Here is a 57,671-nt window from a genome sequence, read left to right on the forward strand (position 1 = left end):
TAAAAAAGACCGTCAGGAAAGCTTCCTGACGGTCTTTTTTAAAATGAGCACAAATGAACATTCGTAAGTGAAAAAAGATAAATCTTCAAGTTAATAAACCAAAAACGAACTAAATATTAATATCATATTGACATAAATGAATATTGGTGTTAAATTTTACTCAATATTGCGCTTTAATAAACATTTATGCGCAAATATGAGCTATTATTTAAAAAAGAATAGGCAAAATCAACTCTGCTTTGGAAAGGAGGGAATCAGTCGTATAAGCTTAAACTTCTGGAAATTGAAAGCGGATTCAATTAAATGAGATTATGGAGGTTTCAAAGAAAATTATGGCTAATACGATGATACTGACAATCCGCCGGGTGATTAGCGGAACGACTTTTTTGAAAGCTGCAGCAGTAGCTGCAATTATTAGCGTTTTTACTTTATCCCCTTCTGCAATCCAAGCAGAACAAAGCCCCATGAACTCCATGTTTAATCTTTCAGAAACAGCTAAGGAGCTTTTTACTAACAAAGATGCACAAAACAACACGGTACTGCAGTCAATCGGGTTCGATAATCCAAACGAACGAGTCTATACGCTTCAACTGATGCAAGGCTCGTTACAACTGGATGGCGAGACTGCGGCAGTTACCGGAGCCAACAGAGATTTGAACGGCGATTTGGCATTAACGCAGTATGATTTGCAGGGAAACAAGACCGGCTATATGTATCTGAAAGGCTTTGGACATGGCGTTCAGATGGGCGTGGAATCGGTAGGTGAGAAAACATTTTTATGGACTGAAATTGATTCTGTTGCAGAGGGTACAAGCGGATGGGGAACGAAAATCGCCAGATTTCCATTTGAGAACGGAAAAGTTCTTGACTCAAAGTCACAAGAAATTGAAAAATTCAGCCTTGTGGAAGGCGCAGATAGAACCACGCTCAATATCGACCCTGTTCATGGACTGCTGACAATGAGATATCGCTTAAACGGTTCTTTCCGATATGGAGTTTATGACCTGGAGGAAATCAAGCAAAATCGTTTCAGTCCGTTGGCAGACGTGCCTCAACCAAGTGGATTAGGTACATTTCAAGGATTCGCATCCTATGGGAGGTATTTGTATCTTTTGGATGGCACTGCTTACGGCTCGGGGGGATCGGTTTCACCAACAGGAAATACATATATCACTTCAGTCGATTTAAAAACGGGGGCTATTATTGATAGACAGCTGATTTATGGAGGAAATGATCTTGTTTTCAGGGAGCCGGAAGGCTTAGCTATTCGTCTGTCGGATAAAAATGATCCACAAAGCGCCCAATTAAGCATTGGTTTCGCTTCCGGAGTGACTGGTGCAAGAAAAGCAAATATTTTATACTTGGATAATTTGCTTCAACGCAGCCCTGATGCCCCAACAGACGTTAGTGCTATAGCGGGCGACAGTCAAGCGATAGTAAACTTCACAACTCAAGCTGGCTACTGGGATAGCCCAATTGACAGCTATACAGTAACATCGAGCCCCGAGGGAGTGTCTGCAGTTGGGACGGGCAGTCCGATCACGGTGAAGGGACTGACTAACGGAATTGAGTATACCTTCACAGTTACTGCAACGAATTCGGCAGGAATATCTATTGCATCCACTTCTTCCGAAGAGGTTACTCCGTTAAGCTCAAATGCAGATTTAAGCGGACTTAATTTGTCCAGCGGTTCTTTGGACAAAACCTTTTCATCCGATGTAGTCAGTTATAATGTGAGTGTTCCGAATTATGTGAACGTTATAACAGTTACTGCGGTAACATATGATACTGGAGCATCTCTTCAAATTAATGGAAATTCGGCGGTCAGTGGCGCTGTTTACGGACCAATCAACCTTATTGTGGGTAGCAATCCAATCCCCGTCGAAGTGACTGCACAGGATGGCACAGTAAAAGTTTACACAGTTGTAGTGAATCGGACTGCGAACAGCAGCAGTTCCAGCGGTTGGAGTTACTCAGAAGCGGAAATAGGTGAAAAAGAAACACCTGAGGATGAACAGAAGGCGATAGATGAGCAGGAAAAACAACCAAGGCCGTCAGTAATATTGGAGGACATTTCTGGGCATTGGGCTGAAGCAAGCATTAAACAAGCGGTAATTGCCGGAATTGTGAACGGTTATCCAAATGGGACGTTTAAACCAGAAAAGTCCGTTACCCGCGCGGAATTTACGGTTATGCTAATGAAAATGTTAAAGCCACAGGAAACAGGAGAAGAACTGACTTTTGCAGATAAGGTTAATATAGGATCATGGGCGCAAAAAGAAGTTATGCAGGCTGTACAAGCAGGAATCGTTAAAGGCTATGAAGATCGAACCTTCCGTCCTGATGTGGAACTGACACGCGCAGAGATAGCGGTAATGATTGCTAACGCCCTGCATTTACCGATTGAGCCGGCTGCTCAAACAGGCTTCGCAGATGACCATGCGATTCCGGAATGGGCAAAGGGTTCAGTGTCAGCCATCAAGAAATTGGGCATAGTCGAAGGCAAAGACGGGAACGTATTCGACCCTGAAGCCAAAACAACAAGAGCAGAGGCTGTAAAGCTTCTAATGATCATGCTGGCACAAATGAGCAAGTAATCAACAAATATCAGCCTGATTTTAAATTTTGAAAATTTTTGTATTAAAAAATGAATCTGTATTGTTGCACTTGTTGTGATTACGGAGGGACAACGTCATAATATCACGGCTCGCAGGTCTAATGACTCGCGAGCCTTTTTGTCGGAGGACATCGACATATAATAATAGTACCGCATATCTACACGTTTTTCATTTAAGGATATATGTTCTTGTCCAAACAAAAAGACATTGTATAATATATAGAAACATATGGAAAAAGATGGACAGTGGTATTATTCAAAATCTTGGAGAAGAAAGTCAGAAAGGGAACCTGCTTAACATCGAAGATCTTGATTGAATTGATCATAAGGAGACTAAACGGGTACGATAGTCAGATGAACCACAGGGGTGGAAAAATGAAAAATACATGGCTGGCTTTCTTTGGATTATACTGCATATTGTATATATTATTATACTTAGTTTACTTGATTTTCATTAAACTTTTACATTCTTCATACAGTATTGTAAGTGTTACTGCAATTATATTGCCTTTTCTTTTTTTACTTTTATTTCATTTTGCTTTGTGGAAAGCTTCCGAAAATGATTTCCGAAGTAGTAGGAAGGGGAAAAATATATTTACAGGTATATTAATTATAGGTAGTATTCTACCCTTATGTTGCGGGGTCATCTTAGGTATAAACGAGTACAGGTCAAACTTTACTATTGAAAAGTGGTTGAATAATCAACATTCAAGAGTATATATAGTTGATAATTTATTGAAAAAATATGATTTCGAACAGATGACAAAGGACGAAGTTACTAAGCTTTTGGGAACACCACCAGAAACAAATTATTTCAAGGGTGAGGATAATATTGTGTATTACCTTGGAGATGAAAGAGGGTTAATCTCCATTGATAGCGAATGGTTAATTTTTGAGTTTGATGAAAATGAGAATGTGAAAAGTTATGAAGTTCGGAGCGATTAGAAAAAGTCTAATATCGGAGCGGGAGGACTTGATTTTCTTGAAGTAATAAACAAGCGGTGTATTCATTTTTTGAATCGATTGATAAAAACTCAACTCAATGATATACGACTATAATTGGGATATGGCAGCTATCAGATGAATATTATCTTTATCTTTTCTGGACGTAAAAGCTTCTTTTTCAATTTTTCAGCTAGTTCCTCTTCCACCCTCTTAGCAATCGAATCTCAGCAAGTCCGCTCGTATGACATATGTACAAAATACGAGTTTCAAATTCTACCATTTATCGATGGAACATATGCAAGAGATACTACAAGATATAATAATATGTCATACTTAACGAATTGTGAAGCTGTTTTCCGAAAATCAAACGAATATTACATATCTTTCATAAACAATGCGAAACCGTAACCAGCGGTTTTTTTTTATGAATAAAACAAAAAAAGTGCTCTCAGCAGAGGGCACTTTAATATGCTAAAACTATACTTTTTGGTTTTTGCACCCCCCCTGTTAGTAAGGAGGGGGGATGGCTGAATCCCGTGCTACATAAGACATTCAGCCGTTTTCATCAGTACAAGATTTGACCAGTACTGACTTAAGGTATTTTTAATTGCGACTGGTTAAAACGAGTATATACGATCATATGTAAAAAAGCAATCAAACCGTCACCGACGGCTAAGGGAGCTCGCCCCCTTAGAACCCCATCCTCGCCGGAAGGCAGCCCTTCAAACTCCGTTTAAAGGGAGACAACAGGATTAGACGAATTAAGCCGCTAGTCAACCCTAATGGGTCCTCCATGTAATTCCGGCTCCTACGGAGTGACAGCTACCCCTCACTCACATACTCGTCAGCCGATGTCGGCCTGGGCTCAAGCCCGATCCGCCCCCGTCTGACGGTTCTCGTCTGAATCTCGAAACTGTGCATCTTTGTAGTAGAGTAGGGCAACACTCATGTAAGCCGACATAGATATCAATCTAACATCACACTGATGTAAATGTCAATTGTTTTTTTGCTAACGCTTAGCCATATGTAATCGTCGGAAATATTCTGAGAACGATCGAGGCATGCCACTATCAATAATGTTGTCGATTAATTGCCATTCAACTGCAGGAAGTGTAATCGAAATCTTACGAGATATCGTTGGTTCATTAACACCATTAATATTTGTAGAAGTCGAGGGAGTCACAGATTTTTGAAGCGTCGGATAGGTAGCTAACATTAATTCGACTTGAACATCATATTCTTTTCGAATTTTTTCCACTTTACGACGATAAGTGGGTAATAAATAATCATTTCGATTTTGAAGGCTACGAGCAGCAATACTAATATTCGTAAACTTAGCTGCCATTAAATGTGCTCCTAATCTTCGCGTCTGCTTGACAAAAGGGGTACATGCAGTGTAAATTGCTTGTAATTCAGAAATTAGCATCTCACGTGGATCCATGAATAAACCTCCTTAGAACAAATAGGGGATAAAGTTCTATAGATACACCAGTCACAAATTAAAGATGCCGACCACTAAAACACGAGTTAATAACATATGTACAAAATACGAGTTTTGTGAACATGTTATAAGAAAACGCGTAACACATCGCGGTTTCACCGATCCATGTTATTCACTGCATTACGCATCTCTTCATCTGTTAGGTGTGTATATATCATCGTTGTTTGTATGGATGAATGCCCTAATTGGTTCTTCAATCTTGGAACATCGTTATTTTCTAAATGGTATCGAGTTGCAAATGAGTGCCTAAGCGAATGTACGGTTAGAGATGGTTTACCAAAAGCCGTTGCATATTTCTCAATTAGCTTTTCAATTGAACGTTGTGTCAAACGCCGGCTTTTTCCTTTACGGCCTACAGGAGCTGCAATAAATAAATAGTTTTCGTGTTTTTCTGGTAAATATCTTACTTCTCTGATTTGCAGATAATTTTCTAAATCTAATAATGCCTGTTTGCTAAAGTATACATATTGTTCTTTATCACCTTTACGGATGACTCGTACTAATGCTTTTTTCATATCTAAGTCATCCATATTAATGCCTGCAACCTCAGACAATCTCAGCCCTGAACCTAATATCAGCGAAACAATCGCTGTGTCACGCTCACGATTAAACTGATGAAACGTGAAGATTCGCTTATTATCTTTATGCTTTTCTCCGAAATCATAAGCTACAAATTGCCTAAATAATTCAAATTCATCTTCTCTAAGGATTTTTCCTTCAATACGGTTTGCAATAGTTTCTTGGCTTTCCTTGACTGCATTCAAGTCCATTTTGGCCATTACATTTCGTTGAATATATGGCTTCAGATCGCTTGTCTCAGCCTTGTTCTGAAGGTAATCAAACAAAGATTTTAGCGAGGACAACTTGCGATTTATTGTAAGTTTCTTATTTCCAAGTTGATAATCCAGGAAAGACAAAAAGTTTTCTACTTCGCGAATTTTCAATCGCTCTAGTGTCTCCAAGTTTATTTCTTTCCGACTCGCTGAAGTTAAATTTTCAGCAATAAGCCAATCAAAAAAAATAATGTAATCATGGCAATAATTAAGAAGTGTCGTTGGAGATAATTTTCGTTTTTTACTATCTATAAATTCTGTAACATACCAAGGTAAATCAGAAAGTTTTTCGTCAATCCGTTGCATGTAGTGCATTTTCATCTGTTTTTCCATATTTGTGCAAAACCTCCATGATTGCATTATATCTGATTATTATTTATTCGTCAAATTATTATTTTACGTAATTATATTTTTCATTTCCCCAATCCTTATGTTATTGTAGTCAAGAAAAAAAGATCCAGCACATTAGCCAGATCTTTTTCAACGCGTTCCTCGCTGCCTCGTGTCTATCACCTTATACACTTATCAATTCTTTTCGGAAAAGCGATTTTTATTTACGAATTAATCAAATGCAGGATACGGATCACCCGAAATTGAAAGTATAGCATATACTTTTCTTTGTTTCTTTGACTTAGTATATTTACCGTCATCTGTAATTGATTCTATTTCACTAAAGTTGTTAAAGTTTGTATTAAGGTATTCAATTTCAACCATTCTTCCCCCATATTTCTCAAAATCGGAAGGTTCCACTTGGAATAACATATTCTCAACCTCTAAAATAAAAGTATTTATTTCCTTCCCAATAGGATAATCTGTAAATTTTATTAAGTTACCATCATAAACCGAATATATATCTGAAGCTTCTCCTTGTAATATAACGATTTGCTCCTCAATTTCCTTATCTTTAGCAGGGTTCGCCAGTAGACTTATCGATAATACCGCCACCATAACAGTAACAATAACACTAACCCAAATAACAGGACGTTTGAAATGTAAGATGTTCCTCACTCTTGTCTTTACATTGCTTTCTCCAAAAAATAGTCGGCTTGATAAGCCGCTTTGTTTGGAAGCAAGAGCCAGCAACGTTTTGGAATAATCTATCCGAAGGTCATCGTTTGATAATTTCATAACTCTTTCATCGCAAGACATTTCCATATCCTTGATCATGAGGAAATACGAAATCCATATAAGCGGATTAAACCAGTGCAGAACTAAGACCACTAACGCCAAGGGTTTAATTAAATAATCCAGACGTCTAATATGTGTTTGCTCATGCATTAATATGAAAGCTTGTTCCTGACTAGATAGGCCTATTGGTAAATATATTCTAGGTTTAATAAAACCAAAAACAAAAGCTGATTTAATCTGATCTGTTTCGAAAATATTATCCTTTACAAGTGTTGAAAATGAAAGCTTTTGCTTTAATCTGAAGTATGAAATTATTCCATATACTAACAATGCAGCCGTCCCCAGCATCCAGATTATCGCTCCCAGTTGTATAACAGCTCCCATCGGATTAACACTTGCTGTTGCATCTAATGGCGGTAGAGTTGACTGAATGGAGTGATTAACTGTATCGTCTAAGAGTATATTACCAGTATTTATGCTCGGGCTTTCGGAATAAATAATATCTTGCGATATAGCGCCTATCTTACCTGGTAACAAGCTTAGCGAGCTTTCAAATGAAAAAGGAAAAACAAGACGAAACAAAACTACAAACCAAAGCGCATAAGAAAAAACCATTGGAACTCGTGCTTTTCTAATCCCAAGCCTAATCAAAATAACGATGAGTGTCGCATAGCTTGCCGTAAGGCTCATATTTAATATGGTTATAAAAAGGCTGCTCATTTCGTCGTCTCCTCTTGGTTTGTTTAAACAAACCTATTTACAAAGAGTTTATTACGACAAACCTTTTAAGTCAATAGAAAAATGGCACTATTGTAAATTTTTATAAAAAAGAAAAAGCCAATCAAAATTCGACCGGCTCTCCGTATACATATTAAATATTAAAGTTATTGGTTACCCTTCTTTACCCATTCCGCAACTGTAACTGTGCGCTGGGCTTGGTGTTTTACCGCTGCTTGAACATCTTCAATCATTTTTCCGTCTTGACCAACGGTTACGCTTGTTCCATATGGATTTCCGCCTGCGCCAAAGATTACAGGGTTTGTATAACCTGGAGTAGCAATGATAGCACCCCAGTGCATCATCGAAGTATATAAGGATAACAAGGTAGCTTCTTGGCCACCATGTGGATTTTGAGCAGATGTCATTGCACTTACTACTTTATTTACTGTTTTACCTTGTGCCCATAGACCTCCTTGAGTGTCTAGAAACTGTTTCATTTGAGACGGCATATTACCAAAACGTGTTGGAACACTGAATATAATCGCATCTGCCCATTCAATATCTGCTGATGTTGCTACTGGAATATCTTTTGTAGCTTCGACAGTTCCTTTCCAAGCTTCATTCCCTTCAATGACAGAAGCAGGTGCTAGTTCCTGCACTTTCAATATTTTCACTTCAGCTCCCGCTTCTTTTGCTCCTTCTGCCGCCCATTTGGACAACTGATAATTTGTTCCACCCATACTGTAAAATACTACTGCTAATTTAACGTTAGACATTTCTTTAACATCTCCTTTAATGTTTGATTTACCAAATAGTTTGCTCAAAAAGCCCATATTAAATTTCCCCTTATTCCCATTCAATTATTACTATAAGATTATTTTGAAAAATTATTTTGCAATCTTATCGAGTCGAATACCATTTACCAGCTGCTTCAACTTCCGAAGCCGTCAATTGATGACCTCTATTTTCCCAATGAAGTTCAACTTGTGCATTCGCCTTTTCCAGCAACTCTTGAAGCTCTAAGGACTCTGATGATGAACAAATCGGATCGTTTGTTCCGGCTGCTATAAACACAAATTTTCCTGATAAATCTGGAAGCTCTACTCCCCTTTTTGGAACCATCGGATGATGAAGAATAGCACCTTTCAATGCGTCTTGATAGTGAAATAATAAACTTGCCGCAATATTTGCCCCATTTGAGTAGCCAACCGCAACAATCTGATTTCGGTCAAAATCATACTTTACGGATGCTTCATCAAGAAATTCGTTTAATTCCTTCGTCCGTAAAATAAGATCTTCTTCATCGAACACTCCTTCGGCAAGCCTTTTAAAGAAGCGTGGCATCCCATTTTCTAAAACATTTCCCCTAACACTTAATAGTGATGCTTCCCTATCAATTTGTTCTGCGAGAGGCAATAAGTCAAACTCATTGCCGCCAGTACCGTGAAGCAGAAGAAGTATGGGCTTATTTGGATTTTTTCCTTTTTTGAATATATGTTTCATTTCTGATCTCCCTCCAATCACGCGCTTCTGTTTGATTAATATGAATGACAAGTTATTTATTGGACATTATTCTAATTCTCGGACTTGAATTGGTATCAAACTGCGTTCAAGCTGCTCTCTATATTTCTCATACTGCGCGGGCAGCATAAGCTTTTCTCCCATTGTTTCCTGTGATTCGTCATGAGCAAATCCAGGAGGATCTGTAGCAATTTCAAATAATATTTCTCCATATTCTCTAAAGTAAATCGCATTGAAATAGTTTCGGTCCTGAACAGGTGTTACCCCATACCCATTCATTGAAACATATTTCTGCCATTCCAACTGATCTTTGTCGTCAATTGCTCTCCATGCGATATGATGAACGGTCCCAACCCCCATCTGACCTCTTTCAGTTGAAGCAGCTTTAAGATCGATAATATTTCCAATATTAGCTGTAGAACGGAAACGAATGAAATCGCCCTCTCTACCAACGAGCTCAAGTCCCATTACCTTTTCTAACAACTCAGCTGTTTGATTTGGCTGTGCGGAAAATAAAGTTGCGCCGGCGAAGCCTTTAATCGCTACTTCTGGTGTTATCCCTCCGATCGTCCACGCGTTGATTTCCCCTTCTTCTCGTTCAACAATTTCCAATCGAAGTCCATGCGGATCTTCAAACTGTAAGTACTGCTCATTAAAGCGTTCTTGTTTGGTAAAGGTGATGTTAAACTTCTCTAATCTTTGTTCCCAAAATTTCAACGCATCCTTAGGAACGGCATAACCTGTAACACCTACTTGACCGTCGCCAATCTTTCCTTGACGAGCTCCTGCCCATGGGAAAAATGTTATGATTGTTCCTGGTTTGCCGCCTTTATCGCCAAAGTATAGATGATAAGTATTAGGATCATCAAAATTTACGGTTTGTTTCACTAAACGCAAGCCAAGCACCCCTGCGTAAAAGTCTACATTTTCTTGCGGATGCCCTACGATAGCAGTAATGTGATGTATGCCCATAGTTTTTTTAGTCATTTCTATTCCCTCCAATTTATAGTTAAAGCTAAAGAGTATCGTTTAAACAAAAGTGACAAATTCGCCAACCGGTTTACGATAACCACGCGGTTTTCTGCTTGCGACTTTTTCTTTGCCTAGCGTAATCATCATTACGACCTCGTACTGTTCACTGACATTTAATATTTCCTTCACAGCTTGAGGATCAAATCCGATCATTGGACAAGTATCCCAGCCCTTTTCTTTAGCAGCGAGCATAAAAAACATGGCTGATAACGAAGCATTCCTGATCGCTTCATCTCTTTGAAATTCCTCTCCCCTTGTTTCATAAAATGCAAGAGTGTCATTGACCATATGATCGTATTCTTGCTTATTCATAATCTCTAATAATTTTAAACCTTCGTAAATTTTAGGGGCTTGATGAAATGCTTTTTTATCTCCTAAGACAATGATTACAGCCGAAGAACTTTTTACTTTATATTGTCCATAGGCTGCCTTTTGTAATCTTTCTTTTACGTCTGCATCCAATACAGCTACATAATTGGCATGCTGCAAATTAAATGCTGAAGGGGCTAGCTTTACCAATCCGAAAATATCATTTAGTTCTTGTTGCGTAATAGGATTTCCGGGTAAAAAATTACTTGCAGACCGTCTTTCTTTTATTAATTCCATAAAATCTGCCATAGTTTCTAAACCTCCGATACAAAAAGTTTTTATTTTAAAATTAATTAATACGAATTTATATATTACGAATTTGAGATAAATGCTTAAAAAAATTTACATTTTCTCTGCATAGTATCCTATCTTTTTCAGTTGTTGAATCATTAGCTTTTTCTCCTCAGCATCTAGCCCAGCACATATCTCATTTATTTTCATTTTATGATTAGGGAAAACTTCATTCATAAAATCAGTTCCAGCTGGAGTAATTGCAGCATAAGTAATTCGACGATCTTGTGGACAAGGTTTTCTCTTCAAAAAATCTTTTTTCTCTAATTTATCTACTACATAAGTAATACTGCTGCTGGCAATCAATACTTTTTCACCAATTTTTTGTATGGGCTGCTCCCCTTTACTGTATATCAATTCTAAAACAGCAAATTCAGTCGGGTTTAATCCCATGCTCTTAATATCTTCTTCCACACGTTTTTTTATTGATTCTAATGCTCGAGTTAAAACAATAAATAACTTCAATGACAATTTTTCGTCTATTTGCTCTAGACTTTTCTCGTTCATTTTAATCATTCCCTTTATCGAATATCTCGAATTCGAGATAATTATATCTCATTATTTTTGTCTAATCAAGTTATTTTTTCAATCCAGCTCTGAAAGTGCAATTTTGTACAGCTTATCGTCATTCCCCTGTGGAGTGCCGCGTCCGTCTTTATTATTACTAATGAAATAAAGAAAGTTATCTTCAATCAGAATATCTCGAATTCTGCCAAGTCCGGAAATTACTTCTCGGATTTTTTTCGATTCCAGATCAAATTCTAAAACGGCAGATCCGCTCAACGCAGCAACATACAATTTGCCTTTATAAATATCCATTCCCGATGGTGCCCACGTAGTTTTGTTTCCAGAAGTAAATAATGGTGAAACTAAGCCTTCTTTTTCCTCATAGCCTTCAATTATCGGCCAACCGTAATTTTTACCGGCTTCAATTTTATTGATTTCATCGTTTGCACGGCTGCCGTGTTCACTTGCATACAGTGTTCCGTCAGGCAACCAGGCAATTCCTTGAGGATTTCGATGTCCGTAACTATATACATAAGAATCGGGAAAAGGATTATCTTCGGGTACCGATCCATCAAGATTGATTCTTAAAACCTTCCCACCTAAAGAAGCGGTTTCTTGGGCGATATCCGGTTCATATGCATCGCCGGTTGTTGCATATAGTTTTTTGTCAGGCCCAATTTTAAGCCTTCCGCCATGATGCCAGGATCCGCTCGGAATTTTATCTAAAAGCAAGCTTTCTTCCTTCCATACGCTATCTTCCAGACGTAGTGTTACAATGCGGTTAAACTGGCCAGAACTGTCCTCATAAGTATAATAAGCATATCCTTTATTCGATTCCGAAAAGTCAGGGGCTAGAACAAATCCTAACAACCCCGCTTCCGAAGCTGTAGAAATGTCCTTAAGGAGGTTAACGCTGTGTTTCACGCTTTCCCCATCTTTTATTTTCACAATCGCCCCTTGTCTTTCCGTCAAATAGAACGTATTTTCCAGTTTTTCTATTGACCATGGAACTTCAAGGTTTTCGGCTACCACATCTAGATTCTGATTTTCCCGCTCCTCTAAATCCAATTGCTGTTTATCTAAGTTTCGTTGTTCACTGGCAGTGCACCCGGCAAGTAATAAAATTGCGATAATATAAGCGCCAATGATTTTATTCATCATTCATCACCTCGAACCAGGATCATTTTTTGCTACTTAATCATTAATTATAACGTTTCCGTCTTCAATTATGTTACATATCATGTTTACATCTTACAGCTCATCTCTTTCATTTCATCCACATTTGTAGACAAAAAATCTTTCGCATGCTACACTGAACTTACATCCACTTATTAATGCTAATTGTAATATATACGGATGTATTGGAGTAATCACATGATGAATCCTGGAGGGATTTTCTATGGACAAATCGTTAGAGCGGCTGCCAGAAGCTGAATATATTGTTATGCAAGTCATTTGGCAGTCCGAGCACCCTATCAAAACGTCAACGATTTTAACTAAGCTTCATGAAGAACAGGAAAAAGATTGGAATATTTCTACCTTGCAGTCTTTGCTCTCCCGCCTGCAGCAGCGCGGCTTTATTGATTTCAGCAATGAAGGCAGATTTAAGCTTTACTTTCCATTAATTGATCAAGAGCTGTATACAAAGCAGGAAACAGAAAGCTTCTTCCACAGGTTTCATCACAACTCATTCAAAAGCTTGTTTGCCTCTCTGACTGGCGGCAAAAAGCTGAGCAAAGAGTCGCTTGATGAATTGACGGAAATTATCAAACATGCAGGTAAACAGCATGATTAAAGCCTGGTTTGCTGTCATATTGGAGCTTTCCTTCTTTGCTTCCATCACCATTATTTTGGCGGCGCTGGCCGGAAAACTTAGCGGTCAAAGATATCGTCCGCAATGGCGTTATTTTATATGGATTATTCTAGCTGTACGACTGGCTCTGCCGATAGATCTTCAACTACCTCAAGCGATTCACATTACGGCGCCGCCTAGCCTCACTCTAGATCGACCCTCCCTGTCAGCCAATGTTTCTGATCCCAATACTATTTTATCAAACCCGGAAATACCAACAACATCGAATCACGAATCAGAAGCAAGCTCATATACAAGCTCTATCGCAACGAAAACGAATTCCAAACCCAACCTGAATGTATCAACTATCATTGCTTGGATTTGGCTGCTGGGAGCAATAGGTTATTTCACTTGGAACATGCTTAAATATAGGAGAATCATGCGCAGTTTAATGCTCCACAAACGGCCAGTAGGTCCTAGAGAGCATGCCATACTGGAAAAAGTGAAATTCAGCCTGGGGTTAAAACAACGTATTGACTTATATAGCTGTTCGATGGCCAGCAGTCCAATGCTTATTGGTTATTTACGCCCTTCCATCCTGCTGCCTGATACTGATTTGACAGATGAACAGCTTGAACTCGTCTTTCAGCATGAATTGATCCATGCAAAAAGAAAAGATTTATGGTTTATCGCACTCATGCTGTGGGTTTCCGCCTTGCACTGGTTTAATCCATTCATTCATTGGATGCAGCGTCTAGCCTATGATGATCTCGAGAAAATTTGCGACAGCCGCGTTATCCAACATGCGGATGTACACACGAGGCAGCTCTATGCCAATACCATTCTTCACTTTTTGAAAAATGACTTTAAACAAAGCTCTTCTTTAACTACTTCTTTTCTAAGAGGTGAGCCTATGATTAAGGAAAGATTCAAGGCGATATTTCATCATCAGCCTAAAAAATCAGCAGCATGGATTTCATGTATCTTGATCGTCATTATTTTAACTGGAGGCACACTCGTTTCTTGTCAAAAACAATCCGCTCCAGATAAAAATGCCGGCAGCTTTACAGATATTTACTCGTTATTTGGATCAACTAAACAAGAGGTGTTTGCTTCTTTATCCCTTAACGCCGACGATAAAGCTGTCATTACAAAATTGGACCCAGACGACTCAAACTCGAAGAGTTATCTTTTGCAGCAGCCTGTACAAGTTCATGGCAGGTCTCCATACCTGCTGCTTCTTTTTCACAATGAATTGCTGTTGGGTTCTGATTATTCCTTCAACAATCACCAGGATGCCTTTGATTTAAGTAAAATGTGGCGAGAACAATTGGTCAAACAGCATGGCGATCCCGACATGATCGAAGGTTTCAGACAGTTGGGTGATTTGATTGCTTTGCCTACCGACCAGTCTTTCCCGGACATCTATATAGAGGAATGGAGTATTTCACTGGAACCGCAACTAGTGTTAGCACTATTATCAGATAGTATAGAAAGATATAAGAACAACCCTAACAAACCACGTACTGTAAAAATTATGGAAGAGAGCATGGCTAAAGATCCTAGCCGGGCTCTGATTCTCCGGTTTAGTATCTCTTTCTATGATGAGTCCCGTGCTACCGTATCTTTGCGTTATTCATTGAATCTCAATCCTTAATGACAAAAAGCCTGCAGCTTATCTATGCGGGCTTTTGCTGTTAAGACCTCTTACGTACAACTTAAATTAACCTATTTATCAATTTCACGAATTTTTATTTTGAGTTTTTGACCTTCTCTTTTTCCAGCCCGGAATACACCTTTACGTTTTCATTATCATTGACAGTTGCTAATATCACATCACGGATTTTCATTTTTGCAGGTTCTATTTTTGTATTCAGCCATAAAAGATCTTTTCCAAGCTCTTGGAGAACTGACAAATCGACTTTCCCATCTATAATGATCGGCCTTGATAGCACAAACGGTTGAGTCGCTAGTTTCAAATCTGCTGGAGTAACCGGCTGGTATTGAGTATCTGTAAAAACCGATATAGTTCCGCCTGGTTCCCAAATGGCAAGGGATACTTTTTGTATATCCTCTACTTTTTCTTTTCTTATTTCTGAAAATAAAAATTCAATAGAAATTCTCGCTTTCGTAAGGTTTTGAAACTGAATAACCCCATTTTTAACAAGTGTGATTGGTGATGGATCAAGATAATGTTTGAAAAATGGCCATTTAAGACTTAACCATGTTGCTGCAATATACAAAACAATTAAAACAATAGTTGTAATCATTGATCCTTTTAATCCTAATTGTTCATCTGAAAGCGGGTGAGCTATTATGTTTCCAAGGGTCATTGCAATAATAAAATCGAGTAGCCTTAATTGAGATATGGACCGTTGTCCCATTATTTTAGTTACAAGAAGCAAAAAAACAAAGCTAACAACACCTCTTAGAATCCATTCAATAGTTGTCAACGTTTCTTTACTCTCTAAAAAATCCAATTTATTCAGCCCTTCCCCTATACCATTAATAAAATTTAAACTCCCCTCATTTTCCAATTTTTATACCTTAATCTGGCACCAACTCCTTCCGAAATGTGAAGCTATCCAGCAAAAGTAAACGCGACACAAGGATAAACGACTTTGCCATCCTTTGGACAGGCGCGTTTACCAATGAAATATAAGAACAGATATATAGTTATAAAAAACTTATACCCTTCATTTATCTTCAAAAAAAAACCACTGAATGAGTGGTTTCCATGTCTTATTTATTAAGCTTATCAATAAAACTAGAAGTGTTCTTCGATTGTAAAAATTGTTCATTTTCAAGATATTTTCTATACTTCTTTTTATAGTGTCTATACTGGAGAGGACTTAATACCACACCAAGACTAAATCCAAAACCAATTATGGTGAGAATCCATTTCAGTTCATACCCATACAGTATCAGTAATGCATTTAATGTGCCTATACTCGCACCATATAGCCCCATTAATAAAACAAATAAAAATTTATAACTAGCCTTACTTTCTACATTTCCCCAAAAACCCGCTATAGAACCCCTGAAATTAAAATCCTTTTTATCATTCATGAATACCCGCTCCTTCAAATATTCAGATGATTCAAGTTCAATATAATTCTTTAACTTAAGATCCGCTATTTGCCAGCTTAATCGCTTCAAGCACGCTTATTTTTCTTCCTGTTACTTCATGAATAAGCTCATCTTTTACATGGTCAATATATAATATGCCGTCTAAGTGGTCCAGTTCATGCTGAATGCAGCGAGCGAGAAATCCTTCTGCTTCCATATAAAACTGCTTTCCCGCTCTGTTCCAGCTTTTAATTTTTACATATTGCGATCTTGTTACCGTTCCTACGTAATTAGGAAAGGACAAGCAAGCTTCAAGTCCGGTTTGTTCCCCGCTTCGCTTTACAATTTCCGGGTTGATCAGCTCAATTAAGCCTTCGCCGCAATCCATGACGACAACCCTTCTAAGTATCCCTATCTGAGGAGCAGCCAAACCTGCGCGTCCATCTGCAGCATAAAGTGTCTCGCCCATGTCATCAAGCAGCTTTACAGTTTTAGAAGATATAGCATCCACAGGTTTACATTTCTTTCGAAGCAATGAATTCCCGAACGGGAGTATGTCTTTCACAGTCATGATGTCTATTCCTTTCAGTGTCATTACTCAATTTACGTTCTTCTTTTGAAACAAAGCTGTCCATAATCCGGAAGAGCCAAAACACTCATTTGGTTGTTCTATATCCTTCATCTTTCGAATTTCAATCACTTGGAGGTCTTTAAATATCGTCTCTAATTTCTCAGGGGTATATCCAAGCCCGCCTTTCAAGCTGCGTTGACGATACACTTCCCAATCAGAAATATCAGAACCGCCTAGAGGGCCGTTTTCAACAAAGCAAGTAAGCCCAAAGTAACCGCCCGGTTTTAAAGCCCGCTGAATTAATGAAACATAATCTATTCTTCGATGCGGTGCGATATGATGAAAACAGCCAGAATCGTATATTACATCATAATCTGAATCAATGATTTCAAGTTCAAAAATGTTTTTGTACATAAAATGAATACAAACGTTTTGTTCTTTTGCTCTCTCGCTTCCCCATTGCAGCGCTTCTTTAGATAAATCTACTGCATCAACCTCGAACCCTTGCTTGGCAAAATATATTGCGTTTCTACCAGGGCCGCAGCCAAGTTCTAAAATCTTACCAGCTGAAGAAAGGAGATTGTTTTTAAAATAATGAACTAAGTTTTCATCTGGCGCATTTACAAAAAAGGGAACCGGCCTCTCTCTTTCAGAATAAAAAGCGTCCCAATTAAATTTAGATTGTTCCTTCAATAGGGAATCAAGCATGGTAAGGACATCATCTATACAATTAATCGTTTCACCGTTTTTTGACACCGTCATACCCCCTTCTACTTCATAATTATACCACTTTTGGTTATCTGCGTTAATAAGTGCAGCATGCATTTTCTAAACAAAAGCTTATCTTGCTCAAAAAATGAGAGAGCATCTGCGATTCACAGATGCTCTCTCATTATGCCTTACAGCTTGACAATTTTCGTTGCGATTTGTTCACAAAACTGGCTGTCATGCTCTACGAATAAAATAGTCGGTTTGTGTTCGAGCAGCAGCTCTTCTAATTGCATGCGTGAAATAACATCGATAAAATTCAACGGCTCATCCCATATATGCAGATGTGCTTTCTCACAAAGACTTTTCGCTAGCAGCACTTTTTTCTTTTGACCGCCGCTAAAGGAAGAAATATCCTTTTCAAATTGCACTCTCGCAAAATCGAGCTTTCTCAGAATCGACTTGAACAGACTTTCGTCAATGTCATTGTTTTTGGCGAACTGGGATAAATCCCCTTGCAAATGCGAGGTGTCTTGCGAAACATAAGATATGATAAGCCCGCTTCCTTTTCTAAAGGTGCCCGTGTAATTTATATCCGCTTCTCCGCAAATAAGCTTTATAATACTTGATTTACCGGAGCCGTTAATGCCTGAAAGCGCAATTCTCTCTCCTGGCTCGATCGTAAAGCTAACATCCTGGCAAACCGTCCGATCACCATAAAATACAGAAATACGTTCAAGTTCAACCAGTTTATTTTTATGAAAAGAAAGCTGTGCAATTTTCAGATTATCCGAGCTTTCAATATTTTTGAGCAGCTTGGACTTTTCCTCCATAGCAGTCTGCTGTCTTTGCTCCATCGACTTAGACCGTTTCATCATTTTCGCAGCTTTATGGCCAATATATCCCTTATCTACCTTAGATCCCGAATTTCTAGTATTATTTTTAGTTTTTTCCACCTCATGCGACCAATCATTCGTGCGTTTTGCAGCCTCTGACAATCGTTTAATATCCTTCTTAAGCTTGTCATTCTCAGCAAGCTCATAGTGATCTTGTCTTTGTTTATTTTCCCACCAGTCAGAGAAATTTCCTCTTTGAACGTCGATATTCGTTCTATTAATGGAGAGGATATGATCCACGCAGTTGTCTACAAAAGCCCTGTCATGAGATACAAGTATAAATCCACTCTTCGAATTCAAATATTCGCTGACGAGCTTTCTGGCATCCATATCAAGATGATTGGTCGGCTCGTCGATTAGAAGAAAATTGTTTTCTTTCAAAAATAAGGCTGCCAACAGCACCTTTGTTTGCTCTCCGTTAGATAGAGTATCAAAAGGCCGATACAGCACATCCTCAGATACTTGAAGCAGATTAAACTCACGAATGAGCTGCCAATAAATATAATCAGGGTAAATCTCTTCAATGATATCAACGGTATTAATTTGTTTGTTTACGACCTCAAACGGGAAATAATCAAAATGAACCTGCGCAGAAATATGACCACTGTATTCGTATTTTCCGAGCAGCAGCTGAAGAAACGTAGTTTTCCCCCGTCCATTACGCCCCATAAAGCCTAATTTCCACGCCGAATCAATCTGAAAGCTTACATCTTCAAATATATTATCGTAGCTGCCATCATAAGCAAATGTTAGTTTATCCACACTAATTAATGACATTAAAGATCCCTCCTGCTGTAATAAAAATAAAGAGCTGCAAGAAAATTATCCTTCTCGCAGCTCAAATAAATACAGCAAATCTAAGCCCAGTCTGGGTTAGATGAGGAAATATTGATTGCGTGAAAAGTTAGAATAATTTTCTTGCATACAAAATAAACTATGCGAAAACAATCGCTGTTTATTAAGCAAGAAAATTCTCCATTATACTTTTCAACTCCAATCTTTGAATTGGTTGTATTTTACCATACTTTAGTATTCGTTTCAACTGTATGCAGCTTTTTCAATTTCGACAAGTAAATATTTACAACATTTTTATTATGTTAACTAATGACATTAAATAAATTATTTCGCCCTCATTTGTTTCCGTCTGATTGATGGCTATATCGATAGCTTGGTCTATTGTTTTAACTGCAGAATTAAGCTATAATTTGTATAGGAACAAATGTTCTAGCGCCGTTATTTTACATACTTTTCAGGAGGACTAATGAAAGGCACTACACATCTTACTATCGGAATGATGATCGGCACAGCTGCAGCCTTTTATTATCCATTTACGATTACCAATGCTACCGCTTATATAGTTGTTGCTTCACTTTCCGCTTTAAGCGCGGATTTGGACGGAGCCAGCCTGCTTAATGCAAAGCTGGGTCCCCTATCCAAATTTATACATAGACTGCTTAATATTGTTGGATGGTTTTACTTGGCATGGCTGGCCTATCTGTATTGGCAAAAAGACTTTTTTAACACGACTTACATTTTGTATGCCGTATCCATCATTTTAATCGGCCTGATATCTTCACAAGGCCTTATCCGCAACCTGCTCGTTTCAATAATCGGTACGATTATCGTCTACGCCGGCATTACGATGCATTTGCCGTGGCTTATCGGTTTTGGTGCTTTCGTTGTAATAGCGCCTTGGTTTAAGCATCGAGGTTTTACACATACAATTTGGGCAGTAATCGCTTGGACTTGGATCGGTTATGGTCTGGAATTGTATCTTGATATTCCCGGTATTATGCGCATCGCTATGCTTGGGTACTTATCGCATCTATTGGCGGATACGTTGACTCCTAACGGCGTGAAGTGGCTCTATCCTTTATACAAAAAAGCATTCAAGCTATAACGGCTTTTCAAGAAGCTCCAGCAAATAATCCTTCAAATCAATCATTCGATTATATTTCGGCTTCTTATCAGTTCCGCTTATTAGTAATGGAACGATTGATTCTTCTTCTCCCAGACTTCCGTGACCGCCTCCGCCTTTATGCGTAGGCGAGTCACGATCAGCAAGCTCATAGCCCGGCTTTGCGCCAACGATCATGAACTGCCCCTCATGTGAGTAAAGCGCGCCATACAATCGGCGCAGTGCATCCGGGTACTTTCCATAGCTAATATTTCTATTTTTTGGGTCGATTTTAAGATCCAACACTTCACCCGCTTGTTCAATCGTCCATTTCTGGTTATATTGATCAATTAAATTCCCATTCGGCTTAAACAACAGCTTCTTATCCGAATCGCTGCGAATGACATGCACATAGTCTTTTTCTTTCCACGAAATGAAGTCGATACGAGGATCCTGGCTTATTTTTTTCGCTAAATCCTCCATAGACATATTCTCCTTAAGCTTATACACATAAGCCATCGTCTCATTTACCGCAAGCACAATATCGGTATGATCCGTAATCTCATCGCCATGACGGTATACTTGGTATTCATGCAATAGAGCTGACAAATCAATGACAGGATTAGCATCCTTCGCATGGATCGGGGTCATCCCGCTGTCGCCAGCTACGATAATAATCGCCTCAGCCAGTGCTTTCTCAAGCGAACCAAAGCTTTGCAGCAATTGCTGCAGCTGTTGATCTACTTTCTTAACGCCAGCTAAAACAGCCTCCTGATCTGAAGGCCCGCTCCTGTGTATTTTTTGATCCAGATCAGGCAAGTAAATATACAAAAAATCAGGCAGCTTGTCAGCTTGAATCAAATAAGCTGCCGTGTCTATGGCAAACTGATTATTTAAACCGATACGGCTGAATATACTCTCTGGCATCTCTTTCAAATCATCAAGTGGATTGGATAGCGTCCCCATAGATAAGTAATCCGGCCCGTTAACTTCAATCTCTGCGGGTAATGCGGCAGAGCCTTGCAGCCACACAGGAATCTTTAATCGGTGCTTCGTATTGCCCCGGTACACTAGACCATTTATACTGCCAGATTTCAATCCACGCCTAGCCAGCTCTTCATACAACGTTGGCAGCTTTTTATTTAAGTGCTCGCCGTTCAAACGAATTAACGCATCAGCTAAAACGGTATGTACACCTTGTCTCATTATTTCCATCGGCCCCGTACCATAGCTTACAATTCGTTTTTCTTGTTCCGAATACCAAACTAAACCAGGCACATGATGAGCATCTGGGTACGATCCTGTTAACAAGGAGCTGTCGATCGTTACAGACATTGTTGGATAAGAACTGACCATCTTGTTATGATACTGCCCTTTCTCCATTAAAAATTTAAACGTAGGCAGTTGGTTTTGCTTAACCCCGTTTTCAACAGCTTGCGGCATAAGAGAATCTACAAGCACAAAGATAACCTTTTTCTTTTCATTGTTTGTGGATTTAACATGCATAATATCTTGCTCTTTATGGATTGGCTTCTGACTTTGACAGCCTGATACAGCCAAAACAATAGCAGCAATTATTAGTACTGCTTTTGCTTTTGCAATAATGGGTCTCACACTCCTATTCTAAATTGCTTCATGTTCAATAGGTTGGTCGATCCGCGAGCATTTATTCGTTGAAATATTAAAAACTGTGCGCAACACAAAAAAGAGTGTTAGATGCGAAGACCATTATAGGCGCAAGCACTCTATTCACTCTTTTAACTGATGATGATAATCGCTTACTGCAAAGACTCGACTATGTTTCGGATAATCGTGATGCCAACATCCTGGCTTGATGACAGAATGGATTCTGGATGAAATTGCACGGCTGTTATTGGCAGTGACTTATGACGAATCGCCATCACGACGTTGTCTTCTGAAACAGCTGTAATACTAAGGCATTCTGGGACGAGGCTGGCATATAAAGAATGATAGCGAGAGACGGTAATCTCTTTTGGGAGCCCATGCCATAAATAGCATTCATCAATAATACGAACATTCGCTCTCTTGCCATGCTGCGGATAGCTTAAAGTACTTAATTGCCCTCCGAAATATTCAACGATGCCCTGCAAGCCGAGACAAACTCCAAACATCGGAAGTTTATGCTCCAGGCAAAGCGCGATCGTCTCCTCCAAAGCAAATTGCTCCGGCTTTCCAGGGCCCGGTGATAAAACGACAAGATCATAGCCCGCTGTACGAATTTGCTCTCTTGCCGCTGCTGCTCGATAGGTTACAACTTCAGCGCCGGTTTGCTTAAAATAATTGCCTAACGTATGAACGAAAGAATCCTCATGATCGACGAATAAAATACGTTTCCCTTTGCCGTTTTTCTTCAAATGAGATGCCGTACTCCTGTCTTGCTCTTCCCAGCCGCGTATCGCTTTTAACAATGCTGCCGCTTTGGTCAGCGTTTCCTGTTCCTCTGCCTCTGGGTCCGAATCAATATGAAGGGTAGCTCCAACTTTGATTTCGGCAATGCCATTTTTTATTTTGATCGTACGCAATGTTAGTCCCGTGTTCAGATTTCCATCAAAGCCGTACATCCCGACAGCACCACCGTACCAGCCCCGCGCGGCACTTTCATGATTTTCAATCCACTGGATCGCTGCTCGTTTGGGGGCTCCAGTTATCGTAACCGCCCACATATGGGTCATAAACGCATCAAGCGCATCAAATTGCGGTTCGAGACAACCTTCTACATGATCGACGGTATGAATAAGATGCGAATACATTTCCAATTGTCTTCTGCCAATGACATTTACAGAACCAGGAATGCATATACGCGATTTATCGTTACGATCGACATCCGTACACATCGTCAACTCCGCTTCATCCTTCGCGGAATTTAAAAGCGCCACGATACGCTCCGCATCCTCGATGGCATTGCTGCCTCTAGGAATCGTGCCTGAGATGGGGCAGGTTTCAATCCGGCCTCCTTCTACTCTGACATACATTTCTGGCGATGAACCTACGAGAATTTCGTCGCCTAAATTAACAATAAAGCCATAAGGGCTTGGATTTAGCTTTTTTAATCTTTTAAAAATGGCAACAGCAGAGTCTTTACATATTTCGTACAGCGTTTGTGAAGGAACGACCTCAAACAGATTGCCTGCTTTAAACTGCTCCATCGCTTTTCTTACTAAATCAGCATAGTAACCTGCTTGATAACTATATTGGAAAGGAGCTGATGCATTAGCCTCATTTGTTTGGATAGAGGTCTTCATGCGCGGAATAGCGACAGTCGATTTTCCATCTTTTTCGAAATCATAAGAAAGCTGATATGCGAGTGACATCTGATGATCAACGATTACTAATTGATCGGGAATAAATAATACCATATCCGATGAGTCAGCATGTCGCTCCTGTTTAAATGCAATGGATTCAAGCTGAAACACTAAATCGTAGCCAAATGCGCCATAAAAACCCAGAAAGGAATCTTCCGAACAATAAAATAAATGCTTCAAGGAACGCATGACATGAAAAATAGAAGGCTGCGCCGTTCTTTCTTCTTCGCTAAAAACGTCAGCCGATTGAAGGATGCGTCCTTCCAGGCAAGTAGACAACAGCATACTTACTTCGATTATTTCCAGCCTAGCCAGCTGCTCATAAAGCATTGGAAGCAATATTTCGCCTCGCTCATCAAGTGCCTCTACATAAAAATGGTAACCGACGGAACGTATTTGAATTGGCGGATTAACAAAACCGATGTCCCAGCGGGAATATCTGCCGGGATATTCGTAGGAGCTGGAAAACAGCGCGCCTTTGGCGTGATCCAATTGTTCCAAAATAGAATTGGTTGCCGTTTTGTAATCTAAAGGCTTCGTCGTACGTGAAATTAGAATGCCTGCTTGTGATTCGTAATGCTGCTGCTCAGAATCATACGTAAATCGGGATAAAATACTGTTCATCTTAGAAACCTCCATTTTCATAGAGGAGAACAGGGGATGTGGAGTTGTAAGGAGAATATTGGATACATGCTTTAAAATCCGCAACTCGGCTCTAGCTCGGCTCTTCCTGTCTCGTCTCAGCTCAACTAAAATCTATACTCAATTATAGAATATAACATAAATTTGGAAGAAAACAACATTAGCTTATCGAAAGAAACCCCAAAAGATCAGCTAAGATCTTTTGGGGCACTTTCTATTTATTACAGAGCACATTCGTCTAAATCGATTATGCCTACCTGCAGATTTGCCTGCTCATCCGCAAAAGTAAAGCTGATCTTGCGGCTGTCTGGACTGAAGGAAGGGTGTGGATGGCCCGGGTGCTGGTACCATATAGGCAGCTCACAAAGCATCCTTGAAGATCGTTTTTCCAAATGGATCAGTACAATCTTGCTGATTGCCTCCTGCTCAATTGTATCCGCAACCGCCCATTTCCCGTCTGGACTTAACGATACATGCCAGTAGTTATAGTCGCCGTTAATTAGCGACGCTTCACTACTCTGTTTATCTATCCGGTGCACACCAGTAGGTTTTAAAGGACTTTGCGGGTATTTAACAAAATATAAATAATCTCCGTCCGCAGACCACATCTCATGCCCGACAAATTCAACCAACTCTCCACCTTCGAGTTTTTTCTGATGGTAAGCATTTTTAATTATGCCGCTGTCTGTATCGATGATATAAATCCGGTCGGCAATATATTCTGTCTGTCCTTCATGCGAAAAGAATATTAAATGAGGATAAGCAGGATTAATCATCGCATGATTAGCTATAGGATAAGGCTCGGCAAAGCCTGGGCTGGCCGCTTTCTCCACCAGCCCGTTTGTTATATCAAGAGTGCCAATCGTCCAGTCGTTTCCTTTACGCCAATAAATCCCCATCTTTTTCCCGTCATTCGTAATGGAAAGAGGCCCATATACCGTTTCATCTGGATTAAGGGTACATACTGTACGGGTTTGACATGTGATCAAATTAAATTCATAAATTAATGGTCCATCGTAATAATAAAAAACATCCTGTTGCGATACAAGCCCGCGTCCCCAATCCAGACGCTCTGCGATAACCTCAGTTCTTCCATCCATAATATCTGTCTTGATATACTTCCCTTTTTTTTCTTCATCGATCTGGGTGCAAAGCAACATATGCCGGCTGTCACTCATCCAACTCATCGCCGTAAAATATTGATGGCTTGTGTCAACGCCTGGCTTACCCAGAACTTGTACAGTCAACCCTGTCTTTTGGTCTGTAAACTCGGTTTTAGCAAGCATACGCTTCTCTCCTCTCTCACCAGAGCATGGTTTCGTATTCGGTTATTGCTTTAGCAGTCTAAGTAACAATACTGCCGCCTCAGCCCGAGTCGTCTTTTCGCCTGGGGCAAAGCGATTGTCACCGCGTCCTTGAAGCAAGCCTGCATCCCGGACTGTTTTCACCGCTGCCTCAGCCCAAAACGGAATAGCATCCGCATCAGCAAAGTATCCAGCAGCTGCGTCTGACTTATCTGTCCGTACTCCCGCAATAAGCTTCAGCGCTCTATCTGTCATTACAGCCAGCTCTGCGCGTGTAATCGGCCTTTGTCCGGCAAACGAACCATCGCTGTAACCTTGTAGCAATCCGAAGCGGGCTGCCATGTACACCTGCTGTTTCGCCCAGCCTGGAATCAAACTATCGTCAGCAAATACCTTGCCGTCTGTCTCGCCAGGAAGCTGCAAAGCGCGGACCAGCATAACGGCAAATTCAGTTCGGGTCACTTCCCGGTTCGGCTTGAACGATCCGTCCGGCAGCCCATTAATCAGCCCTTTTTGAGCCGCTTCTTGAATGGCTGCGGCAGCCCAATGTCCGGCAATATCCGTAAATTGTACGGTTTTCGAGCCTTCGCTCTCCTCTGTTCCATCTGTGCTGCCATCAGCAGGAACGATTAACGCCACAATAGCCGTTAGTTCATGCAATTGGGCAATTAGCCTGTCCGCTTTTACTTCCGTATCCAACGCTTTCCACTTCCCGGATTGAGCATCATAAGCATACAGCACCGCATTTTCATCCTGTCCCAATTGCTCCAGATCAGCTTTTACACTCACTTGAACCGGATGCTTAAGCTCTGTATCCTTATTTTGAGCAAGCTCATAAATTTTCCCAAGCGTTGTGATAGTTTGCTTTGGCAGCTCCGCTATATGCCCGTCAAGCTCCATTATCGTAAATATAAGCGGCTGATCAGCAGTACCTGCTGGAAAGATTAGCTCAATTTGATCTTGAAATGATAGTCTGCCCGCAGCACCGGCTGGCAGCTCAAGCTTTCCATTCGTTGATTTATACTCGCCTGGAGTATACGTATTTCCCGGCAATACCACAGCATTTTTTTCAATTTCTATTGTGACAACAGCAATATTAGAATAGCCGAAGCCATCGTGAACACGGAATGTAAAGCTGTCCTCTCCACTTACCCCTTTGTTCGGGGTATAGAGGAATATTCCATCCTGCTCGTTCAACTGTGCTGTACCCAGTTCCCCATCTCTTACAAGCTCATAGCTTATCACCGTTCCTTCTGCATGCTCGGCGACCAGACTTCCTGTCAATGCCTTGTCTGTGCTTGTTTTAAAAGCAGCATCATGTGCCTGCGGCTGACTTTCGGTGTGAATCCACTGCATCGAGCGGAACAAGGAAGCCCGCTTCTCGGCTCCGATGCCAGAGGCCCACTCTACCCATCCGCGCCGTCCGTTCCCATCATTGTCATTTACTAGCAAGGAAAAGCTAATAACCTCGCCTCGCTCAGGCTTGATCGGCTCCAGCTCCTGCCACGGCAGCGCAAGCTTGTAAATCGTACGTTTCTGTTCCTCGTCCCGTATCACTTCAGCTTTAGCAGACTGTACAGGCTCCGACACTTTTCCGATCAGATTACTCCAACGGTGCACATGCGTGCCATCCGGCGTATCTGCAATGCCAAACTCGTACCACCCCTTACTCTCGCCCGGAACTCCCGGTACTATCGCAAATTGAATACTGTCATTATTCCAAATATCTGCCCCGCTTGCAGGAACAGCGTGCATATCATCTTCTACGTCGGCCAGCAAATAAAAATATTCTGAATCATACTGCAGCCATATATGGCCAGTAACATCAATACTGCCGCTATGGCCCGATTGTAATATCTTTTTCCCTTTTGCCAAATCAATTGTTGGCAGTAACTGTTCTTCACCTTCGCCATCTTCTTTCCCGACTGTGCCGTCACCTCGCATAATCGGATTAAAGCTTAGATTCCCATTAAATTGAAATGGCAAGCCGGATTCGAAATCGACTTGAACAGCAGCAGGCAAATCAGTTCCCATCGGAACTGCCTCTAACGGAATATTGAACCGGCGCTTCTCCCCCGGCATAATTTGCCCATTCAATTGCTGTCTGCCGGACTTATCGCCCAGTGACCAAGATACAGCTGCCGCTAATAAAGACTTGACCTTGCCAAAGTTTTCAATCTCAAGTTCCAGAGATTGATTAAAGCTGCCATCTTCATTAAATGAAAGTATCGGCTTCACTTTCACATCGCTTGCCTCAAAAGCATTAAATGAATGACGCAAGCGGCCTATCGTTTGTTCACCGTTTTTAATCGAAATAACAGACGAACGGAAAGCAGTATCACGTACCGGCGATACCGTGATGCGTTCCGAGGAGCTGTTTCCTTTTACAGCTGCAATGGTATAGCTGTTGCCCTCCACCGCCAATGCAACCTTGAGCTCACCGTCAAATTCTTCATTATTCATCTGAACGGTGAAGCCTGTTTCATCCCCGATAAAGCTTTCTTCACCTATTACAGTGAACGTATTATCGCTTGTGATGCTGTCTAGATTTCCTTTTAAATAGAGCAGCTCGCCATTTAGCGTCAAATAAATTTTGCCGTTATATGGCACGAACTGTTCTGTATGGCCGGTTATATCGGTAATTTGAAGCGGTTCATCCGTAAGGATAACAGCATTTGTATCTTCTACGGCCCAAACTGCTCTCAGCTCCTCGCCGTCCCGTTCAAACAGAAAGCTTTTTATATCGCCTCCATAGCTTTCCTCTTCAATAAATGCAGCATTAGTCAGCTCTCTCGTCATTGCAGCATACGCTACATACGATGGTTTAGGAGTATGAGCGCCAAGCGGATCATCTTTAAAACGGACCAGTCCGAAATTATGCTCGTTATAATCAGCTTGCAGACCATCGTTCATCAAGTTATACCATACGATTTGTTCAACACCTTGCGACAAGGCGATGACATAAGCCCGCGCCAGAAAATCAGCCTGCGTCTTCTCATCTACCCCTATAGCTGCCTGATGCGTCGGCCATCCAAATTCTGAAATCCAGATCGGCTTCAGCTCGCCATCATTATATTCACGAATCAGCCCTTTTAATTGCTCCAGCTCCACAGCCATCCCTTCCGGCGCACGGTCCTTTACTACGGCGCGTCCATAACGGTAAGGATGAACAGCAATATTGTCGAGATAATTCATGCCGCCAAGCTTTAACACTTCCTCTATCCACTCCAGATCGATACCCGCACTAACCATTCCGCTGACAATAAAGTCAGAATGAGTTTCCTTTACTGTTTCATAAGTCTTTTTCAGCAGCTTATAGTAATATTCCGGTTTGGAATCTGCCGGACTATTGCCTCTTTTGCCAAAGCCGCCGTTAAATTCGTTGTATACCTGCACACCGACCAGTTGATCTTTAAAATGCTCAATATAAGCATTTACATAATTAGCAAAGCCCTCACGTCCCGCATCTGTATATGGCGTCATATTATTATCATAAAGCGGATGATTGTATCCGCTTACAAACATGCTCTTCAAGCCTTCTGCCTGCACAAAAGACATAAATCTTTCAGGCTGAGGCGTAAACGTATATTGCCCCAGTGACTTTTCGATGGACCATTCATAACCGCCGCGCGCCGTTTTCGCTCCTGCGTACCTGATTAATCGGGCCAGCTCGCCGCTCCACCCAAACGATTCTCTATGCAAATGCGCAGCAATGCCGAATGGCGAATCCTCAACTGCATCCCAATCATAATCGGACAGCAAAGCAAAAGGAGTCTTAAGCCGAACTGGCGTTCCATCTGCTGACTGTGCAGACAGTTCCAGGGTATAGTAGCCAAGCTGCAAACCTGGCAATTGAATGATCCCACGGCCGTCGCTTGCAATTTGTGCGATTCCATCACGAACCAGCTCACCGTTCAAATTATAAACCTGCCAGATCACTTCCGAAAACCTGGTAGAAACATTAAAAGCTACCAGCTCATTATCCAAATAAATATTGCCCATTACAGATTGTTTGATTGCTAAATCCGGGATATTTAAGTCAGCCGTAATTCTATCAACTAGCATGCTTGCAGTAAGCTTCCCGTCCTTTATATCGTTGCGGTCTATCATGATCGCAATTTTCTTCGCGGGCGCATTCCATTTGCCGTTAGCCGCTCCGCCCCAATACTGGCTTGAGGTTATCGGATCTACAACAACCTGCTGCCACTCAGCTGAATCCTGCAAGTTAATCTTCTGCTGGAATACTTGACCTGTTGCGTCAGTTGTGCGGATACGCACAGCTTTCAGCTCCGCTGTTTTTACCCAAAAGGCATATTTCCCCAGCTCCAGCGCTTCAAAGTCTTTGCGCATTGCCGTATATGCAGCTTTATCTTTACTGCTTTGCGAAAAATCAGCGCTCAGCTTCCCTGCATGCCCGCCGGTATACTCATCTTCAAGCTCAACGATTTCAAAGGCTCCTTGTATATTCGGCTGCTCGCCAAAGCTATACTCCCAATCATCATCACCCGTTTCAAAATCACTGATAACATATTGAAAATCTGCTGCAGAAGCTGCGGTCTGTTCATCTCCTCCGGCCTCAGCCGCAAAACCACCCGGCAGCATAAGCAATTGAAAAAATAAAGCTATTGCAATAATAGAAGATACTTTAGAAGATATTTTTTTATTAGAAAACATCATTTCTCCTCCTGTTCTTTTATTGCGTTTTATTTCGTTCCCGATATTCAGTTGGCGTAAGTCCTGTCATCTTCTTAAAAATGCGGACAAAACTGTTCACGTTGGAGTAACCGGCCTGCTCTGCAATGTCACGAATTTTCTCCTCTGTATCTGACAGCTTGCGCTTGGCATGCCCCATCCGCAAATCTATTAAATAATCAATAAAATTGCACTCCTCCTGTTCCTTGAACAGCTTGCTCAAATGAGAGACGCTTATATGAAACTCGCTGGCAATTAAATTAAGCGAAAGATCATTACGCATATAGTTTTCTTGGATATAGTCCATAACCTTGTCAATTACATCATTCTTCTCCCGGTAGCTGCGTTTTTCCTTAATGCTGTTAACTAATTGCTGCAGCGCGGTAACGGTGAACTGTTCAAGCTGCTCAAGCCGTTCGTACTGATTCAGCATCTCCACTAAAGATTGTTCAGGAAATACACCGCTAGTATCCACTCCGATATCAGCTGCAACTGTAGCTGCCTTCATCAAGCATTGCACAACAAGCTGCATAATCATTTCTGAAGGAACGCCATTTTCAGCTATAGCCTCAAACCAGCGTTGGAGCTGCTGCTGCACCTTTTCTGCATCCAGCATTTTAACGGATGCTAGGATGCCGTCTGTCATCGCACTGAGCTTATAGAATTGAGGGGAAGGGTCACTGACAATATCCTCAAGCGTAATTATCGTATTGCCCCCCATGACAAGCTTGTAGCTAAGCGCCTCTAATGACTGCTTGTAAGAGCGGTGTATGTCCTCCAGCTGCTGTACCGGCCCGCCAATTCCTATCGTAATCGTTCGGTTAAAATACTCGCGGACAAACTCTTTCATCAAATCAGCCGTTGCCACCGCCCGCAAATAATGGCGTCCTCGGTCCTCCTCGCCCTCGAAGCTCATAATAACAGCACATTTTCCGTTATCCAGCTCTGCTGCAATCCCCTGGCTTTCTGCATTCATCAGCTCTTCCGCTACATTGCATAGTGCATAAGCATAAAGATGCAAATCTTGCGGAGATGCGATCTGTTCCTTATTATCGAACTCAATACTCATCACTACAAATTGATCCTCAAACAAGGAAACTTTGAGCCGCTCCATATAAGCTCTCATAACAGCTTGATTGTTGCCTTTTCCAGCAAGCAATTCCGTCATAAGCCGCCACTTGATAAGCGGCTTGCTTTCCAATACCTGCTTGTGTAATTGCTCGCGGTCATCCAGTATGTCCTGTACAACATACTCAAAATAATGAAAATCATCCGTGTCTTTTTTGAACTCATGCTTGATCAGCTTGCCTCGCATGGATTGAATAAACCGATTCATCGGCCTTAAGGTCCAGCGTCCGACAAACGCTGCCGAAACCGTCACAAAAACAAACAGTACGGCCGCCAATATGATCAAACCATTTCTGAATACAGCAAGCGGTTTCGTTAGCTGCACCTGCGGCACTACACGAATCATCGTCCAATCTGTATAGGAGGAATGAATGTAAAACACGGAGGAGCTTGCCTGTTCCGCTTCCGCTATAAAATGACCGCCTGACAAGCTGGTATTTAGTATGCGGTCGATATAAGGGAACTCGCTAATATCCTTGCCAAGCTTGCTTTTATCGGAATGAAGCACAACGACTCCCTCTTTATCGATCACAAACGTCTGTCCGTCATCTGCTTCCTCTGCCGACTTTTTAATTAAGCTGTATAAGGAATCTTCCTTTACATTAAAAGCGATGGCCCCTTTCCTCGATCCAACTGGATGGATAAGCGGATAGGTTCGGATAAGAGAAACGACGTTTTTGTAAATCGGGTACTCCGAGCGGTTCGCTATCATTCTTTTGAACGAAATCCATTTGTAATAACCGCCGTAATCCTCGAACTGCGAGATCCACTGCAAATCATTGGCCAGAGCATCACCTGACAAAATATTGCCTGACACTAGACGCTGCTTCGTATAGGAGTACATATCTATCGTAAAAATATTGTCCATGCTTTGAATCGCATTGGTCATCAGATTGTTAATGCGCATCTGATTATTTTTAATCTCCTGCTCCGTCATTTCATAGTCGAAAAAACGGATAACCTCGTCGTTTTTCAGCAGCTGAATCGTCAGCTTGTCAATATATTGCAGCGTATGATCAAGCTTATGATCAACCTGCCTGAGCAGCTCCATATTGGTATCGACGAGCTGCTGTTTGAGCTTATTGTTCAATACCGTGTACGTAAAAAAGATAGAGGTGGAGACAAGGAAGAACAGAGTGAGCGCCAAGATCACAATTGCTTTCAAATACCTCTGATTTTTTAACAGCTTCATATCTGTTCTTCCTCTCCCTATCCATCTTTGATGTCAATACAGCACCTAGATGCTGCTATTAAAAACTGCTTTTATTGTCCTCATACCACTGCTGCGCGATTTCTTCAGCTTTCTTGCCGCCAAGTCTTTCCCATTCCTTGCGAATTTCGGCAATCGCCCACTGCCCGTCATACTTTTCTCCTTGCGTAACGGCTGTAGCACGCGTTTCCTTGATAAAGGTATCCAACGTTGAGCGAATCTCATTAATTTCATCGAAGCTAGGCTGGAAAGGAATATCTCTGCGGAATTCATTTTTAAGTGCCAGCTTGATCGATTCTACATTCAAATGCGCAATTTTTTGCGATAGCTCATCATCAGCTGCCAGTGCGATTAAATCTTCTGGATTAATGACCTGCTGGCGCAAAACAGCATACTCTCCCGCATACAAAACTTCCTTATTGAATTTGTCCATATTCATTTTTTTCGGAACACCGTTTTTGATCTCATGATGGACGCCTTCTTCGCCATATGCGAGCGTAAACCAGCCGCCGTCAATTAGCCAATCCAAATATTCAACTGCAGCCTTTGGATTTTTCATTTCTTTGTTAAAGGTTACAAAAATATTAGGCGCTGCTTCTTGATAAGCACCGAATTTACCGTATGGCGAAGCGACCATTTCCAACGGAACGGGCTGTGCTTCTGGAATATTAGTGAGCAAATCCTGAATCATAATATCGTTATTACCGGCACCCCACTGTCCCATATAGATGCCTGCTTTCCCTGTCGTCCACAGCTGCTTGGCGCGCTGGTTGTCCTTATCTGTCAAATATTCGCGGTCTACGAGCCCCAGCTCATAAAGCTGCTTTTCAAGTCCAATCACATCGGCAAAACGGTCAAGCGTAGCTCCGTAAGTCATTTTGCCGTCCTCTACGTACCACATAAAGTTCATGGCTCCATACATCGCAGAGTAAATATCATTCGTTGTATGGCCTACAATAGGCGTGCTTCCCTTAAAATGCTCTTTGAACGCTTTTGCCACCTCGATCAGTTCTTCAACCGTTTGCGGCTGCTGCAGCTTCAGCTCGTCAAGCCAATCCTGGCGAATCCAAATACCATGATTAGCAATCGCTGTGCTGGGACGCTTCGCAGTAACGGCATACATTTCACCGTTAAAGGTTAAGTGAGGCAGCAGGTCCGGGTTTTCCTGTAAATATTTTTTGTAGGATGTGCTGTATTTTTCAATATAATCACCGATCGGCTGAATAACGCCTTGTGATACAAGTTTGCCGATATAAGAACGGTCAAACTCCCATACCAAATCAGGGGCCTGGTGGGATGCAAACAAAACATTCAAGGAATCCTGTGACTGATTGCGTGGTACAGGTACAATCGATACATCGATGCCGGATTGCTCGCGAATCCATTTTACCCAGCGGTTATCCTCGTAAGTACCTTCATCACTGGACACTTGGCCGCGGTCAAACATGGAAATGCTCACTTTTTTCGGAAGCCCTTCATAGGGATCCTTTCCTTCATTGCCTGCATCTGTATTTTCACTGTTTTGCGGCATTGGAGATGTATTTCCTTCATTGGCAGGACCTTTCGTTCCATCCCCGGAACATGCTGACACCAGCATGACAAGCAGGGTCAGTACGGTCATCAATAAATACCCTTTACTTACTTTCCTCTTCTTTTTTTGCATGTTAGACCTCCTAATAGCTTTTTTATTATATCAAAAAGTGCAGCATATGCACTTCAGATATCACTAGTTTCATAGATTTGTAGATTCATCTCATTCTTCCTGTTAAGCATCACCCTTTTATAGAGCCTAGCAATACGCCCTTAATAAAATGCTTCTGCAGAAACGGATAAACACAAAGAATCGGTACAATCGCGAATACTATAGCTGCTGCCCGGATGGATTCCGGTGTCGTCACGACCTGCAACACGCCTTCTCCCCGCAGCAGATCATCGCTCACCAAATCGATCATTTGATACAGCTTCACCATAAGCGACATTTTGTCTGTACTGCGGATATAAATTAATACATTCATATAGGAGTTCCACCAGGTAACGGCATAGAACAGTGTTAAGGCTGCAATAACAGGCTTGGACAGCGGCAATATAATTTGCCACAAAATACGAGCCTCGCTTGCGCCATCAATCGCTGCCGATTCCTCAAGCTCCTCCGGCAAGCCCTCCAAAAAGGACTTCATAACAAACAGGTTGTAGGCGCTTATAAGTGCAGGCAGCCATAATGCCCAATACGTATTATTCAGTCCAAGCGAGTTGACCAATAAAAACTTTGGAATAAGGCCGCCGCTGAAAAGCATGGTGAACAATATCGCCATCAGCATCACATTTCGCACCTTCAAGCGGCTTTTGGAAAGCGGATAAGCCGCCATAATCGTAAACAGCATATTGAGCGCTGTACCAATAACAGTAATGATAACTGTATTTTTAAGAGCTATAATTAACTGCCCGTCTCGTATTAAGTTGTTGTAGGCGTCAAATGTAAGCTCGATTGGCCACATAAATACTTCACCTGCGTTAATGGCCCTGCTGCTGCTGAACGATGTCGCGATAATGTTAACAAACGGAAACAGCGTCGTATAAGCGCAAAGTGCCAAAAAGATATAGATCAGCCACCTCGCCCAAGCTGGCGATGACAATTGCTTGCTCATAAGCACTTCCTCCTTTCTTGATTCCAGCTACCATAAGCCACGCTCGCCCATTGCTTTAATAATCCGGTTAACGGCTACAACCAAAATTAGAGCAATGACTGACTGGAATAAACCGAGTGCTGTCGTATAGCTGTACTGTAAATTAATTAGTCCCCTCGTATACACAAACGTGCTGATTACCTCTGCTACGCTGGTAACCGCATCGTTTCGCAGCGCATACACCTGTTCAAAACCGACCTCCATCATATTGCCGACCTGTAAAATAAGCAAAATCGCAATCGTGCTGCGTATGCCTGGCAAAGTAACATGCCAGGTTTGCCTGAGCCTGTTGGCGCCATCGATTTTGGCCGCTTCATAGAGCGTAGGATCAATCGATGCCATAGCTGCCAAATACAAAATCGTTCCGAAGCCTGCTTCCTTCCATATGCCGGAGACGACAAAGCTGACCGGCCACCAAAACTTGTCCGCCATAAAATAAATCGGCTCCATACCGAAGCCCTTTAGCAAAAAATTGATAAAGCCGGTCGATGGCGACAGTAAAGCAATTACAATACTGCCAAGCACAACCCATGAAATAAAATGCGGAATATAAAGCAGATTTTGCAATGTTCGCTTATACCATTCCACCCTTACTTCATTAAGCAAAACTGCTAATAAAATAGGCACAGGAAAAGCAAAAGCCAAATGGTACAAATTGAGCAGCAGCGTATTTTTTAAAACGACATAAAACTCTTTACTGGCAAACAGCTTCTCAAATTGCTGGAACCCAACCCAGGGACTACCCATAATTCCATCCGCCAAACGGTAGTTTTTAAATGCAATAATTTCTCCAAACATAGGGGCATATTTAAATACAATTAAATAAAGGGCAACCGGTACAAGCAGCATATACAAAAAACGGTTGCGCGCAAGCTCCTTGCTCCAAGAAAATTTACGTTTAAAAGATTTCTCTTTCTTTTCTGCTGATAAAGTGGTATCGATGGCCTGCTTCATTTTCTCCCTCCTTTCTTCTGTCTCGCGATCTCTTCAGCCATTGCAGTTAAATCGATTTCTACGCTAGCACACTCTTGTTCCTAGTGAAATCTTCACTTTTTATGGTGCTACACCTTATCTCCAAAACGCTGTACTCATTTTTTGTGATGCTATGCTTTTTAGGTTTTCAGCCTGGATTTATATAGATTTCATGCGGGTTCAAGAGACTTTCGAAGACTAGATAAAGGAAATGAGGGCGGAAGAGGAACAATGAAGAAGATCAATTTGCACAACAAAAAAACAGAGGAAACATTCACTCTGCAAGATTTGAACCCTATTATCTGAAGGAAATCTGCTGTCTCTGCTGACAGTTATTTAATTCGTGCAGACGACGAGATTAATAGTATCTTAACCGAAGGACAATAGTGAATTCACGGGGATTACATGTTAATGTAAATGCCTTTTCCTTCTAAATTGCTTATACATTCTGCTAAATATTGATCATCGTGCTCTGGATAAATAATTGCACCTTCCTGTGCAAGCTGATAAAGCCGGAGCGCATCTTCATCATCGCAATATTCCTGTTCAATTTCCTCGCTCGTATTGAAGCCGCGTTTTTTCATTTCATCAATAATAAGCAGGCCGTAGGCACGCAAGCTGCTCAAAGGATGATCATTAACGTAGTTAACTACCGAGTGATTAACTTTTCCATGACGTTTGATCGAAGCAAGTATCATTCTAATTTCAGTATGCTGTCCTCCCAGTTGATTGGAACAGCCTTTATAATCCTTAACACTGGGCAAATGTTTAATTAAGCTTTGATGCCATAGTCGCATGATCCTCACTCCTTTATCAATGTCATCTACAATATATACAAAGAGAAACGGCAGCGTCGTCCTTTGGACAGGCGCGTTTACCGATGAAACATAAGAACGGGTATAAGGATAAAAAAACGTAACCTTTCTTATTTCAAAAAAGGAGGCTCCACTCCCTTTACAGGTGAATGAAACCCCCTACTCATATAATCATTTTTTCAGTACTTCATGTTAACGTTATTAGTTAACTGCTTTTTTCCAATCTGCAGCAAACTTCTCAAGACCTTGGTCTGTAAGTGGATGCTTGGAGATTTGCTCAATGACTGAGAATGGAATCGTAGCAATATGCGCACCTGCCATCGCAACGCGAGTAACATGATCAGGATGGCGAACAGAAGCCGCAATAATTTGAGATTCAAGCTTATGAGTACGGAACAACTCAGCAACTTTAACGATCAATTGTACGCCATCTTCGGAAATGTCGTCAAGACGACCAAGGAAAGGCGATACATAAGTTGCCCCAGCGCGAGCTGCAAGCAAAGCCTGGTTAACAGTAAATATCAACGTTACGTTTGTTTTAACGCCTTTTTTAGTTAGGTAGCGGCAAGCTTCCAAACCTGCAAGCGTCATAGGCAGCTTGATTGTAATGTTTTTATCATTGTTGTTCAGCTTGATCAGTTCATCCGCCTGCGCGATCATCTCTTCAGCCGTTATTGCGTCCGGAGTAACCTCTGCGGATACAGATTCAACTTCTGGAACAGCTTGTAGGATTTCAACGATACGATCCTCAAATTTTACGCCTTCTTTGACAACTAGCGAAGGGTTAGTCGTTACGCCGGATAGAACTCCAAGCTTGTACGCTTTTTTAATATCATCCAAATTTGCAGTATCAATAAAAAACTTCATTGTGCAATCCCCCAATATTAGTTTATTGTTGCTTATCAACTTTTTTAAAATCAGGTTATAACCAGAAAACAGCAATAGGGCTACTAATTACTACTTCACTAACTCTTTTGCTAATTTTACTACATTTTCAGTTGAAAATCCAAAATAGTTAAGCACTTCAGCGCCTGGACCTGATGCTCCGAATGTATCGATACTAACTGCTTTGCCGCTAAAGCCAATGTAACGATCCCAGCCTGTTGAAATGCCTGCTTCAATGGAGATACGATTCGTAACTGCATTTGGCAGTACAGACTGCTTGTATTCGTTAGCTTGACGCTCAAAAAGCTCCATACTAGGCATAGCAACAACACGTACAGACACATTTTCTTTTTCAAGCTCAGCTTTTGCATTTACTGCAAGTGAAACCTCTGAGCCCGTCGCGATAAGAATTAATTCTGGCTTATCGTTTGTTTCGGACAATACATAAGCACCCTTTGACAATCCATCCATATTCGCCTTAGTCTCTTCTAGAACAGGAAGGTTCTGTCTGCTTAGCACCAATGCTACTGGACCTTCGCTTTGCTGCAAGGCATAAGCCCAAGCTGTTGCTGTTTCATTCGCATCTGATGGGCGAATAACAGTAAGTCCAGGAATTGTGCGAAGAGCTGACAAATGCTCGACCGGCTCATGAGTCGGGCCATCCTCGCCTACTGCAATTGAATCATGTGTAAATACATAGACGACTGGCAATTTTTGAATGGCTGCCAAGCGGATGGATGGACGCAAGTAATCACTGAATACGAAGAATGTGCTTACGAAAGCTTTCACGCCGCCATGCAGAGCCATACCGTTGCCAGCAGCTCCCATTGCATGCTCGCGAACGCCAAAGTACACGTTGCGACCTGCGCCCGACTCAATAGCAAATTTTTGATCGCCTTTAATATCAGTCATTGTAGAGCCGGACAAATCCGCGCTTCCGCCAAAGATAGACGGCACAGCTTTAATGTAATGATTGATAGCTTCACCGCTCGCAACACGAGTCGAAATCGCTTTGGAGCTGTCAAAAGTAAGAATGTCGGAAGCATCGATAAGAACAGAACCGTCAATCGCTTGCTCAAGCTCGTTTGCTTGCTCCGGGTAGCTGGCTTTGTAAGCAGCCAGAAGCTCGTTCCATTGCCCTTCTTTAGCTGCACCTTGCTCTTTAAGTGCTGCGAAGTGAGCTTTCACTTCCTCAGGCACAGTAAATTCTTCCTCATAGCTCCAGCCGTATGCTTCTTTCGTCGCTTTAGCGCCTTCTTTGCCAAGCGGATTGCCGTGGGCCTTGCTCGTGCCTGCAACCGGGCTGCCATAGCCGATAATAGTGCGGATTTCGATTAGAGTCGGCTGCGAATCATTTTTCTTGGCAGCAGCAATTGCTTCAGTAATGCCCGCAACGTCATTGCCGTCCTCTACTCTCAAGTATTGCCAGTTTGCCGATTCCGCTCTCTTTTGTATATTTTCGCTAAAGGAAAGATTCAATTCGCCATCCAGAGAAATTTCATTCGAATCGTACAATACGATCAGCTTGCCAAGCTTCATATGACCTGCCATGGACATGGCTTCATACGCAACACCTTCCATGAGGCAGCCATCGCCAACAAGGGCATATGTGTAATGGTCAACAACCGGGAACTCTTGCTTGTTGAATTTGGCTGCTAGATGAGCTTCAGCCATAGCCATGCCAACAGCCATTGCAACACCTTGGCCTAGCGGGCCAGTTGTTGCTTCTACCCCGTCAGTATGACCAAACTCTGGGTGGCCTGGAGTTTTGCTGTTCAGCTTGCGGAATTGCTTCACATCATCCAAAGATACATCATAGCCTGCAAGGTGCAGCATGCTGTATAGAAGCGCAGATCCGTGACCAGCAGACAGCACGAAACGGTCGCGGTTAAACCATTTGGAGTGGCCAGGGTTATGATTCATCTGGTTAGCCCAAAGTGCATATGTCATTGGAGCTGCACCGATCGGCAAACCCGGATGACCAGAGTTGGCACTGTTAATAGCGTCAATAGACAATGTACGAATCGTGTCAATTGCTAATTGTTCAATAGTTTTGGTTGTAGACATATAAATCTCCTTCGTTCGTTTTATTATTTGATGCTGGTTTAGCATCAAACCACCATTTGAAGCCATCCTTCTCCAGCAATTGGTCAGCTGCAGCCGGTCCATATGTTCCTGCTTCGTAGTAATGAAGCGGAACCTCATTGTTTTGGAATGCTTCAAGCACAGGCTGTACCCATTCCCAGGAAAGCTCTACCTCATCCCAATGCGCAAAGAAGGTTGAATCACCGCGAAGCGCATCAAAAATAAGGTTTTCGTAGGCTTCTGGAATATCTGCTGGATCCTTATGATGATCGACATGAAGAGGAATAAATTCCCCTTTATATATAGAATCTCTTGAGCATAAATGCAGCCAAATGCCTTCGTTAGGGCTCATCTCAAATACTAATAGCTTAGACGCTTGACTAGGCCTTGAAGAGGATGCTGAAGATTGGCTTGGCGCAAATGCTGCATGAGCTGCTTCCTTTAATTCAATAACGATGCGCGTGGACTTCTCTTTTAGTCTCTTGCCTGTACGGATATAAAACGGTATGCCGGACCAAAGCGGATGATTAATTTCCAGTCGGGCTGCAATAAATGTGTCATTATGAGAGCTTTCAGAAATACCTGGCTCATCTATGTAGCTTTTTACCGGCTCATTCTGTAAGACTCCCGCTCTGTATTGCCCGCGCACAATTTCACTTTGAATATGGCTTGCTTGCAATGTTCTCAGCGATTCCATAACGACATGCTTCGGCAGCTCGCCTGAATCTGGATCGCGATGTTTAGGAATATGTGAAGCGACCATCATGAGCAGCTGCAGCAAATGGTTTTGGAACATGTCCCGGATTGCCCCTGCTTTATCATAGTAGCCTGCGCGTTCCTCAACGCCGACTGTTTCATTGGCAACGATTTGCACATTAGCAATCTCGCGGTTTCTAAGCACGGCTTGCAGCTCAGGATTTACAGCTTGCAGCTCGCCTAGCTTTTGTACAATCGGTTTGCCAAGATAGTGATCAATGCGATAAATTTCTTTTTCCTCAAAGGAATGATTTAAATTTTCATTCAATTCCCTTGCAGATTGCAAATCATAACCAAACGGTTTTTCGATTACCAACCTCTTCCAACCTTTGGCTGTGCCAAGGCCGCTATTTCTAATATTGTTTGCGATCGGCTCGAAAAATTCCGGGCCTACCGACAAGTAATAGATTCGGTTTGGCGATATATTCAGCTCAGCTTCTCTTTGCTCGACAAGCTGCAGCAATGCTCTATAATCTTCCTCGCGGCCGATATCCAGCACTTGGAAGCGAAACTTAGCAAGAAACTGCTTCAGCTCATCTTCCCTTCCTGCTTGTTTTCTTGAAAAGCTGTGAACCGCTTGCTCAACATTTTTTTGAAACATGTCATCGGACCATTCACGCCTGCCCAGGCCAATCACAGAAAATGCTTCAGGAAGCTTTTTCTCAAGAAATAAGTTGAACAACGCAGGATATATTTTTCGTTTTGCCAAATCTCCTGTTGCGCCAAATAATATAAATGAGGCTGATTCCATCTCCACGACTCCTTCCTGAAATTTGTATCTATTTTCTGTAGTTATTTTGCTTGCTTGAATCAAAACAGCATGGTAGCTTCTTTCCCCTAACTACACTATAATACGAAATAGACCTATATAAGTAATTAATATATCGGACAGGAGATATAGATGGCGTCTATGACTAACAACTATGAGCTGTATAAAGTATTTTATTGGGCTGCCAAAACAGGCAGTCTCACTCAAGCCGCCAAAGTTCTATTCCTTACCCAGCCCAGCGTAAGCCATGCTATTAAGCAACTAGAGGAAAGCTTTGGCATTACCTTGTTTTACCGTACTCCCAAGGGAGTCACGCTGACGCAGGAAGGCTCGATTTTATTTTCGTATATTGAACAATCGCAAATATTGATTACACTGGCCGAGGAAAAGATGCATGCGCTTAAACACCTGGAAAGCGGAGAATTGAGAGTCGGCGGCAGCGACTCCTTGTTTAAGCACTATTTGCTTCCTTATCTAGAAAGCTTCCACAGCAGCTATCCCGATGTGAAAATTCATCTGAACCATGGAACGACGCCAGAAGTCATCTCTTTTTTAAAGGAAGGAAAAATTGATTTGGGTGTCGTTCGGATGCCAATAGTTGATCCGCAGCTTGAAGTGCAAGAAAGCATTCAATTGCAGGATTGCTTCGTTGCTGGAGCCAAGTATGCTGATTTGAAGGGAAAAGTATTGTCAATGGAAATGCTGCTGCAGTATCCGATCATTCTTTTCTCGCGCAATAGCCGTGTTAGAATGAACATTACGGAGCTGTTTCAAAGCTATGGCTACAGTATAAAACCGGAATTCGAGGTCGGAAGCGTTGACCTGCTTATAGAGTTTGCTAAAAAAGGACTCGGCATTTCCTTTGTAACGAGGGAGTTTGTGTCCAGCGAGCTTGAGGAAGGGTCATTATTTGAAATTCAACTTGATGTGCAGCTGCCGCCCGCGCAAGTAGGCATTATGATTATGCGAAATATGCCGCTGTCTATAACAGCAAAGCACTTTGTCGAAATGGTTAATCAATAGTACAAGCCAAGGAGCTGATCAGGCTCCTTGGCTTGTTTTTATGCGAAATAGCGTATTTTGTGAGACTGTCGATTAATTGTGGATAGTTGCAACAAGCAATAGAAAAGGCTGCCTCTGCGATTAAGATTAGGATTCCTGGGCTTGGGTTCATGAAAAGCTTGCTAAATGAGCATGCAATTGCGGAAGCTAAGTACATTTCATGCATCTAGTTTCTCATTTTTACCGATATAAACGATTCTACATGTATTTCATGCATCTAGTTTCATTGAAATACTCTATATTTTGCGAAACGCGCCAAACTAGATGTCGTTTTTCCCCTTAGAATTACAAAAAAGCAAAATTTCTTAAAACTAAGTACAGGAAATGCAGTTAGCTTTGGCATGTGAATGCTCATTCCACAAAAACAGAATTTATCGCCCCAAAGTATATAACAGATCAGCGCGGAGGTGTAGTCTTCTACATCATACGAAAATTAGTTTACATAATAAATATGATGTAAACTAATTTCATTCACCATATCTCATCCACTCAAAGCATATCTCTTAGCATCCATACAAACTAAACTTACTTAATGACGTTAATTACTATGAGAATCGCTCGATCTTTATCTTTCGTTTTTATTTCAAGCTGCGTAATGCACGCTTTACAATTCGATTCGTTTCCTTCGTATTCGAGCTTTCTGTCCACCTCGCACAAACTTGTTTTACCCATTCAGGATTTGATTTGCTTGCATCGTTTAGCCAATTCGACACCGAATCTTGCACATACTTGGCAGAATCGGATTTGACAATCTCCAGCAGTGGCAAACCCATTTCAGGACGTTCCTTTAATCTCGTTATATGTTTAGCCCATACTCCATTGGGCCGAATAGCTTCTATCGCAAATCTTCTAATTTTCTCATCATGATCCACTAGCCAGTCCTTTAATATGAAAAGTGATACTTCCAGCTCATTAATAATCGCTTCCCTCACAGCCATCCACGCTATTTCTCGCACGCCGAAATGTTCATCGCCAGCAAAAGGGCGAATAAGCGGCAGCTTCTGAGCAATAGTCAGCTCAGGATTAAGGCCAATAATATATGCAGCCCAGCATCTGACACTATCTGAAGGATGTGATGACAGCTTCTGAAAAACAGCCTTTCCCTCTACTTCCCCTATTTCTCCTAAAATAAGTCTCCAGCCATTTGCAATAGCAGGTATTACTTTCATAATCTTCTTTTCCTTTAATCGTTCCTGCATGAATTTATTATGAAAATGCTGCAGCTCGAATTGAGCCAACACCTGCTTTAGCAACAGCGAGTGATCAACCGCAAGCCATTCCGTCAAATTAACTGTTGCGATAACCCCTGCTTGCAGATGTTCTAATACATACTGCGGAATATCCCCTGCTTTGCTTGCCCCCTTGCGCTGCAATATTGCTGCTGATATTTCCAAACCATTTGAACTATCCATTCCGATCGCTCCATTTATAACTTTTTCATAATTGTATAATGCAGCATGCTAAAAAAGCTGTAATGTATATTACAGCTTGCTATGATGTATGTAGATCGTGCGAAAGCCCGTTTTGATCATGTTATTATGCGCAAGCTCCTGCAGCGCCATTGTCACTGCTTCACGCGAAGCCCCTACTAAACCGGCAAGCTCTTGATGCGATATAGGCAAATCAATTTTCATGTACGCTCCTTCTCGCATATGACCGAACTGATGTGCAAGTTTAATGAGAGCTTGAATAATCCGTTCAGATAAATTTTCAAGCGCCAAATGCTGCGCAAGCAAGCTCATTTGCCCGACACGCTTACTTAGCAGTCCTATCATATTCATCATTAAGCGAGGATGTTCGAGCATAAACGCTTCAAAGCGAATTTGATCTATCGTGCAAATATGACTTTCTTCAATTGCTTCAATATATAGATTTCGTGTCCCTAGCGATACCTGATTCAATTCTCCGAAAACGTTTCCTTCCGATAAAAGATCAAGCGTAAACATTTTCCCTTCGGCATTAAGCTGATACAAACGCACTTTTCCTTTTTTCACGTAAAATAACTTCTCAACGAACGTATCGGGCGTTTGAATGAACGTATTTTTTGGATACAGCGTAATTTGTGTCAGCTCATCCATTTCTTTTAAATCTTCATTGGACAGGGCTTTCAGCAGATTTATTTCAGATAAAGCAAATAGTTTATCCATCATTCACCTTTGTCATAAATTTGATTTTTCCATTATATCACACGTAGTAGAAACTCCATATGTAAATAGAGGTCGGAACACATTTTGTTTACATAATAAATATTACGTAACTAAATCACATAGTTAACTGCATTAACCACTTCCGAAAACTAATTAGCACTCAGCACTTAGCGCTCTGTGCCCAGCTATCTCGCGATATATTTAATGACATTAACTTATACCTTTATTCACTCAAAAAAAACATACTCAACTGCGAGTATGTTCTCTTAAATTCACCGTTATATTATAGGTTTTTACAATACTGCACCACTTCTTCATAGGATTGCTTGCCGCCAAAAATATCCAAAGCACTGCCCACTGTAATATCCAGCCTGCCTTGAGAGATAGTATGAAATAGCTCCAAATCAGCAATCGATCTTGCTCCCCCAGCATAAGTGGTTGGGATTGTCGTCCAATTCGCCAAGTCGCGCACCAAGCTTTGCTGTATACCGCTTTGCTTGCCCTCTACGTCAACAGCGTGAATGAGAAACTCATCGCAATACTGCTCCAAATAGGCTATATTTTCTTGATTAACCTCAAAATCGCTGAATTGCTTCCACTGATTTGTGACTACGTACCATTTACCGTCCTTTTCCTTGCAGCTTAGATCTATAACAAGCCGCTCCTTGCCTACTAAAGCGACGATATCCATTAAGTTTTGTTTATGCAGCTTCCCATCTCGAAAAATAAATGAGGTTACGATAATATGCGTAGCTCCAGCCTCCAAATATTGCAATGCGTTATCGCAAGTAATGCCTCCGCCTATTTGCAGCCCTTTCGGATAAGCACGAAGCGCTTCAAGCGCTGCTTCCTCATTGTTAGGTCCCAGCATAATGACATGACCGCCAGTCAGCTGATCTCGCTGGAACATTTGTGCAAAATAAGTTGAGCTGTGCGCAGATACAAAGTTTTCCGTAACACTGCCAGAATTAAGTGTCTCCCCTACTATTTGCTTTACCTTCCCTGCATGCAAATCGATACATGGTCTGAATTTCAAAGTCATTCCTCAATTCTTTAATTAATTAATGTAATTAATTTTATATTTAATGACGTTAATAATATTATGCGACTATCAAAACGTCTGATTAGCTAGCATTAATTTTGCAACAACTAAAATGACACAATGACATCCATTTAATTGAGTTTACATAATAAATAATATGTATACTAAATGCAATTCTAACTCACTACTCACATATTTTACTATATAACGATAGTAGAAGAAACCTTCTTCGATGAAAAATAAGAACAGATATAAGGTCAAAATAACTTGTACTTTCTTATATTTAAAAAAACTGTCCCGCTTTTTCACAAAAGACGTGGACAGCTAAACGATATACATGCTTTACTGTTTTACGATATGAGTGCCGGCATTATGATGAATTGCAGCTCTTAAGTTTTCCGGGTTCGTTATAATGACATTTTGGCCGTTATGATGAAGAAATTTCAAGCTTGCCTCTACCTTAGGCAGCATGCTTCCCGCCGGAAAATGTCTTTCCTTCATATATTGCTCCAGCTGCTCCATCGATATTTCATCCAGCTCTTGCTGATCAGGCTTGCCGAAGTTAATACAAACCTTTGGTACACCTGTCGTTATAATTAAAGAGTCAGCTTGCAGCTGATCCGCGAGCAGGCTGGTCGCAAAGTCTTTATCTATAACAGCGTCAATACCTTCATACGTGCTGTCCTCCCGCTTTACTACCGGAATGCCCCCTCCGCCAACTGCAACGACTACAAATCCCGCATCAATCATCGCTTTAATTGCATCCTTCTCAACAATATCAATCGGCTTTGGCGAAGGCACTACTCTGCGGTAGCCTCTTCCCGAATCCTCTACCAAAACCCATTCAGGATGCTCCTGACGCATCGAGTCTGCCATTTCTTCAGTAAAGAATGCACCGACAGGTTTCGTTGGATTATGAAAGTTGGGATCATCCTTATTAACTTCCACCTGTGTAATAATAGTAACTACTTTTTTATTCAGGCCGCGTTTAATAAATTCATTCGTTAGCGCCTGCTGAATCATATAGCCGATTCCGCCTTGAGTATCAGCCACACAATTGACTAGAGGTACACTCGACATCCCCTGCTCCTTATGGGCAATCTCGCTTCTTCTCATCGCAAAGCCTACCTGCGGGCCGTTGCCATGCGTTACGACTACTTCGCATCCATCCTGTACCATATCTGCAATGTTGGCAGTAATTGAACAGACAGCTTCGTATTGATCTTGCACAGAATCATATCCATTATCCTTTACAAGCGCATTGCCGCCAATTGCAACCACAACTAAATTCCCCACATCGATCCTCCTGAACACACAATCATTTACAATACTTGACACACTTGATCTAGGATACCATTTTGCTGAGAAATAAGAAAGCATAAAAAAAGGCAAAAGAGCGTCCTTTTTCGCCTTTTCCTTGAACAAGTTTATCACTTTTAAAGAAAGGTCATAATGAGCACTATGAGCACAATTTGTAAAACAGCAAACTCGAAACGACGGACAGGTGAACAGCATGACGAACAAACCTAAAAACGGTACTGCATTGCAAGAAGGCATTCATAATCAAATTGAACAAATTATGGGCATATTCGGACATAGCTCGGACTTATCGTTGCGAAAAATTAAAATAAAAAACGGCAAGCAACAGCCAGTAGAAGCAGCTATGATCTATTTTGAAGGCATGATTGACTCGCAAGCTGTTCAAAATTGCATGAGCAGTCTTTTACTTGTCGATTTGCAGCAAGCCTCTCCTGAACATGCTTCAGTATCGGTTAAAGAGCAGCTTTTCTATTTACAGCGCGAGGCGCTCGTCGTGAATCAGCTTTTTATAGCGCAGGACCTCTCATCCATCACAGCCTATATGCTTTGCGGAGAAGTTATATTTTTACTGGAAGGCTCTGCAGAAGCTATAGCACTAAACGTGAATGACCAGCAGCAGCGCGGAATTAGCGAACCGTCTACTGAAACCATTATAAGAGGCCCAAGGGAAGGCTTTATTGAAAATATTCGTACCAATACGGTGCTGCTGAGACAAAGAATGAAGAGTGAAAAGCTGTGGATTGAACAGAGAACGATTGGAACGATTACAAAAACAAGTATTGAAATTTTATACCTTAAAGGTATAGCTGAAGAGTCAATAGTAGCGGAAGTAAGAAAACGGCTGGATAAAATTGAAACGGATGGGATTTTGGAAAGCAGCTATATTGAGGAATTTATACAAGATGAAACCTACACCCCCTTTCCTACTGTGTTCAATACAGAGAGGCCTGATGTCGTTGTAGCAGAGCTGCTGGAAGGGCGCGTTGCCATACTAGTAGATGGCACCCCGTTCGCTCTTGTCGTGCCCGCTACCTTTGTGCATTATTTTCAAGCAGCCGAGGATTATTACCACCGTGCAGATATAAGCACGTTAATTAGAATTTTGCGATTTGCCACCTTTTTTATCGCATTGCTTGGGCCATCTGTCTATATCGCCATTACAACGTTTCATCATGAGATGATTCCTACCCCCTTGCTCTTAAGCTTAAGCGCGCAGCGCGAAGGTGTTCCCTTCCCTGCTTTTATAGAAGCTGCGCTTATGGAAATCGCCTTTGAAATTTTACGAGAGGCAGGCATAAGAATGCCACGGGCAGTTGGCCAAGCGGTATCCATCGTAGGCACGCTTGTTATAGGCACTGCCGCTGTTGACGCAGGCATCGTCTCCGCTGCAATGGTAATCGTCGTGTCCATTACAGCGATATCAAGTTTTGTCTTTCCTGCACCAGAAATGTCTTCTACCATTCGCATGATCCGTTTTCCAATGATGATATTAGCCGCTACATTCGGACTTTTCGGCATCATTATCGGCATTGTCATTATTGTGTTTCATATCACCAGCCTGCGCTCCTTCGGCCAGCCTTATTTGGCTCCGCTTGGCCCGATTGTCATTTCTGATCTGAAGGATACGTTAATAAGAGTGCCTAACTGGTTTATGAAGAGCAGGCCGGCTATGCTGAACAAGAAAAATAAAACCCGCCAAAAAACAAGGAAAACATTAAAAAATACAAAATGATCGGAGATGCTTCAGCATGAAAAAAACACTACTTGTCATCTCCTTGCTGCTCGTTATAATGTTGCAAACTGGTTGCTGGAGCAGAACCGAGCTTAACGAGCTTGCTATTGCTGTAGGGCTAGGCATTGATAAAGTAGGCGAGCAATATGAGCTTACCGTGCAAATTGTAGATCCCTCTCAAGTATCATCTCAAGGATCAAGCAAAGGCTTCACGCCCGTAGTCTTGTATTCCAGCAAAGGCAAATCATTGCCTGAAGCTGTCGGACGTCTGGCTACTGAGGTACCGCGCAAAATTTATTTTGCCCATTTGTGGATCGTTGTTTTATCTGAAGAAGTGGCTAAAAAGGAAGGTATCGGCTATATACTCGATTTCTTATCCCGAGCTCATGAATTCCGCAATGATTTTTATTTTGGCATATCCCGCGAGTCGACAGCCAAGCAGCTATTAGGTATTTTAAGCGCGCTTGAACGGATTCCCGCTAATAAAATGTTTCAATCGCTCTCGATCGCGCAAAGGGATTGGTCCCCCGTCTCAGCGATGCATTTGGATGAAATGCTTGACGAAATGATGCTGGATGGCAAAAACCTTGTCCTTAACGGCTTTAGGATTGAAGGCGATATTAATAAAGGCTCTTCTATTAAAAATTTGGAAAGCACCACTAATCGAACGAAAATAAAGCTGAGCAGTCTTGGTGCTTTCAAAGGAGATAAATTGGTCGGTTGGTTGAACGAATCGGAAAGCAGAGGCTATACGAACATTACTAATAAACTGAAAAGAACCGTCCTGGTCGTTGCTTGCGAGGGAGATGGCACGGTTTCCTTTGACGTGATCCGCTCCAAGACGAAGATTGAGCTGCTGAATGATCGTGGAGGAAAACTAGCCTTTAAAGTATCCATGCTGACGGAAGCTGACATCGCGAGCGCTGAATGTACGATAGATTTAAATGATCAGAACGTGCTGAATGATCTGGAAACGTTAGGGGCTAATCAAATAAAGGAGCACAGCAGTTCCGCCATCAAAAAAGCTAAGAAGCTCGGAACAGATATATTTGGATTCGGAGAAGTGGTACGCCGATCCAGGCCAGCCTATTGGCAAACGATCAAACATGATTGGTACGACATCTTCCCAACTATTCAAGTCGAAATAACGCCTGTGCTCAAAATTAGAAGGCTGGGCGCAATTGGCGAATCTACGCTTAACGATATTAAATAGTAAGGCGGCTATCCATGACTAAATTTCAAATTAGCAACCGGCAGCTTATTATAATGGCTACGATTATTACAATTGGCGATTCTATGCTTGTGCTTCCCTTTGTATCCGCATCTGCAAGCACGCAGGATGCCTGGATTTCCTTTCTGCTTGGCACAGCAATTGGTATGAGCATTATAACGTTTGTCACTTTTATAGCCAAGCTGTTTCCTAACTTGACGCTGGTCCAATATAACGAGAAGGTGTTCGGCCGTTGGATCGCCATGCCTCTCTCCCTTTTCTATTTGTTCTATATTTTTTTAAACACATCTGCTCATATACGAGAAATAGCCGATTTTTTAACAACGCAAATTATGCCGGATACGCCGATCCATGCCATTATCTTTTTGACATTGCTCGCTACTATTTACGGCGCGAGACATGGCATTGAGGTCATTGCACGCACGAGCGAGGTGTTTTTTCCATGGCTTATATTGTTTATGGTGATCATTATTTTACTTTTGGTAAAGGAAGTTAAAATGGAACATATCCTGCCCATAATGGAAACGGGAATAAAGCCGATACTAAGAGGATCAATCCCTTCAGCGGCATTCCCTTTTATGGAGCTTTCTTTATTTTTTATGATCTTTCCTTTAGTAAAAGAAAAATCTAAAATTACAAAAAACATGCTGCTTGGCGCTGCGATAGGCGGGATACTAATTTTCTGCATGGTCATTCTTTCTATTTTGGTGCTTGGGCCATATATTACTGTCACGCATATATATCCAAGCTATGCTTTGGCTAAAAAAATAGATGTTGGCGGTTTTTTGCAGCGCATCGAGGCTACTTTGGCTATATTATGGATCATGACCATTTTTCTTAAAATCTCAGTTTGTCTTTACGCTTTCACAACTGGCATTGCTCAGCTTATAAAAATAAAAAATGAAAAAATACTGTTTATGCCCTTTGGCATGATCTTGTACTTTTTATCGATTATTCTGGCACCTAATATCGCATATTTCAACCGATTTATTTCGCAATACTGGTCGCTGCTTGATTTTACATTTGCGTTTGTGGTACCTCTGCTCTTATTGACCGCCTTCACCGCACGAAAATGGTTTGGAAGCGGAAATCTGAAATAGAAAGGAAATGTACATGCTCACTGTCCTTTTTATCGTTCTCGCAAGCACGCTTATCGTTGTTATCGAAGTTCCAACGCTCAAAAGAGAAAAAAACAGAAAAGACATAGTCGTCTTCTCTGTTTTAATGCTAGCAGGCATTGTATTTGGCGTTTGCTGGGGGCTAGGCGTCGTCTTTCCTTCCCCCTTTCAACTGCTGACCGTTATTTATAAGCCGCCTTATGACTTATTAATGCAACTGCTCGGTTAGTTTTGATCAGGATATGTTTTCTGCAAAAATGCGATGGATTGAACAATTAGCTTTTTAAGAACCTCAACATCAATGTCAGCTAATTTATTAATGTATATACATGCTTTCCCAGCTGTATGCTTGCCAAATTGCTGCAATAACTCGTCTCGCTCGGTATCCCCTGTTGCAAAATACAAACTAGTTTTTGCTTTACGCGGAGAAAAGCCGACTAGGGGAGCATCGCCTTCATGACCTGTTGGATATTTATAATGGTAGCTGCCAAAGCCTATTATGCTCGGCCCCCACATTGTCGGCTCATAGCCTGACGCTTCAGTAAAAATATCAAGCAGCCGATACGCATCCTCTTTTTTCTTCTCGCTCTCAACCTGTTCTATAAACTCAATGACACTATGATCCGTCGGCTTCGTCTTTTGCTCGTACATATTCGCATACCCCTTCACGTTAGATTAGCTGCCATTATAAAGGGAAACATTGCGATCAAGTTTGGGATTCCCTTTTCTACTGCTTATCAATGTCCGCAATTAATCGGCACTCTCATTATAGCAACTAATCAGAAGCGGGAACAACTAGCCAACAATAGCTTGCAGTTATTAAGCGTTTTTATATAAATGCTTCATCAATTCCTTGTTTTTCTTTTGAAACAGCTCATTATGCGACGAAACCATTCCCCATGCTCTAGCATCCGGTGCAATATAAAGCTTGGCTTTGTTTATCGCATTAGCTGCATCCTGGAAAGCGCCGGCTATAAGGTGCAGCTTCCCATCATGATGTAAAATATCGCCTGCGGCAAAAATGCCCGGTACTGAAGATTCGCTTAATACACTGCCGTTCACCCAATAATCGTCCTTCAGCTCAATTTTAAGCACGCTTTCCTTTAATAAGGCCATATCTCTTTCATAACCATGATTAATAATGACGTCATCGACCTCAAGCTCAATGACGCTCTCGTCTTCATTTTTGCGCAGCAGCACCTTTTGGATCGCGCTATGGTCGTTGTCAGCAATCAATGTTTCAATCGTTGTATTCAGCAGCAGCTCGGTTGAGCCGTTTTGCAGCTTCGTCACCTCTGCTTCATGACCTTTAAGCATATCGCTGCGATAAGTCAAATATACTTGTTTGGCAATGGGCTCAAGCTCATTGGCCCAATCGATCGCCGCATTGCCTCCGCCGGAGATAAGAACTGTTTTATTTTTGAATCTGGCCAATGATTTCACTGTATAGTGCAGATTGGAAACTTCAAAGCGCTCTGCGCCTTCAATATTCAATTTTGTCGGCTTCAATATGCCTCCTCCAACCGCAATAATAATCGTCCGGGAATAATGCTCTTGTCCGGAAGCGGTATGCAGCGTAAAAATACCTGTTTCATCCTGGGATAAAGATACGACCTTCTCGCCAAGAACAATTTCCGGGTTGAAGGTTCTCGCTTGCGCTTCCAGCTGTTCAATTAATTTTGCGCCGGTTGTAGGCATGAGACCGCCGACATCCCAAATCATTTTTTCGGGATATACATGCACCTTGCCGCCAAGATAGGGCTGGAATTCAATTATTTTTACCGACATCTCTCTCAATCCGCCATAAAAAGCTGCAAACAGACCCGCTGGCCCTCCACCAATTATCGTTACATCCAAAATATGTTTGCTCTCCATTTCTATCCATCCCTTCATTTTCTGTTTTATTTCAACTACGATCTGGATTTTGCTAGTAAGTATAAGAAGTACGGTGCGCCAATTACAGCGACAACAATTCCTGTAGGTATTTCTGAAGGCTGCAGAATGACTCTTCCGATCGTATCTGCTGCCACTACGAGCAAGCTGCCGGCAAGCGCTGCGGTTGGCAGCAAAATCTGATGCCGCGGACCGACAAGCCGCCGCGCCAGATGGGGAGCAATCAATCCTACAAAGCCGATTCCGCCGCTAATTGCCACCGATGAGCCCGCTAATCCAACAGCAACGGCCAACAGCCCTATCCGCTCCTTCTCTATCGAAGCTCCAAGACTGGCAGCAGTGTGTTCGCCAAGGCTTAACACATTCATCATGCGCGCCTTGTACCAGGCTAGAGGAATTAATACAACGATCCATGGCAGTAATGCAAGTACAAATTTCCAGTTGGAGCCCCATATGCTTCCGGCTAGCCAAGTAGCAATAAACTGATACTGATCGGGATCTAGCTTTAATGTTAGGACGATCATCGCAGCGCTTATTCCCGCTGCAACGGCTATCCCTGTCAACAGCAGCCTTGTAGGCGATATGCCTTCATTTTTTTTATAGGAAAGCACATATATAAGCAAAGCGGTCAGCCCCGCGCCAATTAGCGCAAGAAAAGGAATTGCAAATACGGAGCCAAATGAATTGGTCGGAAAAAACGAAACAAACAACATTAATGCAAACCCGGCGCCTGCGTTTATTCCAAGAATCCCGGGATCAGCAAGCGCGTTGCGCGAAATCCCCTGCAAAATACAGCCGGATACTGCAAGCCCTGCTCCAATCAACAAGGAAATGACGATCCTTGGCAACCGGAATTGAAATAAGATCAAGGATTGCTTTTCATTCCCGTATCCAAACAATGTTTTAAATACTTCAAGCGGTCCAAGCCGGATATATCCAGAATTCATACTAACAATAATGCTTAGAACTATGAGTACAGCTAAAATCGTAATGATCATTACGTCGCGTCTCAATTTCTTTTGTTCGTGACTTATAGATGTAGTTGCCGGCATTAGAGCTCTCTCCTCTCTTTTCTAGCTAAAAATAAAAAGAAAGGAACTCCGATTAGAGCAATTAAAGCGCCGATGGGCGTTTCATATGGCGGATTAATTGTTCTGGCTATTACATCTGCCCATATAACCAGCAAGCCTCCTAGTATCGCTGAGCACGGAATAATCCAGCGATAATCAACGCCGACCAGATAACGGGTAACATGCGGTATAATCAAGCCGACAAAGCCGACTGCACCGACGATAGATACAGCAGAGCCCGCCAAAACAAGTACGGCGAGCATGCTTGCTACTTTGACAACAAAGGTGCTCTGGCCTAATCCTGCAGCAATTTCCTCGCCTAAACTCAACAGCGAAATGGAACGCGATAAAACGATTGCCAGGAGAAAAGCCCCCAGCACCCAAGGGAAAATAACTTTAATTTGCAGCCATTTGGTGCTTGCAACACCTCCTGCATACCAGAACGCAATATCCTGGCCGACATGGAAATGCAAAGCGATCCCTTCGCTGATCGCAACGAGCAAGGCACTGACCGCTGCGCCTGCCAGCACAAGCCGCAACGGCGTTAAGCCCCGTCTATTGAGCGAGCCGATTCCAAATACGAGCCCCGCTCCAATCGCTGCGCCTAGAAAAGCAAATATAATCAGCTTCATAAACGGCATGCCGGGAAAAAAGGCAAAGCATACAGCAATCATAAAATTTGCGCCTGCATTGATGCCGAGCAGTCCGGAGTCTGCAAGCGGATTGCGCGTCAAGCCCTGCATAATAGCTCCGGACACTGCGAAGCAAAGCCCAACCATCATGCCTGCAATAGCTCTTGGAATCCGCAATTCGCGAATAATATGATGATCTGTAATTTGATCATTGAAGTGGAAAATCGCCCGCACGATATCATTCCATTTAATCGATGTAGCCCCAATAGAAATGGACAATGCTAGACTAAGCAGCAAAGCAATTGATCCTCCAATTATTATGACAGTCGCAACGATGGGCCTGGAAGAATAGTTGCGGTCTGCGGCTGATCGCCTGGTGGACATTTGTGCGTTATTGGTTGCCATTGTTCAATCTATTTACTCCTTCCAATTGCCAGTGCGAGTGTACTCGTATATATTGGCCAAACTTAAACAGCAAATTGCGCTTTATGCAGCCGGCTGTAGATGCCTTCATCTTTTATCAATTCATCGTGGCTGCCTTGCTCTGCTATGCCCTGCTCGGCAACAACAACAATCCTGTCTGCATTTTTAATCGTTGCTAATCGATGTGCGATAACAAGCGTTGTCCTTCCTTCCGCAAGCTCTTGCAGCGCCGACTGAATCGCCTGCTCCGTTTCTGTATCCAAGGCAGAGGTTGCCTCATCCAAAATCAATATTTGCGGATTTTTCAAAAACATTCTCGCGATTGATAATCTTTGCTTCTGACCGCCGGAAAGCTTTACACCGCGCTCGCCGATTACGGTATCAAGCCCTTGCGGCTGTGATAACAGCATTTCCTCAAGCTGCGCGCGTCTGGCAGCCTCCCATATTTCTTCCTCTGTCGCATTCAGCTTTCCATATGCAATATTGTCTCGGATCGTTCCGTCAAACAAAAATACATCCTGTTGAACAATGCCGATATGAGAACGCAGCGATTCCAAAGTCATGTCGCGAATATTAACGCCGTCTATTTTGATTGCACCCGAATCAACGTCGTAAAAGCGCGGCAGCAGCGAGCAAAGTGTCGATTTCCCGGCTCCAGACGGCCCTACCAGAGCGACGGTTTCACCCGCTTTAACGGAAAGATTAACGTCTACCAATACAGGTTTCTTATTTTCGTACTTGAAGGTGACATGCTCAAATTGCAGATGTCCTACTACCTGATTAAGCGGCTTGGCATTTGGCGAATCGTTTACATCCGGTTCCGTCTCCAGCAATTCCAAATATCTGCGGAAGCCGGCCACTCCTTTCGGGTACGTTTCGATGACGGAATTGATTTGCTTGATTGGACCAAGAAACACATTGGACAGCATAACAAACGCGATAAATTGCCCGTAGCTCATTTGATTATCTATGACAAACCATGTGCCGCACAGCAATACAAATATCGTTACAAATTTCATAAGAATAAAGCTGAGTGACGAGTTCCAAGCCATTATTTTATATGTGATAAGCTTAGTCATTCTAAAACGATTGTTGTTTTCAGCAAATTTTTTAATTTCAAAATTTTCGTTTGAGAAAGCTTGCACGACGCGAATACCGCTTATGTTATTTTCCACTCGAGCGTTGTAATCAGCCACGTCGGAGAACATTTTACTGAATGCTTTGGACATCTTTTTACTGAAATAAAGCGATAAATAAATAATTAATGGAATGATAATAAATGTAAGTACTGCCAGCTTCCAGTTAATGCTGAGCATAATGCCGAAAGCGCCAAGCAAGGTCATGATCGCGATAAACAGATCCTCTGGCCCATGATGCGCGATTTCACCGATATCCATCAAGTCATTGGTCATTCTCGAAACAAGATGCCCTGTTTTGTTGTTATCAAAAAAACGAAATGAAAGCTTCTGAACGCGATCGAACAGCTTTTTTCTCATATCCGTTTCAATATTGATGCCCAGCTTATGCCCATGATAAGTAACTACATAATGCAGGACTGAACTAACGAGATAGATCGCGAGAAGCCCAAGACAGGCATATAGAATGACCTGCCAATTTTGGCTTGGCAATAAGTCATCGACGACATAGTTGACTGCAACGGGGAAAATAAGATCAAACAAAGCAGCCAGAATCGCACAGCCAAAATCTAATATAAACAGACCGCGATAAGGCCTGTAATAAGCCATGAAGCGACGAAGCATATTCAACCTCCTAGATTAGTATAAGCGATGCGATTGATATTCATTATCAATAACATTCTGTAACATTATAATGATCTTTCATATTTAAAGCAATGTACTTTTGTGAGCAACTTCTTATACAATTTTTAATACCGGAGGCGCATGCCGGCTTCGGCTTTAATCAAGCTTTTTTTTCTCCAGCATGACTGAAGTTATTTTTTGCAGCTGCAGCTCGAACGAGAATGGGTCCTCCATAACGAACCCCCATGCAGCAAATGAATGCTGCTTAGCCGCTCACCAGCATTTAATTGAATATGCCGAACATCAATAATCTTTATGTAGGCATAATTCCACATAAGCAAAAGATTACTTGGATCCATCTCTTACAAAGCTCCAAGCTCTAAAAAGTCTATTTATCCCAGAGCCAGCAGTAAATCATCTATTTTCCGATTATGCGAAAGCACGCCGTAATTCATCCAAGCCCAAAAATCAACCTCATATACTCGCTTAGCTTTCACTGCGGGATGGGTATTCCACGCTTCTGAGCTCAGCCAGTGTCTTTCGGCACCTCCGCTTTGCTCACGGTCAAATGTAATAAAC

At 41.8% G+C, this 57,671-nt stretch carries 46 protein-coding genes (1 of these 46 running past the window's edge); 10 read left to right on the top strand and 36 right to left on the bottom strand.

The window, feature by feature from the left end:
• The first annotated feature begins 311 nt into the window (after positions 1–311).
• Positions 312–2,597 (top strand): phage baseplate protein, encoded by a 2,286-nt coding sequence (locus tag V1L65_RS05535; protein ID WP_331698090.1) that lies wholly within the window; start codon positions 312–314, stop codon positions 2,595–2,597.
• 329 nt (positions 2,598–2,926) lie between these two features.
• On the top strand, positions 2,927–3,562 hold the full coding sequence (locus tag V1L65_RS05540; RefSeq protein ID WP_331698091.1) for an outer membrane protein assembly factor BamE: 636 nt from the start codon (positions 2,927–2,929) through the stop codon (positions 3,560–3,562).
• A 1,009-nt stretch (positions 3,563–4,571) separates the two neighbouring features.
• Here V1L65_RS05540 and V1L65_RS05545 read toward each other — a convergent pair.
• The 9 genes from V1L65_RS05545 to V1L65_RS05585 form a co-directional block, all read right to left on the bottom strand.
• Entirely contained in the window at positions 4,572–5,003 is a 432-nt protein-coding gene (locus V1L65_RS05545) for a hypothetical protein (RefSeq protein WP_331698092.1), read from the bottom strand.
• 155 nt (positions 5,004–5,158) lie between these two features.
• Entirely contained in the window at positions 5,159–6,229 is a 1,071-nt protein-coding gene (gene xerS / locus V1L65_RS05550; protein WP_331698093.1) for a tyrosine recombinase XerS, read from the bottom strand.
• A gap of 228 nt (positions 6,230–6,457) precedes the next feature.
• Positions 6,458–7,744, bottom strand: coding sequence for a M56 family metallopeptidase (locus tag V1L65_RS05555; RefSeq protein ID WP_331698094.1), 1,287 nt, complete (start codon positions 7,742–7,744; stop codon positions 6,458–6,460).
• A 164-nt stretch (positions 7,745–7,908) separates the two neighbouring features.
• Positions 7,909–8,520, bottom strand: a complete 612-nt coding sequence (wrbA, locus tag V1L65_RS05560; protein WP_331698342.1) for an NAD(P)H:quinone oxidoreductase — start codon at positions 8,518–8,520, stop codon at positions 7,909–7,911.
• A 124-nt stretch (positions 8,521–8,644) separates the two neighbouring features.
• Positions 8,645–9,247, bottom strand: coding sequence for an alpha/beta hydrolase (locus V1L65_RS05565; protein WP_331698095.1), 603 nt, complete (start codon positions 9,245–9,247; stop codon positions 8,645–8,647).
• Positions 9,248–9,313: 66 nt separating this feature from the next.
• On the bottom strand, positions 9,314–10,252 hold the full coding sequence (locus V1L65_RS05570; RefSeq protein ID WP_331698096.1) for a ring-cleaving dioxygenase: 939 nt from the start codon (positions 10,250–10,252) through the stop codon (positions 9,314–9,316).
• 42 nt (positions 10,253–10,294) lie between these two features.
• Complete coding sequence (locus V1L65_RS05575; protein WP_331698098.1) at positions 10,295–10,915, bottom strand: nitroreductase family protein; 621 nt, start codon at positions 10,913–10,915, stop codon at positions 10,295–10,297.
• 93 nt (positions 10,916–11,008) lie between these two features.
• Positions 11,009–11,464 carry a MarR family winged helix-turn-helix transcriptional regulator gene (locus V1L65_RS05580; RefSeq protein ID WP_331698099.1) on the bottom strand — a complete coding sequence of 152 codons (456 nt, stop codon included), beginning with the start codon at positions 11,462–11,464 and terminating at the stop codon, positions 11,009–11,011.
• Positions 11,465–11,542: 78 nt separating this feature from the next.
• A complete protein-coding gene (locus V1L65_RS05585) occupies positions 11,543–12,622 on the bottom strand; it encodes a PQQ-dependent sugar dehydrogenase (RefSeq protein ID WP_331698343.1) in 1,080 nt (359 codons plus the stop codon).
• 241 nt (positions 12,623–12,863) lie between these two features.
• Between V1L65_RS05585 and V1L65_RS05590 the strand changes: the two genes are divergently transcribed.
• Positions 12,864–13,259 carry a BlaI/MecI/CopY family transcriptional regulator gene (locus V1L65_RS05590; protein ID WP_331698100.1) on the top strand — a complete coding sequence of 132 codons (396 nt, stop codon included), beginning with the start codon at positions 12,864–12,866 and terminating at the stop codon, positions 13,257–13,259.
• A complete protein-coding gene (locus V1L65_RS05595) occupies positions 13,252–14,913 on the top strand; it encodes a M56 family metallopeptidase (protein ID WP_331698101.1) in 1,662 nt (553 codons plus the stop codon). The genes V1L65_RS05590 and V1L65_RS05595 overlap by 8 nt, the downstream gene beginning before the upstream one ends.
• Before the next feature lie 94 nt (positions 14,914–15,007).
• Here V1L65_RS05595 and V1L65_RS05600 read toward each other — a convergent pair whose 3' ends face one another.
• From V1L65_RS05600 to V1L65_RS05620, 5 genes are all read right to left on the bottom strand, one after another.
• Complete coding sequence (locus tag V1L65_RS05600; RefSeq protein ID WP_442955674.1) at positions 15,008–15,736, bottom strand: DUF421 domain-containing protein; 729 nt, start codon at positions 15,734–15,736, stop codon at positions 15,008–15,010.
• Positions 15,737–15,998: 262 nt separating this feature from the next.
• Complete coding sequence (locus V1L65_RS05605) at positions 15,999–16,325, bottom strand: hypothetical protein (RefSeq protein ID WP_331698103.1); 327 nt, start codon at positions 16,323–16,325, stop codon at positions 15,999–16,001.
• Between the two features lie 55 nt (positions 16,326–16,380).
• Positions 16,381–16,896, bottom strand: a complete 516-nt coding sequence (gene def / locus V1L65_RS05610) for a peptide deformylase (protein WP_331698104.1) — start codon at positions 16,894–16,896, stop codon at positions 16,381–16,383.
• A 27-nt stretch (positions 16,897–16,923) separates the two neighbouring features.
• On the bottom strand, positions 16,924–17,604 hold the full coding sequence (locus tag V1L65_RS05615; protein WP_331698344.1) for a class I SAM-dependent methyltransferase: 681 nt from the start codon (positions 17,602–17,604) through the stop codon (positions 16,924–16,926).
• 191 nt (positions 17,605–17,795) lie between these two features.
• The gene (locus tag V1L65_RS05620) at positions 17,796–19,277 is read right to left on the bottom strand and encodes an Lsa family ABC-F type ribosomal protection protein (protein ID WP_331698105.1); all 1,482 of its coding nucleotides are present in this window, start codon (positions 19,275–19,277) and stop codon (positions 17,796–17,798) included.
• Positions 19,278–19,761: 484 nt separating this feature from the next.
• Here V1L65_RS05620 and V1L65_RS05625 point away from each other — a divergent pair, with 484 nt between their 5' ends.
• Complete coding sequence (locus V1L65_RS05625; RefSeq protein WP_331698106.1) at positions 19,762–20,400, top strand: metal-dependent hydrolase; 639 nt, start codon at positions 19,762–19,764, stop codon at positions 20,398–20,400.
• On the opposite strand, the gene V1L65_RS05630 is transcribed toward V1L65_RS05625, so the two are convergent.
• The 12 genes from V1L65_RS05630 to zwf form a co-directional block, all read right to left on the bottom strand.
• Positions 20,395–22,011 (bottom strand): alkaline phosphatase family protein, encoded by a 1,617-nt coding sequence (locus V1L65_RS05630; RefSeq protein ID WP_331698107.1) that lies wholly within the window; start codon positions 22,009–22,011, stop codon positions 20,395–20,397. The two genes, V1L65_RS05625 and V1L65_RS05630, sit on opposite strands and share 6 nt — an antisense overlap.
• Before the next feature lie 164 nt (positions 22,012–22,175).
• Complete coding sequence (locus V1L65_RS05635; RefSeq protein WP_331698108.1) at positions 22,176–24,344, bottom strand: anthranilate synthase component I; 2,169 nt, start codon at positions 24,342–24,344, stop codon at positions 22,176–22,178.
• A gap of 239 nt (positions 24,345–24,583) precedes the next feature.
• Entirely contained in the window at positions 24,584–25,648 is a 1,065-nt protein-coding gene (locus V1L65_RS05640) for a TolB family protein (protein WP_331698109.1), read from the bottom strand.
• Between the two features lie 42 nt (positions 25,649–25,690).
• Positions 25,691–30,343: an S-layer homology domain-containing protein gene (locus V1L65_RS05645; RefSeq protein WP_331698110.1), complete on the bottom strand. Its 4,653-nt coding sequence runs from the start codon at positions 30,341–30,343 to the stop codon at positions 25,691–25,693.
• Positions 30,344–30,359: 16 nt separating this feature from the next.
• Positions 30,360–32,678, bottom strand: a complete 2,319-nt coding sequence (locus tag V1L65_RS05650) for a helix-turn-helix domain-containing protein (protein ID WP_331698111.1) — start codon at positions 32,676–32,678, stop codon at positions 30,360–30,362.
• Positions 32,679–32,736: 58 nt separating this feature from the next.
• Positions 32,737–34,359, bottom strand: a complete 1,623-nt coding sequence (locus tag V1L65_RS05655; RefSeq protein WP_331698112.1) for an extracellular solute-binding protein — start codon at positions 34,357–34,359, stop codon at positions 32,737–32,739.
• Positions 34,360–34,468: 109 nt separating this feature from the next.
• Positions 34,469–35,341 carry a carbohydrate ABC transporter permease gene (locus V1L65_RS05660; RefSeq protein ID WP_331698114.1) on the bottom strand — a complete coding sequence of 291 codons (873 nt, stop codon included), beginning with the start codon at positions 35,339–35,341 and terminating at the stop codon, positions 34,469–34,471.
• Positions 35,342–35,368: 27 nt separating this feature from the next.
• Entirely contained in the window at positions 35,369–36,334 is a 966-nt protein-coding gene (locus V1L65_RS05665; RefSeq protein WP_331698115.1) for an ABC transporter permease, read from the bottom strand.
• 419 nt (positions 36,335–36,753) lie between these two features.
• Positions 36,754–37,149: a pyrimidine dimer DNA glycosylase/endonuclease V gene (locus tag V1L65_RS05670; protein ID WP_331698116.1), complete on the bottom strand. Its 396-nt coding sequence runs from the start codon at positions 37,147–37,149 to the stop codon at positions 36,754–36,756.
• A 219-nt stretch (positions 37,150–37,368) separates the two neighbouring features.
• Positions 37,369–38,034, bottom strand: coding sequence for a fructose-6-phosphate aldolase (fsa, locus tag V1L65_RS05675; protein ID WP_331698117.1), 666 nt, complete (start codon positions 38,032–38,034; stop codon positions 37,369–37,371).
• A 90-nt stretch (positions 38,035–38,124) separates the two neighbouring features.
• Positions 38,125–40,119 carry a transketolase gene (gene tkt / locus V1L65_RS05680; protein WP_331698118.1) on the bottom strand — a complete coding sequence of 665 codons (1,995 nt, stop codon included), beginning with the start codon at positions 40,117–40,119 and terminating at the stop codon, positions 38,125–38,127.
• Entirely contained in the window at positions 40,097–41,644 is a 1,548-nt protein-coding gene (zwf, locus tag V1L65_RS05685) for a glucose-6-phosphate dehydrogenase (RefSeq protein ID WP_331698119.1), read from the bottom strand. Before zwf ends, tkt begins: the two co-directional genes overlap by 23 nt.
• A 159-nt stretch (positions 41,645–41,803) precedes the next feature.
• On the opposite strand from zwf, the gene V1L65_RS05690 reads away from it, so the two are divergent.
• Positions 41,804–42,685, top strand: a complete 882-nt coding sequence (locus V1L65_RS05690) for a LysR family transcriptional regulator (protein ID WP_331698345.1) — start codon at positions 41,804–41,806, stop codon at positions 42,683–42,685.
• A 617-nt stretch (positions 42,686–43,302) separates the two neighbouring features.
• Here the strand turns inward: V1L65_RS05690 and V1L65_RS05695 are convergent.
• From V1L65_RS05695 to arcC, 4 genes are all read right to left on the bottom strand, one after another.
• Entirely contained in the window at positions 43,303–44,136 is an 834-nt protein-coding gene (locus tag V1L65_RS05695) for a HEAT repeat domain-containing protein (RefSeq protein ID WP_331698120.1), read from the bottom strand.
• A 69-nt stretch (positions 44,137–44,205) separates the two neighbouring features.
• The gene (locus V1L65_RS05700) at positions 44,206–44,871 is read right to left on the bottom strand and encodes a Crp/Fnr family transcriptional regulator (RefSeq protein ID WP_331698346.1); all 666 of its coding nucleotides are present in this window, start codon (positions 44,869–44,871) and stop codon (positions 44,206–44,208) included.
• 283 nt (positions 44,872–45,154) lie between these two features.
• Positions 45,155–45,907: a phosphoribosylformimino-5-aminoimidazole carboxamide ribotide isomerase gene (hisA, locus tag V1L65_RS05705; RefSeq protein ID WP_331698121.1), complete on the bottom strand. Its 753-nt coding sequence runs from the start codon at positions 45,905–45,907 to the stop codon at positions 45,155–45,157.
• A gap of 348 nt (positions 45,908–46,255) precedes the next feature.
• Entirely contained in the window at positions 46,256–47,209 is a 954-nt protein-coding gene (arcC, locus tag V1L65_RS05710) for a carbamate kinase (RefSeq protein WP_331698122.1), read from the bottom strand.
• Positions 47,210–47,426: 217 nt separating this feature from the next.
• On the opposite strand from arcC, the gene V1L65_RS05715 reads away from it, so the two are divergent.
• From V1L65_RS05715 to V1L65_RS05730, 4 genes are read left to right on the top strand one after another with little or no spacing between them, the layout of a single operon-like run.
• A complete protein-coding gene (locus V1L65_RS05715) occupies positions 47,427–48,965 on the top strand; it encodes a spore germination protein (RefSeq protein WP_331698123.1) in 1,539 nt (512 codons plus the stop codon).
• A 16-nt stretch (positions 48,966–48,981) separates the two neighbouring features.
• Entirely contained in the window at positions 48,982–50,178 is a 1,197-nt protein-coding gene (locus V1L65_RS05720) for a Ger(x)C family spore germination protein (protein ID WP_331698124.1), read from the top strand.
• A gap of 14 nt (positions 50,179–50,192) precedes the next feature.
• On the top strand, positions 50,193–51,296 hold the full coding sequence (locus V1L65_RS05725; RefSeq protein WP_331698125.1) for a GerAB/ArcD/ProY family transporter: 1,104 nt from the start codon (positions 50,193–50,195) through the stop codon (positions 51,294–51,296).
• A gap of 13 nt (positions 51,297–51,309) precedes the next feature.
• On the top strand, positions 51,310–51,543 hold the full coding sequence (locus V1L65_RS05730; protein ID WP_331698126.1) for a hypothetical protein: 234 nt from the start codon (positions 51,310–51,312) through the stop codon (positions 51,541–51,543).
• On the opposite strand, the gene V1L65_RS05735 is transcribed toward V1L65_RS05730, so the two are convergent.
• From V1L65_RS05735 to V1L65_RS05760, 6 genes are all read right to left on the bottom strand, one after another.
• A complete protein-coding gene (locus tag V1L65_RS05735) occupies positions 51,540–51,965 on the bottom strand; it encodes a DUF1801 domain-containing protein (protein ID WP_331698127.1) in 426 nt (141 codons plus the stop codon). The genes V1L65_RS05730 and V1L65_RS05735 overlap by 4 nt on opposite strands.
• A gap of 168 nt (positions 51,966–52,133) precedes the next feature.
• Positions 52,134–53,189 (bottom strand): NAD(P)/FAD-dependent oxidoreductase, encoded by a 1,056-nt coding sequence (locus tag V1L65_RS05740; RefSeq protein ID WP_331698128.1) that lies wholly within the window; start codon positions 53,187–53,189, stop codon positions 52,134–52,136.
• Positions 53,190–53,224: 35 nt separating this feature from the next.
• Positions 53,225–54,259, bottom strand: coding sequence for a FecCD family ABC transporter permease (locus tag V1L65_RS05745; RefSeq protein WP_331698129.1), 1,035 nt, complete (start codon positions 54,257–54,259; stop codon positions 53,225–53,227).
• Positions 54,259–55,314, bottom strand: coding sequence for a FecCD family ABC transporter permease (locus V1L65_RS05750; protein ID WP_331698130.1), 1,056 nt, complete (start codon positions 55,312–55,314; stop codon positions 54,259–54,261). Before V1L65_RS05750 ends, V1L65_RS05745 begins: the two co-directional genes overlap by 1 nt.
• A 62-nt stretch (positions 55,315–55,376) precedes the next feature.
• Positions 55,377–57,092, bottom strand: a complete 1,716-nt coding sequence (locus V1L65_RS05755) for an ABC transporter ATP-binding protein (protein WP_331698131.1) — start codon at positions 57,090–57,092, stop codon at positions 55,377–55,379.
• A gap of 392 nt (positions 57,093–57,484) precedes the next feature.
• Positions 57,485–57,671: the end of a helix-turn-helix domain-containing protein gene (locus V1L65_RS05760; RefSeq protein WP_331698132.1), read on the bottom strand. The gene runs 1,409 nt beyond the window's last position; only the last 187 of its 1,596 coding nucleotides appear in the window; its start codon lies beyond the right edge, outside the window — the gene reads right to left on this strand; it ends in the stop codon at positions 57,485–57,487.

It is taken from the genome of Paenibacillus sp. IITD108, from assembly GCF_036541265.1.
Lineage (GTDB): Bacteria > Bacillota > Bacilli > Paenibacillales > Paenibacillaceae > Pristimantibacillus.

Bases quoted from the DNA above. Each gene is read 5' to 3' on its own strand.
- V1L65_RS05535 (WP_331698090.1), top strand. From the start codon at position 312: ATGGAGGTTTCAAAGAAAATTATGGCTAATACGATGATACTGACAATC.
- V1L65_RS05545 (WP_331698092.1), bottom strand. From the start codon at position 5,003: ATGGATCCACGTGAGATGCTAATTTCTGAATTACAAGCAATTTACACT.
- xerS (WP_331698093.1), bottom strand. From the start codon at position 6,229: ATGGAAAAACAGATGAAAATGCACTACATGCAACGGATTGACGAAAAA.
- V1L65_RS05555 (WP_331698094.1), bottom strand. From the start codon at position 7,744: ATGAGCAGCCTTTTTATAACCATATTAAATATGAGCCTTACGGCAAGC.
- wrbA (WP_331698342.1), bottom strand. From the start codon at position 8,520: ATGTCTAACGTTAAATTAGCAGTAGTATTTTACAGTATGGGTGGAACA.
- V1L65_RS05565 (WP_331698095.1), bottom strand. From the start codon at position 9,247: ATGAAACATATATTCAAAAAAGGAAAAAATCCAAATAAGCCCATACTT.
- V1L65_RS05570 (WP_331698096.1), bottom strand. From the start codon at position 10,252: ATGACTAAAAAAACTATGGGCATACATCACATTACTGCTATCGTAGGG.
- V1L65_RS05575 (WP_331698098.1), bottom strand. From the start codon at position 10,915: ATGGCAGATTTTATGGAATTAATAAAAGAAAGACGGTCTGCAAGTAAT.
- V1L65_RS05580 (WP_331698099.1), bottom strand. From the start codon at position 11,464: ATGAACGAGAAAAGTCTAGAGCAAATAGACGAAAAATTGTCATTGAAG.
- V1L65_RS05585 (WP_331698343.1), bottom strand. From the start codon at position 12,622: ATGAATAAAATCATTGGCGCTTATATTATCGCAATTTTATTACTTGCC.
- V1L65_RS05590 (WP_331698100.1), top strand. From the start codon at position 12,864: ATGGACAAATCGTTAGAGCGGCTGCCAGAAGCTGAATATATTGTTATG.
- V1L65_RS05595 (WP_331698101.1), top strand. From the start codon at position 13,252: ATGATTAAAGCCTGGTTTGCTGTCATATTGGAGCTTTCCTTCTTTGCT.
- V1L65_RS05605 (WP_331698103.1), bottom strand. From the start codon at position 16,325: ATGAATGATAAAAAGGATTTTAATTTCAGGGGTTCTATAGCGGGTTTT.
- def (WP_331698104.1), bottom strand. From the start codon at position 16,896: ATGACTGTGAAAGACATACTCCCGTTCGGGAATTCATTGCTTCGAAAG.
- V1L65_RS05615 (WP_331698344.1), bottom strand. From the start codon at position 17,604: ATGCTTGATTCCCTATTGAAGGAACAATCTAAATTTAATTGGGACGCT.
- V1L65_RS05620 (WP_331698105.1), bottom strand. From the start codon at position 19,277: ATGTCATTAATTAGTGTGGATAAACTAACATTTGCTTATGATGGCAGC.
- V1L65_RS05625 (WP_331698106.1), top strand. From the start codon at position 19,762: ATGAAAGGCACTACACATCTTACTATCGGAATGATGATCGGCACAGCT.
- V1L65_RS05635 (WP_331698108.1), bottom strand. From the start codon at position 24,344: ATGAACAGTATTTTATCCCGATTTACGTATGATTCTGAGCAGCAGCAT.
- V1L65_RS05640 (WP_331698109.1), bottom strand. From the start codon at position 25,648: ATGCTTGCTAAAACCGAGTTTACAGACCAAAAGACAGGGTTGACTGTA.
- V1L65_RS05645 (WP_331698110.1), bottom strand. From the start codon at position 30,343: ATGATGTTTTCTAATAAAAAAATATCTTCTAAAGTATCTTCTATTATT.
- V1L65_RS05650 (WP_331698111.1), bottom strand. From the start codon at position 32,678: ATGAAGCTGTTAAAAAATCAGAGGTATTTGAAAGCAATTGTGATCTTG.
- V1L65_RS05655 (WP_331698112.1), bottom strand. From the start codon at position 34,359: ATGCAAAAAAAGAAGAGGAAAGTAAGTAAAGGGTATTTATTGATGACC.
- V1L65_RS05660 (WP_331698114.1), bottom strand. From the start codon at position 35,341: ATGAGCAAGCAATTGTCATCGCCAGCTTGGGCGAGGTGGCTGATCTAT.
- V1L65_RS05665 (WP_331698115.1), bottom strand. From the start codon at position 36,334: ATGAAGCAGGCCATCGATACCACTTTATCAGCAGAAAAGAAAGAGAAA.
- V1L65_RS05670 (WP_331698116.1), bottom strand. From the start codon at position 37,149: ATGCGACTATGGCATCAAAGCTTAATTAAACATTTGCCCAGTGTTAAG.
- fsa (WP_331698117.1), bottom strand. From the start codon at position 38,034: ATGAAGTTTTTTATTGATACTGCAAATTTGGATGATATTAAAAAAGCG.
- tkt (WP_331698118.1), bottom strand. From the start codon at position 40,119: ATGTCTACAACCAAAACTATTGAACAATTAGCAATTGACACGATTCGT.
- zwf (WP_331698119.1), bottom strand. From the start codon at position 41,644: ATGGAATCAGCCTCATTTATATTATTTGGCGCAACAGGAGATTTGGCA.
- V1L65_RS05690 (WP_331698345.1), top strand. From the start codon at position 41,804: ATGACTAACAACTATGAGCTGTATAAAGTATTTTATTGGGCTGCCAAA.
- V1L65_RS05695 (WP_331698120.1), bottom strand. From the start codon at position 44,136: ATGGATAGTTCAAATGGTTTGGAAATATCAGCAGCAATATTGCAGCGC.
- V1L65_RS05700 (WP_331698346.1), bottom strand. From the start codon at position 44,871: ATGGATAAACTATTTGCTTTATCTGAAATAAATCTGCTGAAAGCCCTG.
- V1L65_RS05715 (WP_331698123.1), top strand. From the start codon at position 47,427: ATGACGAACAAACCTAAAAACGGTACTGCATTGCAAGAAGGCATTCAT.
- V1L65_RS05720 (WP_331698124.1), top strand. From the start codon at position 48,982: ATGAAAAAAACACTACTTGTCATCTCCTTGCTGCTCGTTATAATGTTG.
- V1L65_RS05725 (WP_331698125.1), top strand. From the start codon at position 50,193: ATGACTAAATTTCAAATTAGCAACCGGCAGCTTATTATAATGGCTACG.
- V1L65_RS05730 (WP_331698126.1), top strand. From the start codon at position 51,310: ATGCTCACTGTCCTTTTTATCGTTCTCGCAAGCACGCTTATCGTTGTT.
- V1L65_RS05735 (WP_331698127.1), bottom strand. From the start codon at position 51,965: ATGTACGAGCAAAAGACGAAGCCGACGGATCATAGTGTCATTGAGTTT.
- V1L65_RS05740 (WP_331698128.1), bottom strand. From the start codon at position 53,189: ATGGAGAGCAAACATATTTTGGATGTAACGATAATTGGTGGAGGGCCA.
- V1L65_RS05745 (WP_331698129.1), bottom strand. From the start codon at position 54,259: ATGCCGGCAACTACATCTATAAGTCACGAACAAAAGAAATTGAGACGC.
- V1L65_RS05750 (WP_331698130.1), bottom strand. From the start codon at position 55,314: ATGGCAACCAATAACGCACAAATGTCCACCAGGCGATCAGCCGCAGAC.
- V1L65_RS05755 (WP_331698131.1), bottom strand. From the start codon at position 57,092: ATGCTTCGTCGCTTCATGGCTTATTACAGGCCTTATCGCGGTCTGTTT.